Source organism: Streptomyces sp. NPDC104367, from assembly GCF_055583825.1.
In genome coordinates this window covers 55,335-113,005 of the sequence record NZ_JBVJND010000004.1, presented here as the reverse complement: position 1 = coordinate 113,005, position 57,671 = coordinate 55,335, and the positions used below count along the sequence as shown (strand labels likewise).

General features: G+C 73.0%; 45 protein-coding genes and 1 pseudogene (2 of these 46 cut by a window edge). 27 read left to right on the top strand and 19 right to left on the bottom strand.

The window, feature by feature from the left end; all coding sequences use genetic code 11:
• The 5 genes from ACZ619_RS07795 to ACZ619_RS07775 form a co-directional block, all read right to left on the bottom strand.
• A protein-coding gene (locus ACZ619_RS07795) for a ricin-type beta-trefoil lectin domain protein (RefSeq protein ID WP_469595500.1) crosses the window boundary here: on the bottom strand, positions 1-1,783 show its 5' portion. Its footprint begins 197 nt before the window's first position; the window shows 1,783 of its 1,980 coding nt (coding positions 1-1,783); the start codon lies at positions 1,781-1,783; its stop codon lies beyond the left edge, outside the window.
• Positions 1,784-1,958: 175 nt separating this feature from the next.
• Entirely contained in the window at positions 1,959-2,624 is a 666-nt protein-coding gene (locus ACZ619_RS07790) for a TetR/AcrR family transcriptional regulator (protein WP_469595497.1), read from the bottom strand.
• Positions 2,625-2,807: 183 nt separating this feature from the next.
• Entirely contained in the window at positions 2,808-4,664 is a 1,857-nt protein-coding gene (locus ACZ619_RS07785) for a cellulase family glycosylhydrolase (protein ID WP_469595495.1), read from the bottom strand.
• A 206-nt stretch (positions 4,665-4,870) separates the two neighbouring features.
• On the bottom strand, positions 4,871-5,239 hold the full coding sequence (locus ACZ619_RS07780; protein WP_469595492.1) for a hypothetical protein: 369 nt from the start codon (positions 5,237-5,239) through the stop codon (positions 4,871-4,873).
• Between the two features lie 245 nt (positions 5,240-5,484).
• Complete coding sequence (locus tag ACZ619_RS07775; RefSeq protein ID WP_469595490.1) at positions 5,485-6,636, bottom strand: PP2C family protein-serine/threonine phosphatase; 1,152 nt, start codon at positions 6,634-6,636, stop codon at positions 5,485-5,487.
• Positions 6,637-7,078: 442 nt separating this feature from the next.
• Here ACZ619_RS07775 and ACZ619_RS07770 point away from each other — a divergent pair, with 442 nt between their 5' ends.
• The 3 genes and pseudogenes from ACZ619_RS07770 to ACZ619_RS07760 all read left to right on the top strand — a co-directional run.
• On the top strand, positions 7,079-10,078 hold the full coding sequence (locus tag ACZ619_RS07770; RefSeq protein ID WP_469595487.1) for an aldehyde dehydrogenase family protein: 3,000 nt from the start codon (positions 7,079-7,081) through the stop codon (positions 10,076-10,078).
• Positions 10,079-10,377: 299 nt separating this feature from the next.
• Positions 10,378-11,382, top strand: coding sequence for a formylglycine-generating enzyme family protein (locus ACZ619_RS07765; RefSeq protein WP_469595484.1), 1,005 nt, complete (start codon positions 10,378-10,380; stop codon positions 11,380-11,382).
• A gap of 345 nt (positions 11,383-11,727) precedes the next feature.
• Positions 11,728-11,892 (top strand): annotated as a pseudogene (locus tag ACZ619_RS07760) (sulfatase-like hydrolase/transferase); the annotation flags it as partial.
• On the opposite strand, the gene ACZ619_RS07755 reads toward ACZ619_RS07760, so the two are convergent.
• Positions 11,820-12,218, bottom strand: coding sequence for a hypothetical protein (locus ACZ619_RS07755; RefSeq protein ID WP_469596060.1), 399 nt, complete (start codon positions 12,216-12,218; stop codon positions 11,820-11,822). The pseudogene ACZ619_RS07760 and the gene ACZ619_RS07755 overlap by 73 nt on opposite strands.
• A 4-nt stretch (positions 12,219-12,222) precedes the next feature.
• Between ACZ619_RS07755 and ACZ619_RS07750 the strand changes: the two genes are divergently transcribed.
• The 8 genes from ACZ619_RS07750 (at position 12,223) to ACZ619_RS07715 (ending at position 20,164) form a co-directional block, all read left to right on the top strand.
• A complete protein-coding gene (locus ACZ619_RS07750) occupies positions 12,223-12,426 on the top strand; it encodes a hypothetical protein (RefSeq protein WP_469596058.1) in 204 nt (67 codons plus the stop codon).
• Between the two features lie 119 nt (positions 12,427-12,545).
• Complete coding sequence (locus tag ACZ619_RS07745) at positions 12,546-13,064, top strand: (2Fe-2S)-binding protein (protein ID WP_469595481.1); 519 nt, start codon at positions 12,546-12,548, stop codon at positions 13,062-13,064.
• Positions 13,061-15,466 (top strand): xanthine dehydrogenase family protein molybdopterin-binding subunit, encoded by a 2,406-nt coding sequence (locus tag ACZ619_RS07740; RefSeq protein ID WP_469595478.1) that lies wholly within the window; start codon positions 13,061-13,063, stop codon positions 15,464-15,466. Before ACZ619_RS07745 ends, ACZ619_RS07740 begins: the two co-directional genes overlap by 4 nt.
• Positions 15,463-16,317 carry an FAD binding domain-containing protein gene (locus ACZ619_RS07735; RefSeq protein ID WP_469595476.1) on the top strand — a complete coding sequence of 285 codons (855 nt, stop codon included), beginning with the start codon at positions 15,463-15,465 and terminating at the stop codon, positions 16,315-16,317. The genes ACZ619_RS07740 and ACZ619_RS07735 overlap by 4 nt, the downstream gene beginning before the upstream one ends.
• Positions 16,318-16,332: 15 nt before the next feature.
• On the top strand, positions 16,333-17,208 hold the full coding sequence (locus tag ACZ619_RS07730) for an AAA family ATPase (protein WP_469595474.1): 876 nt from the start codon (positions 16,333-16,335) through the stop codon (positions 17,206-17,208).
• A gap of 6 nt (positions 17,209-17,214) precedes the next feature.
• Positions 17,215-18,384: a vWA domain-containing protein gene (locus ACZ619_RS07725; protein WP_469595472.1), complete on the top strand. Its 1,170-nt coding sequence runs from the start codon at positions 17,215-17,217 to the stop codon at positions 18,382-18,384.
• Positions 18,377-19,486 (top strand): XdhC family protein, encoded by a 1,110-nt coding sequence (locus ACZ619_RS07720; protein ID WP_469595470.1) that lies wholly within the window; start codon positions 18,377-18,379, stop codon positions 19,484-19,486. Before ACZ619_RS07725 ends, ACZ619_RS07720 begins: the two co-directional genes overlap by 8 nt.
• A 15-nt stretch (positions 19,487-19,501) precedes the next feature.
• Entirely contained in the window at positions 19,502-20,164 is a 663-nt protein-coding gene (locus ACZ619_RS07715) for an SRPBCC family protein (RefSeq protein WP_469595467.1), read from the top strand.
• 49 nt (positions 20,165-20,213) lie between these two features.
• On the opposite strand, the gene ACZ619_RS07710 is transcribed toward ACZ619_RS07715, so the two are convergent.
• The gene (locus ACZ619_RS07710; RefSeq protein WP_469595464.1) at positions 20,214-20,714 is read right to left on the bottom strand and encodes a metallophosphoesterase family protein; all 501 of its coding nucleotides are present in this window, start codon (positions 20,712-20,714) and stop codon (positions 20,214-20,216) included.
• Positions 20,715-20,888: 174 nt separating this feature from the next.
• On the opposite strand from ACZ619_RS07710, the gene ACZ619_RS07705 reads away from it, so the two are divergent.
• From ACZ619_RS07705 to rfbC, 5 genes are all read left to right on the top strand, one after another.
• A complete protein-coding gene (locus tag ACZ619_RS07705; RefSeq protein WP_469595461.1) occupies positions 20,889-21,326 on the top strand; it encodes a MarR family winged helix-turn-helix transcriptional regulator in 438 nt (145 codons plus the stop codon).
• The gene (locus ACZ619_RS07700) at positions 21,323-22,717 is read left to right on the top strand and encodes an MFS transporter (RefSeq protein ID WP_469595459.1); all 1,395 of its coding nucleotides are present in this window, start codon (positions 21,323-21,325) and stop codon (positions 22,715-22,717) included. The genes ACZ619_RS07705 and ACZ619_RS07700 overlap by 4 nt, the downstream gene beginning before the upstream one ends.
• Before the next feature lie 49 nt (positions 22,718-22,766).
• Positions 22,767-23,351, top strand: coding sequence for a hydrolase (locus ACZ619_RS07695; RefSeq protein ID WP_469595457.1), 585 nt, complete (start codon positions 22,767-22,769; stop codon positions 23,349-23,351).
• Between the two features lie 118 nt (positions 23,352-23,469).
• The gene (locus ACZ619_RS07690; RefSeq protein WP_469595455.1) at positions 23,470-25,494 is read left to right on the top strand and encodes a glycosyltransferase family 2 protein; all 2,025 of its coding nucleotides are present in this window, start codon (positions 23,470-23,472) and stop codon (positions 25,492-25,494) included.
• Positions 25,495-25,498: 4 nt separating this feature from the next.
• Positions 25,499-26,092 carry a dTDP-4-dehydrorhamnose 3,5-epimerase gene (rfbC, locus tag ACZ619_RS07685; RefSeq protein WP_469595452.1) on the top strand — a complete coding sequence of 198 codons (594 nt, stop codon included), beginning with the start codon at positions 25,499-25,501 and terminating at the stop codon, positions 26,090-26,092.
• Between the two features lie 57 nt (positions 26,093-26,149).
• Here the strand turns inward: rfbC and ACZ619_RS07680 are convergent, their stop codons facing one another.
• From ACZ619_RS07680 to ACZ619_RS07655, 6 genes are all read right to left on the bottom strand, one after another.
• Entirely contained in the window at positions 26,150-26,980 is an 831-nt protein-coding gene (locus tag ACZ619_RS07680) for a class I SAM-dependent methyltransferase (RefSeq protein WP_469595451.1), read from the bottom strand.
• Between the two features lie 149 nt (positions 26,981-27,129).
• Positions 27,130-28,011, bottom strand: coding sequence for a dTDP-4-dehydrorhamnose reductase (gene rfbD, locus ACZ619_RS07675; RefSeq protein ID WP_469595449.1), 882 nt, complete (start codon positions 28,009-28,011; stop codon positions 27,130-27,132).
• Positions 28,011-29,009, bottom strand: a complete 999-nt coding sequence (gene rfbB, locus ACZ619_RS07670; protein ID WP_469595446.1) for a dTDP-glucose 4,6-dehydratase — start codon at positions 29,007-29,009, stop codon at positions 28,011-28,013. Before rfbB ends, rfbD begins: the two co-directional genes overlap by 1 nt.
• Positions 29,006-30,073 carry a glucose-1-phosphate thymidylyltransferase gene (locus tag ACZ619_RS07665; protein ID WP_469595444.1) on the bottom strand — a complete coding sequence of 356 codons (1,068 nt, stop codon included), beginning with the start codon at positions 30,071-30,073 and terminating at the stop codon, positions 29,006-29,008. The genes rfbB and ACZ619_RS07665 overlap by 4 nt, the downstream gene beginning before the upstream one ends.
• A 63-nt stretch (positions 30,074-30,136) precedes the next feature.
• A complete protein-coding gene (locus ACZ619_RS07660) occupies positions 30,137-30,418 on the bottom strand; it encodes a hypothetical protein (RefSeq protein ID WP_469595442.1) in 282 nt (93 codons plus the stop codon).
• 66 nt (positions 30,419-30,484) lie between these two features.
• The gene (locus ACZ619_RS07655) at positions 30,485-32,935 is read right to left on the bottom strand and encodes a SpoIIE family protein phosphatase (protein WP_469595441.1); all 2,451 of its coding nucleotides are present in this window, start codon (positions 32,933-32,935) and stop codon (positions 30,485-30,487) included.
• Positions 32,936-33,192: 257 nt separating this feature from the next.
• Here ACZ619_RS07655 and ACZ619_RS07650 point away from each other — a divergent pair, with 257 nt between their 5' ends.
• A complete protein-coding gene (locus ACZ619_RS07650; protein ID WP_469596036.1) occupies positions 33,193-35,349 on the top strand; it encodes a SpoIIE family protein phosphatase in 2,157 nt (718 codons plus the stop codon).
• Positions 35,350-35,434: 85 nt separating this feature from the next.
• Here ACZ619_RS07650 and ACZ619_RS07645 read toward each other — a convergent pair whose 3' ends face one another.
• Positions 35,435-36,799: a S1 family peptidase gene (locus tag ACZ619_RS07645; RefSeq protein WP_469595438.1), complete on the bottom strand. Its 1,365-nt coding sequence runs from the start codon at positions 36,797-36,799 to the stop codon at positions 35,435-35,437.
• Between the two features lie 278 nt (positions 36,800-37,077).
• On the opposite strand from ACZ619_RS07645, the gene ACZ619_RS07640 reads away from it, so the two are divergent.
• The 7 genes from ACZ619_RS07640 (at position 37,078) to ACZ619_RS07610 (ending at position 46,222) form a co-directional block, all read left to right on the top strand.
• Positions 37,078-37,296, top strand: coding sequence for a hypothetical protein (locus ACZ619_RS07640; RefSeq protein ID WP_469595436.1), 219 nt, complete (start codon positions 37,078-37,080; stop codon positions 37,294-37,296).
• A 394-nt stretch (positions 37,297-37,690) separates the two neighbouring features.
• Positions 37,691-37,906, top strand: a complete 216-nt coding sequence (locus ACZ619_RS07635; protein WP_469595434.1) for a type A2 lantipeptide — start codon at positions 37,691-37,693, stop codon at positions 37,904-37,906.
• Positions 37,907-38,015: 109 nt separating this feature from the next.
• The gene (locus ACZ619_RS07630; protein WP_469595432.1) at positions 38,016-38,822 is read left to right on the top strand and encodes a hypothetical protein; all 807 of its coding nucleotides are present in this window, start codon (positions 38,016-38,018) and stop codon (positions 38,820-38,822) included.
• Positions 38,819-41,044, top strand: coding sequence for an NHLP family bacteriocin export ABC transporter peptidase/permease/ATPase subunit (locus ACZ619_RS07625; RefSeq protein WP_469595431.1), 2,226 nt, complete (start codon positions 38,819-38,821; stop codon positions 41,042-41,044). The genes ACZ619_RS07630 and ACZ619_RS07625 overlap by 4 nt, the downstream gene beginning before the upstream one ends.
• A gap of 1 nt (position 41,045) precedes the next feature.
• A complete protein-coding gene (locus ACZ619_RS07620; protein ID WP_469595429.1) occupies positions 41,046-43,871 on the top strand; it encodes an NHLP bacteriocin export ABC transporter permease/ATPase subunit in 2,826 nt (941 codons plus the stop codon).
• Positions 43,872-44,107: 236 nt separating this feature from the next.
• Positions 44,108-45,613: an MFS transporter gene (locus ACZ619_RS07615; RefSeq protein ID WP_469595427.1), complete on the top strand. Its 1,506-nt coding sequence runs from the start codon at positions 44,108-44,110 to the stop codon at positions 45,611-45,613.
• 225 nt (positions 45,614-45,838) lie between these two features.
• Positions 45,839-46,222, top strand: a complete 384-nt coding sequence (locus tag ACZ619_RS07610) for an STAS domain-containing protein (protein WP_469595424.1) — start codon at positions 45,839-45,841, stop codon at positions 46,220-46,222.
• Positions 46,223-46,355: 133 nt separating this feature from the next.
• On the opposite strand, the gene ACZ619_RS07605 is transcribed toward ACZ619_RS07610, so the two are convergent.
• Entirely contained in the window at positions 46,356-46,778 is a 423-nt protein-coding gene (locus tag ACZ619_RS07605; protein ID WP_469595422.1) for a subtilase-type protease inhibitor, read from the bottom strand.
• Positions 46,779-47,181: 403 nt separating this feature from the next.
• On the opposite strand from ACZ619_RS07605, the gene ACZ619_RS07600 reads away from it, so the two are divergent.
• Together ACZ619_RS07600 and ACZ619_RS07595 are read left to right on the top strand one after the other, a co-directional pair.
• The gene (locus ACZ619_RS07600; protein WP_469595420.1) at positions 47,182-48,351 is read left to right on the top strand and encodes a lactate 2-monooxygenase; all 1,170 of its coding nucleotides are present in this window, start codon (positions 47,182-47,184) and stop codon (positions 48,349-48,351) included.
• On the top strand, positions 48,348-49,325 hold the full coding sequence (locus ACZ619_RS07595) for a 2-hydroxyacid dehydrogenase (RefSeq protein ID WP_469595418.1): 978 nt from the start codon (positions 48,348-48,350) through the stop codon (positions 49,323-49,325). Before ACZ619_RS07600 ends, ACZ619_RS07595 begins: the two co-directional genes overlap by 4 nt.
• A gap of 21 nt (positions 49,326-49,346) precedes the next feature.
• Here the strand turns inward: ACZ619_RS07595 and ACZ619_RS07590 are convergent, their stop codons facing one another.
• The 4 genes from ACZ619_RS07590 to ACZ619_RS07575 form a co-directional block, all read right to left on the bottom strand.
• Positions 49,347-50,981, bottom strand: a complete 1,635-nt coding sequence (locus tag ACZ619_RS07590; RefSeq protein ID WP_469595416.1) for a ricin-type beta-trefoil lectin domain protein — start codon at positions 50,979-50,981, stop codon at positions 49,347-49,349.
• Between the two features lie 298 nt (positions 50,982-51,279).
• On the bottom strand, positions 51,280-51,657 hold the full coding sequence (locus ACZ619_RS07585; RefSeq protein ID WP_469595413.1) for a toxin Doc: 378 nt from the start codon (positions 51,655-51,657) through the stop codon (positions 51,280-51,282).
• Positions 51,658-51,660: 3 nt separating this feature from the next.
• The gene (locus ACZ619_RS07580) at positions 51,661-51,900 is read right to left on the bottom strand and encodes a hypothetical protein (RefSeq protein WP_469595410.1); all 240 of its coding nucleotides are present in this window, start codon (positions 51,898-51,900) and stop codon (positions 51,661-51,663) included.
• Between the two features lie 116 nt (positions 51,901-52,016).
• Positions 52,017-55,121 carry a glycoside hydrolase family 2 TIM barrel-domain containing protein gene (locus ACZ619_RS07575; RefSeq protein WP_469595407.1) on the bottom strand — a complete coding sequence of 1,035 codons (3,105 nt, stop codon included), beginning with the start codon at positions 55,119-55,121 and terminating at the stop codon, positions 52,017-52,019.
• 283 nt (positions 55,122-55,404) lie between these two features.
• On the opposite strand from ACZ619_RS07575, the gene ACZ619_RS07570 reads away from it, so the two are divergent.
• Positions 55,405-57,671: the 5' portion of a SpoIIE family protein phosphatase gene (locus ACZ619_RS07570; RefSeq protein WP_469595405.1), read on the top strand. Its footprint extends 121 nt past the window's final position; the window shows 2,267 of its 2,388 coding nt (coding positions 1-2,267); the start codon lies at positions 55,405-55,407; its stop codon lies beyond the right edge, outside the window.

Below are 57,671 nucleotides of genomic sequence, written 5' to 3'. Positions count from 1 at the left end.
TGGTGCCCAGGTTGTAGGCGTCCAGGCACTTGTTGCCGTACACCACGAACTCCTTGCGGGAGGTGTACGTCCAGGCCTGGTTCTGGCCGCCGTTGCAGTCCCAGAGCTCCGCCTGGGTGCCGTTGGTGATGGTGTTGTCGTAGACGTCGGCGCAGCGGCCGGACGCCCCGCCCACGATCAGTGTGCCGTTGGTGCCGGGGATCGGGCTGACCGTGAGGGAGCCGAGCGTGGGCAGTGAACTCCCGGTGAAGGTGAGCGAGTTGCCGGATCCCTTGCTGAGGTGGACCTGTACCGAGACCGTGCCCTGCGCGGAGCCGGTCGGCGGGAAGGAGACGGTCGTGGCGGTCTGGCCGTTCACCTGGAGGGTGCCGGTGACGGCGGTGGAGCCGGTGTTGGTGTAGGCGACGTCGACGACGTCCAGCCCGGTGCTCGCGGCGCTCACGCCGGTGTACCTGCCGGTGGAGGTGGCGCCGTAGCTCGTGCCGGACGCCTCCGTGCCGCCGCCGACCTTGAGCATCACCGAGCCGCCGGCCGGCACACTGGCGGTGTAGCTCGTGCTGTACGAGCCGAGGTTCGACTGCGCCCACAGGTCGCGGACCGTCGCGGACGCGCCGGTCAGGCCGAGGTCGGACCAGCGGGCGGTGATGTCCGCGGCGGCGGAGGTGCGGTTGAGCAGCACGACCGCGCGGTTGCCGGTGCCGGCGAGGACCTTGCTGTAGACCTGGAGTCCGGTGGTGTCCTCGGCGACCTTGACGCCCTGGAGGCCGCGCGTGTCCTGGTCGACGGCGACGACGTCGGAGTTCTTGAGGATGGCGGCCGTCTCGCTGGTCATCGCGGTGAGGTCGTTGCCGGCCAGGAGCGGGGCGCCGGAGATCGCCCACAGGGCCATGTGGGTGCGGTTCTGGGCGGCCGTGAGGCCGGACATGCCGACGGTGAGCATGTCGGGGTCGTTGTAGTAGCCGGTGTGCTGGGCGGCGGGGTGCAGGGTCTGGTCGAAGTTGGACAGCACGGCCGACTGCGAGGCCGTGCCGCCGTAGTAGTAGATGTCGGTGCTGGTCCGCCACATGGTGCCGAGGCCGGTCGCCCAGTTCCAGGTGTTCTGGTAGCCCCAGTTGCAGAGGGACAGGGTCAGCGGGCGGCCGGTGGCGGCGGCGGCCGTGGTGACGGCCGAGCTGATCGACTTGTAGGTGGTGGCCGCGTCCAGGCCCTCGGCGTCGCCGCCGCACCAGTCGACCTTCACGAAGTCGAAGCCCCACTTGGAGAACTGGAGCATGTCCTGGGCGTAGTGCCCCTCGCTGCCGGTGCCCGCGGCGGCGGGCCGGCCGGTCGGGTAGTAGTAGCCGCAGCCGTTGTACCCGGCGTCGGTGTAGATGCCGGCCTTCAGGCCCTTGCTGTGGATGTAGTCGGCGATGGCGCTCATGCCGCCGGGCCACTCACCGGTGTCGACGGTGATGTTGCCGTCGCTGTCGCGGGTGCCCTGCCACCAGCCCTCGTCGATGTTGATGTACTTGTATCCGGCGTCCGGGAGGCCGGCCGCGACGAACGCGTCGACCTGGGCCTTGATGACGCTGTAGTCGATCTTCGCGGCGAAGCTGTTCCAGGAGGCCCAGCCCATCGGGGCGGTGGGCACCGAGACCTGCGGGACCGTCGCCGCCCGCGCGGGTCCCGGCGTGGCGAACAGGAGCGCGGCGGCGGCCGTCAGGGCCAGGGCGAGGGTGCGTACGGCGGCGGCCCACAGGTGCCGTACGGGACCGCCGGCGGTCGGTCTGTGCGGGGGGTACATGCGGCTCCTCCACGGGGGTGCACGAGGGGGGTACGAGAGAGGTGCGGCTCACCACATTCGAAATGCCGAACACAGATCGGTTCTCCGAACATGTCGCGGGCCGACCGTAGAGCCGCCCGGGGGTGAAGTCAACGGCTGTGACAGGCGTGAACTCACGCTCTCCGCAGGGGCGTTGCTAGCGCGTGCGCCCCGACGTCCACCCCTCCGGCCGCAGGATTCCCACCAGCAGCCGGACCAGTTCCTCCACGACGTCGTCCAGGCTCGCGTCCACCCGGCCGGCGCTCCAGTCGTGCAGCAGCCCGTTCACACTGCCGATGAACGCCGTCGCCGCCAGCCGGTAGTCCCGCGGCGCCGCGACCCCCCTCGCCACCGCCGCGTCCGCCTCGGTGCAGATCAGTTCCACCCACCGCGCCCGCCGCGCCAGCCGCTGCTCCTCCAGCCGGGGGCTGACACCGATGATCTCCACGAAGGCGATCCGGATCCGGCGTGGGTCCGAGGTGACGTCCCGCGCGTACGCCCGGAACAGCACCGTCACCCGCTCGACCAGCGGCAGCGGCTCCGCCTCGGGGAACGCCGCGACCACCGCCCGCTCCGCCCACCCGTTGATCTCCAGGTGCAACGCGGCGAGCACGTCCTCCAGCGTCCGGAACTCCTCGTAGAACTGACGGGTCGACAGTCCGGCCGCCTGGCTGAGCGCGGCGACCGTCGTGGCACCGAACCCCGGCGTGTCACCGAAGAGCCGGAGCGCCGCGTCCAGGAAGCGCCGGCGCCGCTCGGCCTTGCGCTCCTCGGCGGACCGGCCGCCGTAGCGACCCGTCGGTGCCTTGATCCTGCCCGCCAAGACTGCCCCCTCCGTCATCCACTTGACGGCCAATTTTGTCGTGTACGCCTCTTGCGGAGTAAGGCACCCCTCCTTACTTTTCAGTAAGTTCGTTCTGAACGCGCCTGTTTTCAGTTTGCGCGTCCGTCCCGTACCAGGCCTCGGCCCCCGGGACACGGTGCGTCCCGGGGGCCGAGGCACGGCTCAGAACTTCGACGCGACCCAGGCGGCCAGCTCCGCCTTGGCCGCGTTCAGCACGGTGGAGCTGGGTGAGGTCGCCCCGTTGGTCACCAGCGCGAAGTGCAGCACGCCGGAGTCCGAGTCGGTGAGCAGCAGTCGGCGACTGCCCGTCCCACCCGGTTCGACGGCCACACCGACGGGCGTGGAGGACGTGTACGACGGGGGCGCGTAGGACGTGCCCAGGTCGGAGACGACGGTGGTGGACGCGGTCGGGAAGGAGGCGGGCAGGTGCAGTTCGGTGGGTGCGGTGGCGCTGCCGGAGCGCCAGACCTGGACGGCGTACTGGCCGGAGCCGACCAGCGCGGCCACGTTCGGCAGCGAGCTGGGCACCGGGTTCCAGGTCAGGGTCGTGGAGCCGTCCCGGGAACGGTCCTCGTAGGTGAAGGCGAGGGTGGAGCCGGAGGTGGCGCCCGGGTAGACCCGGTCGAGCAGCCGGGCGTCCTGACGGAGCGTCACCGTCCCGGAGTCGTCCGTGTTCACGGCCGAGAGGTCCTCGTCGTTCCAGGCGTCGCCCGAGGTGAGGACCTTGCTGGCGTTGTCGTTCATCAGCTCGTGGTGACGGCCGTTGTAGATGTCCCACTGCCACTGGGTGCCCGAGAGCACCGGGCCGGAGGAGGCCGGTGTGGACCACCAGTTCGCCCCGGAGAGGCGGGAGTCGAGGGCCTGGTACATCGCCTTGTCGACGGTGGGCGCCTTGCCGGCGGTGGTGCCGGACAGCGGGTGCCCGAACTCGCTGACGATCGCGGTGGTCCCGGCCGCCGAGGCGCGGTCGCGGATGGTGCCGAAGTCGGTCGAGTACTGGCCGTCGGCGGCGTTCCCCCACATCAGGACGCCGGAGATGGCCTTCTGGTCGTAGAAGTGGGTGTTGAAGACGTAGCGGGAGCCGAGCGTGCCCGCGTCGAGCAGGCCGCCCTCCTGGTTGGTGACGTTGCCGTTCCAGTAGAGGTTGGGCTCGACGAGGGCGGGCTTGCTGGTCCAGCCGGCCGCGTCCATGCGGGCCCGGAACTTCTGGTAGAAGGGCCACAGCCGGTTCTGCTCCCAGGTGCGGGAGGTCTCGCCGGAGTCGTAGGACCCGGCGTACGGCTCGTTGTAGGGGTCGAAGCCGACGATGCCCGCGAACTCGTCGGACGACAGGTGTCCGGCCAGGTAGGTCATCGTGGTCTGGGCGGTGGCCAGGAAGTAGTCCTGGAGGCCGTAGTTGTTGTGCCAGAAGTCGTACTGGGCCTTCTGGACGGCCGCGTTCTGGGTGATGTTCTGGCCCCAGAAGAGGCAGATGCCGCAGGACTCGGTCGGGTAACCGCCCAGCGCGACGGCCCACTTGGGGGCGCCGTCACCCGTGTACCAGCTGCCCGAGTTGAACAGGTAGCGGGAGTACAGGTCCTGGTGGAAGTCGGGGAAGACGCGGATGCCGGCGTCGAGGAACGCCTGCATCTGCGCGGTGACGGCGGCCAGGTAGGTGGTGTCGACCTGACCCTGGGTGGGTTCGGCGTGCGCCCAGGAGAGCAGGAAGCGCACGGCGTTGCCGCCGCCGAGGGCGCGCAGCGCGGTCGCGGACTTCTTCGCGTCGGCGACCGACGCGAAGGGCAGGCCGCTGTTCTCCTCCAGCTTGGTCTCGCCGGAGACGTTGTAGCCGCGCAGCACGACCTCACGGCCCTGGCCGTCGACGAAGCGTCCGTTCTGCACGGTGAGCGAAGTGCCGTCGAACCAGAGGGAGTCGGATGGGGTGGCAGCGGTGGCGGACGGGGCGCCCGCCACCGCGAGGAATCCACAGAGGACAACCAGGACAACGATCAGACGCGCCCGGATAGTAGTCATGTCCATTACAGTCAGGCCATGTCCGGACACAGTCAATACTTCTGACTCACCAGTAAGTTGCGTGTCCTCCCGCCCGCCCCACCACCCGACCCGTCACACCCCACAGCCACTCCTCACGTCGCACCGGCCGCATGGACCCAGCACCCGAAGTGACGTGGCCCGCCGCGGACTTCCGAGGCGGGCCACGCGCCGAGCGGGAACACCGAGAGCGGTTACTGCACGGTCACACCGACGGTGGGAGAGTGGGTCTGGCCGGAGGTCACACGGAACTGCTGGCTGCCCTTCATGTGGACCCGGGCGGCGAAGGCGTAGGTGTCGGCCTTTTTCACCTTGGAGTTGACGTGGACCGGTATCCACTTGCCGTTCCTGTCCATCTGGAGCATGATCGACGCCCCGGGCCTGATGCCCGAGGTGTGTCCGGCGAACCGGACCGTCTGGCCGGCCTTCACGGTCGTGGGACTCGCCTTGACCGTGATCGAGGCCGGATTCGACGGCGGCGTTGTTGCCGCCACGGCTCCGCCGGCGCCCACGGACAGCAGCGCGACGGCCAGCCCTGATGCAGCGAATGCACGTGCTCGCACGTACATGGCGGCCTCCTTGGAGGAGAAGGACGCCCCGCAAAAAGAAGACATCACGGGGTGTTTCGTACGAAAACCACCCTAGTCCTCGGATGCGGGCGGTCCCCCGGATCCGGGCCCCCGGTCCGACCGCAACGTAAGAGGTGGGTATGAGGGCCGCGACGGCCCGCCCCCCGAATCCTCCTGAGGCATCGCCGAGTCCACCATGCGGACAAAACTATTGCCTGCCGGTTACCCGCGCGGCGCGGTCAGGGCCGGTGGAGTCCGCCGGACCCGTGCGCGCGTCCCAGGCGGTGGTGCGAGCGTGAGGCGGCGGCGCGACGGACGCCGACCAGGGCCGCGTCGTCGCCGAGACGTCCGCCCGCGTGGGCGATCAGATCACGTCCGAGGTGGCGCAGGAGTGCGTCGGGGTCGCTGCCGGCCCACCGTGCGGCACGGTCCGCGAGCGGATAGAACGCGCCGTCGCGGTCGCGGGCCTCCACGACGCCGTCCGTGCAGAGGAGCAGGGTGTCCTCGGCGGCGAACGGCACGGTGTCGAGGGGGTGGTCCTCGGCGCCGGTCACACCGATGCCGAGCGGGGGCGCGGGGCGCAGGGTCGGGACACGCACGCCGCCGTCCGCGGTGAGCAGGAGGGGCGCCAGGTGACCGCAGCTGGTGAGCCGGACGACGGGCTCGTCGTCGGGGATCTCCAGCAGCAGGGCCGTGACGAAACGCTCCCCGGCTTCGCTCTCCGGTTCGAAGTCGGCGAGGTGGCGGGCGACGCTCCGGTCCAGCGCGGCAGCCAGCGCGGGCAGGCCGGCGTGCCGGTGGGTGGCTTCCCGGAAGGCGCCGAGGACGACGGCGGCCTCCCCGATCGCGGGCAGGCCCTTGCCCCGCACGTCGCCGATCATCAGGCGGGCCGCGCTCCCGGTGTGCGCGGCCGCGTAGAGGTCGCCGCCGATCTGGGCCTCGTCCTCCGCGGCCAGATAGAGACAGGCGAGCCGCAGCGTACCCAGCCGGTCCGGCAGGGGCCACAGCAGCACGCGCTGCGCGGCTCCGGCGACCGAGCGGACCTGCGCCAGCTGCCGGCCGCGCCGGTCCCGCACCACGCACATGACCACGACGAGAGCGGAGAGCGCGGCGAGAGCGACGATCTGCACGGTCACCCCCCGCGAGGGCAGCAGACCGGACCGCCAGCCGAGGAACGTCTGGGCCGCCACGGCCAGGGCTCCGACACCTGCCGTCACCCGGGGGCCCTCGAACCACGCGGCAAGGGCGGGCGCGATCACCAGCAGCGGCCCGAGGACGATGTCGGCCGGGGTCACGGTGTCCGCGACCGTGATCAGCGCGACGAGCCCGACCGGGATCAGCAGCCCCGCATGACGCGGCCGCCAGAACCGCCCGGGGCCGGAAGAACGCACGTGCCCGGAGCTCACACCTTCCACAGTGGACCGTCGGGCAACGATCAGCGAGCGAAACCCCTGACCCCAGGACGGAATGCGACGCGCTCTGGCATACAAGAAGCAGTAAGTCATCCCGCAAAGAGACCGTCAAGGGCGCGGTGCCACCGGATCGCCCGCCGGGCTCCGTCGGGTGCCTGATGAACAGCTCATAAGCCACTTCATGAGCTGAAGACTAACGTTTGAACGGCATTCGAAGCATATTCGGGCCAGACCTCTTGACCGGTTTGCGGCGCATGCCTATCGCCCACTGCCATGCAAGAGCGTGTGTAACGCATCACCGGTGCCGTTCCGGCGGTCCACCTTCACCCCGCCCGGTCCCGGCGCCCGCCCCGCACGCGGACGACCTGAGCGTGCGGGCCTCGGCATCGAACGAACCCACCCGAAACGCAAGGAGGCTGCGATGCCCGCTGCCAGGACCCAGCTGTTGATCGACGGCGACTGGCGGGAACCGTCGGGCGGCGTGTACGCGGACGCAGTGAGCCCTGCCACCGGCGAACACCTAGGCGCCGTCGCCCAGGGCGACCGGTCCGACGCGCGTGCGGCGGTCGCGGCCGCTCGCGCCGCGCAGCCCGGCTGGGCGGCGCAGGGCGTGTTCTCCCGTGCGGCCCTGCTGCACCGGCTGGCCGACGTGTGCGCGGCCCGCCGGGACGAACTCGCCCGTCTGCTCAGCCTCGACCAGGGCAAGCCCCTGCACGGCGAGGCGTACGCCGAGGTGGACGACCTGATCGCGCACTGGCGCTCGGCCGCCGAGGACGCGCTGAGGTTCGACGGTGTGCTCGCTCCCAGCGCGGTCCCCGGTGCCCTCGCCCTGCTGGTCCGCAGGCCGCTCGGCCCGGTCGCCGTCATCACACCGTGGAACTGGCCCTACACCATGGCGTCCCAGGTCATCGCGCCTGCGCTCGCCGCCGGGAACACCGTGGTCTGGACGCCCGCGCCGAGCACCTCGGTCTGCGCCGCCGCACTGGCCGAGTGCTTCACCGCCGCCGGGCTGCCGCCCGGCGTGGTCAACCTCGTCACCGGATCCGGGCCCGTGGTCGGCGACGAGATCGCGGGGCACCCCGACATCGCCGCCGTGGCCTTCGTCGGCTCGACCGCCACCGGCCGTTCCGTGGCCGCCCGCGCCGTCGGCAAGGTCCAGATGCTCGAACTGGGCAGCAACGGCCCGCTCGTGGTCATGGACGACGCCGATCTCGACGCCGCCGTCGAGGGCACCGTCCTCGGCGCGTTCCTGTGTGCCGGGCAGAGCTGTGCCGCCGCCGAGCGCGTCCTCGTGCACGAGAGGGTCCGGGCCGAGTTCGTGGCACGGCTCGCCGCCGCCACCGAGCGGATCGTCCTGGGCGATCCCGCCGACCCGGCCACCACCATGGGACCGCTCAACAACGAGGACGTGGCCCGGAAGATGGACCTGCACGTCCGCGACGCGACCGACCGCGGCGCACGGCTCGTCACCGGCGGCAGCCGCGCCAAGGGCTTCCCCACGGACCTGTACTGGCGGCCGACGGTACTGGACGACGTACCGCGGGACGCCCTGGCCGCCACCGACGAGACCTTCGGCCCGATCGCCCCCGTCATCCCCGTCGGCTCGCTCGACGACGCGATCGCCCTGACCAACGCCCTGCCGTACGGCCTCGTCGCCGCGATCTACACCGGCGACCTCGGCGCGGGCCTGCGCTTCGCCGACGAGGTGCGGGCCGGCGTGGTCAACATCAACGAGTCCTCCAACCACTGGGAGAGCCACCTCCCCTTCGGCGGCGGCCCCGGCACCCTCAGCGGAGTCGGCCGGGTGGGCGGCCGCTACGCACTGGAGCGCCTCACCGAGTTGCAGACCGTACTGCTCCGCCCGGCCGGCCGGCACCGGGTCCTGAGCCACCCCGTCATCCCCTCCTGTCGAAAGGCCCGTTCCATGCACTCGGATTCCTACGACTACATCGTGGTCGGCGGCGGCACGGCCGGTGCCGTCGTCGCCCGCCGGCTCGCCGAGGACGCCCACACCACCGTATGCCTGCTGGAGGCCGGACCGGACGACGCCGGCGACGAGCGCATCCGCCTCGTGCAGAACTGGAGTCAACTGCTCGGCACCGAACTCGACTTCGACTACGCGCTGGAGACCCAGCCGGGCCACAACCCGCTGTTGCGGGAGCACGTGGCCAAGGTGCTCGGCGGGTGCAGCTCGCACAACAACGCCATCGCCCTGCGTCCGCCGGCCGCCGACCTGCTGACGTGGGAGAAGCTGGGCGCGGCGGGCTGGGGCCCGGAGTCCCTCGCGCCGGCCTGGCTGCGGGTGACCGAGCGCGTGCACATCGAACTGCCCGACATCCGCAACAGGCTGACCGCAGCCTTCCTGGACGCCTGCGCCGAGGCCGGTCTGCCCCGGGTGGACGCCCACCGTTCCGCCGCCGAGGGGGACATCGGCGCCAACTCCTGTGTGCTGCCGCTCAACGTCCGTGGCCAGGAACGCCAGTCCAGCTCCGTCGCCTATCTCCAGCCGCTCGACCGGCTGCCAAAGAACCTGCACCTGCGCACGGGCACCACCGCGCTCCGGCTGATCACGCAGGACGGCCGGGCCCGTGCCGTGCTCACCACCGACGGGGAGCTGACGGCCCGTCGGGAGATCATCGTCTGCGCCGGCGCCCTCAACACCCCCAAGCTGCTGATGCTCTCCGGGATCGGCCCGTCCCGGCGCCTGGGCGAGCTGGGCATCGAGGTGGTCGCCGACCTCCCCGTCGGCGAGCACCTGCTCGACCATCCCGAGGCCGCGGTGCTGTGGGAGACCACGGAACCGCCCGGCCCCATCGACGTGAACGGCTGGGAGGCCGCCGCCTTCGACCCCGATGTGATGATCCACTTCACGCCCGAGGTCTACGACGACTTCACGGCCCCGCTCGGCTACCCGACCTCCGCGCACGGCATCTCGATGACTCCCCACGTCCGCCGGGCGCGCAGCGCGGGCCGGGTCGTGCTGCGCAGCGCGGACCCCTGGGACGCCCCCGAGATCCACGGTGGTTTCCTCACCGATCCGGACGGCCATGACGCCCGGGTTCTCGTGCACGGGCTCCGGCTGGCCCGCCGTATCGGCGAACAGCCCGCCCTGGCCGGGAAGTTGAGGCGGGAGCTGGCGCCCGGACCCGACGTCACCTCCGATGCGGCGCTCCTGGAGTACGCCGCGTACGTCGGCGCGACCGTATTCCACCCGGTCGGCACCTGCCGGATGGGCGCCGCGGACGACCCGGCCGCGGTCGTCGATCCCCACCTGCGGGTGCGCGGGGTGGCCGGGCTGCGGATCGCCGACGCCTCGGTCTTCCCGGCCATGACCGGCGTCAACCCGTGCATGACCGTCCTGATGATCGGCGAACGCTGCGCCGAACTGCTCCGCGCACGAACCCCCCGAACCGAGGCCTGAGCGGGCCGCGCATGAACCCCGGCCGAGCCGCCGACGGGGCACGGGCGGGAATCACCGGGAACCGCGGTCGCCGGGGGCGGACCCGAGGACACGAGGACACGAGGACACGAAGGAGGCCGACGCATCAGAACCGGGGTTCGGGCCGGGCTCGCTGGACCGGGCTCCCCAGGCCGGGCTCCCTGGACCGGGCTCCCTGGACCGGGGTTACCGGGCCGGGGACCTGGCAGGGCACCCCCGGCCCGTGCCGCGCGGGCGGGTGGGTAGCCTCGCCGGAAGATCCGCAGGGAAGGGGTGGTCGTATGACGGGGTCCGACGGCGAGAGCGCGGAGCCCAGCGGCTGCTGCGCCCCGGGACGCGGCGGCGCGGAGCCGGTGGGCGCGCCGCCGGTCGAACCGGCGGTGGCCGGAACGGCGGTGGTGGCACCGGCGGTGGTGGCGGGCGCGGGTACGGTCGACGACGACGCCGTGGTGCTGCTGGAGGGCGGCACTTTCCTCATGGGCACCGACGACCCCGACGGGTTCCCGGCCGACGGGGAGGGACCCGTGCGGGAGGTGACCCTGCGTCCCTTCCGGATCGAGGCGTACGCGGTGACGAACGACCGCTTCGCACGGTTCGTCGCCGAGACCGGCCACGTCACCGAGGCCGAACGGTTCGGCTGGTCCTTCGTGTTCGCCGGGTTCCTGCCCGCCGCGCTGCGGCGCGGGGCGGCCCGGCCGCCGCAGACGCCGTGGTGGTGCGGGGTCGAGGGCGCCTGCTGGCGGGCTCCCGAGGGGCCGGGCAGTTCGGTGGCCGAGCGCGGTGACCACCCGGTGGTCCACGTGTCCTGGAACGACGCCCTGGCGTACTGCCGTTGGGCGGGCGGCCGGCTGCCCACCGAGGCGGAGTGGGAGTACGCGGCCCGGGGCGGGCTCGAACAGCGGCGCTACCCGTGGGGAGACGAGCTCATTCCGGACGGGGAGCACCGGTGCAACATCTGGCAGGGGCACTTCCCCACCAGGAACACCGCGGAGGACGGTTACCGGGGCACCGCCCCCGTGGACGCCTACCGGCCCAACGGCTTCGGGCTGCACAACATGTCCGGCAACGTGTGGGAGTGGTGCGCCGACCGGTGGGGCACCGAGCACGCCGCCGGCCCGCGCAGCGACCCGAAGGGGCCGGCCCGGGGCACCTCACGGGTGATGCGCGGCGGCTCCTACCTCTGCCACCACTCGTACTGCAACCGCTACCGCGTCGCCGCCCGCACCTCCAACACGCCCGACAGCAGCACCGGCAACCTGGGATTCCGGTGCGTGCGGGACGTCTGACGGCGTCGTTCGTTGCGCGTGTGTGAAGGTTTCCGGTTCCGCGCCTTTTCTGCCCGCACCCTTCTGACCTGGGGATTCGTCAATCCCGCCGGATCGGCAGGGTTCGGTTCTATTTTTTTCCGGGGCACTGACGAAAAACCGTGCCCGTCCCCATGCTGAGCATCGTGTCCCACCCGACGGCCCTCTGGCGCGCCTGTGCCGCGGGCACGAGCAACTCGTCGCGAGGACCGGGGACGGCACGATCGCCCGCCGGCTGGACGACATGAGCGACTTCTTCGTCGGCACCGGCCAGTTGAAGAAGGCCCCGCCGGCCGACTCCTTCTACAGGGCGGCGCCGTACACGAAGGCGGCCTCCACCGCGACGCGGCCTCCTACGGCTTCCAGGGCCCCGACCTGCCCGGCTGGCGCAACCCCGTCGACCATCCCGACCACCTCGCCTACCTGGCGGAGCGCGGCCTGCCGCCGTACCGCATCACCGATCCGGCCTCGCCGGCCGCACCGTCCGGCTCGGTGCGACCGGCTCGGGCGGGGCCGTGCTCGGCGACCGGATCCTGCGCACGGCGGGCCTCACCCCCGGAACCGACGTCCACGTGCGTCATCTGCGGATGGACGCCGTGGCCCGCGCGGTGCGGTCGGGTGCCGTCGAGGCCGTGCTGGTCGTGGGCGGTGTCCCCCTCCCCGTCCTCTCGGAGCTGGACGACTCGCCCGGCCTGCGCTTCCTGCCGCTCGCGGGCCTGCTGCCGGGGCTCGGCGGACGCCGGCCTCGCCGGCTCGGGCCTCTCGGAGATGCGGCTTCCGGCGGGTGCGTACCGGGCGGCGGGCGGCGTCGCCACCATCGGGGTGTCCGACCTGCTGATGTGCCGCCCCGGCCTGCCCGCGCACATGGCCGCCGCGCTCACCCGGGTCCTGGTCCCGCGGGCCACCGCGCTCGTCCCCTCGCACGCCGTCGGCACCAGGTTCCTCGACGCCGGCAGCCTGATCGGCACGGGCGTGATCGCCCTGCACCCCCGCGCGGCCGCCGCCTACCGCTCCCTGCACGGCTGAGCCCCGCCGGCCGCAGCACTCGCCGCCTCCACAGCCCGGTCATAGAGTGACCTACATCACGCCAATATGACCCATTCGCACCGTTTGGCTCGCCTCGGTCCGTACGGTCTGGAGGGCACATGACCCACATCAAGGTGAACGTGGACGGCACGCCCTACGAGGACGAGGTCGAGCCCCGGCTGCTGCTGGCCCACTACCTGCGCGACCGCCTCGGTCTGACCGGCACCCCGATCGGCTGCGACACGTCGAACTGCGGAGCGTGCACGGTCGACCTGGACGGGGCGACCGTCAAGAGCTGCTCGGTCCTCGCCGTCCAGGCGGACGGTTCCGCGGTGACCACCGTCCAGGGGCTCGCCCGGGACGGCGAGTGGACGGCGCTGCAGAAGGCGTTCCACGAGCGGCACGGGCTCCAGTGCGGCTACTGCACACCAGGGATGATCATGGCCGCGCGGGACCTGCTCGCCGAGAACCCGCACCCGACCTCGGACGAGGTCCGCCACGCCCTGGAGGGCAACCTGTGCCGGTGCACCGGCTACCAGAACATCGTCCGCGCGGTCCTCGCCGCCGCCGGCGGGCAGGACCCGGCCGGGCGGCAGGACGCCTCCGGGCGTCCGGTCGGTGAGGAGGTCACGGCATGACCGGTCAGACCGTGGCGCACGAGGTCGGCCGCGCCCGGCTGCGCAAGGAGGACGCCCGGCTGATCACCGGCCAGACCAACTGGACCGACAACATCCAGGTCGCCGGAATGCTCCAGCTGGCCGTCCTGCGCAGCCCCATGGCTCACGCCCGCATCACCCGCGTCGACGTCTCCCCCGCTCTGCGACGCCCCGGTGTCGTCGCCGCGTTCAGCGGCGCCGACCTCGCCGAGGGCCTCGGCCCGCTGCCCTGCGCCTGGCCGGTGACCGAGGACATCGTGCTGCCCGACCACCCGCCGGTCGCCGTCGACGAGGTCCGCTACGCGGGCGACCCGGTGGCCGTCGTCGTCGCCCGCGACCGGTACACGGCCGCGGACGCGCTGGAGGCCGTGGAGGTCGACTACGAACCGCTGCCCCCGGTCCTCGACCTGGAGGCCGCGCTCGCCGACGGCGCCCCGCTGGTCCACGCCGACAAGGGCACCAACCGCTGCTACACCTGGCCGCTCGCCGTCGGTGAGAGCTTCGAGGCGGTACGCGGGCGCGCCGAGGTGACGCTCAGGCGCCGCTACCACCAGCAGCGGCTGATCCCCAACGCCATGGAACCGCGCGCGGTCGTCGTCACCCCGCTCGCCGCCTCCGGCGAGTACACGCTCTACTCGGCGACCCAGATCCCGCACATCCTGCGGATCATGCTGGCCGTGGTCACCGGGATCCCCGAGCACCGGCTCCGGGTCGTGGCCCCGGACGTCGGCGGCGGCTTCGGCTCCAAGCTCCAGGTGTACGGCGAGGAGGCCCTCGCGCTCGCGGTCGCCCGCAGGCTCGGCCGCCCGGTGAAGTGGACCGAGTCCCGCTCCGAGGGGTTCCTCGCCACCCACCACGGCCGCGGCATGATCCAGGACGTCGAGCTGGCCGCCACCCGCGAGGGCAGGCTGCTCGGCCTGAAGGTGGACCTGCTCGCCGACATGGGCGCCTACCTGATGCTCGTCACCCCGGGCATCCCGATCCTCGGCGCCTTCATGTACCCGGCGATCTACAAGATGGACGCGTACGAGTTCAACTGCACCGGCGTCTTCACGACCCGCACGCCCACCGACGCCTACCGGGGCGCCGGGCGGCCGGAGGCGACCTTCGCCATCGAGCGGATCATGGACGAACTCGCCGCCGAACTCGGCCTGGACCCGGTGGAGGTGCGGCGCCGGAACTGGATCCGGCACGAGGAGTTCCCGTACACCTCGATCGCCGGGCTCACCTACGACAGCGGGAACTACGAGGCGGCCACCGAGAAGGCGCTCGCCCTGTTCGGGTACGACGAGCTGCGCGCCGAGCAGCGGCGGCGCGCGGAGAGCGGCGATCCGGTCCGCCTCGGCATCGGTGTGTCGACGTACACCGAGATGTGCGGCCTCGCGCCGAGCCGGGTGCTGCGCGACCTGCGCTACGCGGCCGGCGGCTGGGAGGCGGCGAGCATCCGCATGCTGCCCACCGGGAAGGTCGAGGTGGTCACCGGGACCAGCCCGCACGGGCAGGGCCACGAGACCTGCTGGAGCCAGATCGCGGCCGACGTGCTGGGGGTGCCGTTCGACGACGTCGAGGTGGTGCACGGCGACACCAGGGCCGCCCCGCAGGGCATGGACACCTACGGCTCACGGTCGCTGGCCGTGGGCGGCGAGGCCGTGCACCGGGCGGCGGTGAAGGTGGTCGACAAGGCCCGGAAGGTCGCCGCGCACCTGCTGGAGGCGAGCGAACGGGACCTGGAGTTCACCGACGGCGTGTTCTCGGTGAAGGGCTCGCCGGAGGCGCGCCGGACCATCCAGGAGATCGCCTTCGAGTCCTTCACCGGCCACGACCTGCCCGACGGCGTCGAGCCGTCCATCAACGCCGAGACCCTGGTCGACCCGGAGAACTTCTCCTACCCGCACGGCACCCACCTGTGCGCGGTGGAGGTGGACACGGAGACCGGACGGACCCGGATCAGGTCGTACGTCTGCGTCGACGACGTCGGCCGGGTCGTCAACCCGATGATCGTCGAGGGCCAGGTGCACGGCGGTCTCGCCCAGGGCATCGCGCAGGCGCTGTACGAGGAGGCCGTCTACGACGACGAGGGCAACCTGGTCTCCGGCACGATGGCCGACTACCTGGTGCCGTCGGCCGCGGACCTGCCGGACTTCGTCACCGACCGGACCGAGACCCCGGCGGCCTCGAACGCCCTGGGGGTGAAGGGGGTCGGCGAGGCCGGGACCATCGCGTCGACGCCCGCGGTGGTCAACGCGGTGGTGGACGCGCTGCGCCCGCTCGGCGTGACGGACGTACGGATGCCGTGCTCGCCCTACCGGGTGTGGCAGACCCTGCGGGCGGCCCGCTCCGGGCACCCGGGGGACACGGACCGGGACGAGGAGGGTTCCGCATGATTCCGCCCACGTTCGAGTACATCCGCCCGGCGGGCGTCGACGAGGCGGTAGGCGCCCTCGCCGACGCGGGCGAGGAGGCGAAGGTGCTGGCCGGCGGCCAGAGTCTGCTGCCGCTGCTGCGCCTGCGGCTGGCCTTTCCCGAACTGGTCGTGGACATCGGCCGGATCCCGGAGCTGCGCGGGGTCCGCGAGGACGGGGAGATCCTCGCCATCGGCGCGCTGACCACGCATCACGACGTCATGCGCGACCCCCTGGTACGGCGGCACGCGGGACTGCTGGCGCAGGCCACGGCCACCGTGGCCGACCCCGCCGTACGGCACCGCGGCACCCTCGGCGGCTCCCTGGCGCACGCCGACCCGGCCGGTGACCTGCCGGCCGTGGCCCTGGCCCTGGACGCCGAACTGGTCGTCGTCGGCCCGGCCGGCCGGCGCACGATCCCGGCCCGGGAGTTCTTCGTGGACTACCTCCAGTCGGCCCTGGCACCCGACGAACTGCTGGTGGAGGTGCGGATCCCGAAGACCGACGGCTGGGGCTTCCACTACGAGAAGTTCCAGGCGGTGGCCCAGTCCTGGGCCATCGTCGCGGTCGCCGCGCTGGTCCGGCACGACGACGGGCACATCCGCGAGGCGCGCATCGGGCTGGCCAACATGGGCGCGACCCCGCTGCGCGCCACGGCCGCCGAGCGGGCGCTGGCGGACGCCGACGGTCCCGAGGCGGTGGCACGGGCCGCCGAGGCGGCCGCCGAGGGCACCCGGCCGGCGCGGGACCTGGCCGCCTCGCCCGCGTACCGGGAACACCTCGCGCGGGTACTGACCGGGCGGGCCGTGCTGACCGCCGCCGGAACGGGGTGAGCGCCGATTCCCCGGATGGACGCCCCGGAGCAGGTGGGGGCCCGCCTGGAGGAGACGGGGTACCTCGTCGACGAGGGGCTGGCCGTCACCTGCTTCCTGGCCCTTCGACTGCACCGGCCGCTGTTCTGCGAGGGCGACGCGGGCGTGGGCAAGACCGCGCTCGCCGGCGCCCTCGCCGAGGCGCTCGGCGCACCGCTCATCCGGCTCCAGTGCCATGAGGGCATCGACGCCTCGCAGGCCCTGTACGACTGGGACTTCCCGCGCCAGCTGCTGCATCTGCGAGCGGCCGAGGCGGCCGGGATCACGGACGCGGACCGGTTGGAGAGCGAGCTGTACGACCGCCGTTTCCTGATCGCGCGTCCGCTGCTGCTGGCCCTCCAGCGGCACCCCTCGGTGCTGCTGGTCGACGAGATCGACCGGGCCGACGACGAGTTCGAGGCCTTCCTGCTGGAGCTGCTGTCCGAGTACGCGGTGACCATCCCGGAGCTGGGCACGCTGCGGGCCGAGCAGCCGCCGGTGGTCGTCCTGACCTCGAACCGGACCCGGGAGGTGCACGACGCGCTGAAGCGGCGCTGCCTCTACCACTGGTTCGAGCATCCGTCGTTCGCCCGTGAACTCGCCATCGTGCGGCGCCGGCTGCCGCAGGTGTCGGCGCGGCTGGCGGAGCAGGTCACCGCGCTGGTGCAGGCGCTGCGGGAGGCGGACCTGCTGAAGCCGCCCGGGGTGGCCGAGACGCTCGACTGGGCCGAGGCCCTGGACGCGCTGGGGGCGAACGAGGTGGACGCGGAACTGGCGGTGGCGACGCTGGGCTCGGTGCTGAAGTACCGGGAGGACACGGAACGGGCCCGGGGCCTCGACCTCGCGGCGGTCCTCGCGGCCCGGGGCGGGTGAGCGGCCGTGGGCGCGGCACCGCCGACGGGAACGGCCACCGGAGTACCGGCGGACGCGGTGCTGCTCGGTTTCGTCCGGGCGCTGCGCGCGGCGGGCGTGGCCGCGAGCGCCGAGCGCGGGTACGCGTTCCTGCGCGCGGTGGCCGCCCTGCGGCCGCAGATGCGGACGGACGTGTACTGGGCGGGGCGGGCCACGCTGTGCGGCGGCCCCGACGACCTGGAGCGCTACGACCGGGTGTTCGCCGCGTACTTCGCGCCCGCCGCTCCCCCGGCCCCGCGCCCGGTGCGGACGGCGGCCCCGCCCCGGCTCCGGCTGGTGGCGCGGGACACGGCCGCGGCACCCCGTGCGCCGGGCGAGGGCGAGCCCTCCGGTCCGCCCACCGCCGCCCTCGCCAGCGCCGCCGAGGTGCTGCGGCACCGCGACGTCACCGAACTGGACGCGGCCGAGCGGGCCCAACTGCACCGTCTGCTGGCCGCGTTCGCGCTGGAGGGGCAGACCCGGCGCTCGGCCCGGCGGCGGCCGTCCCGGCGCGGCGAGGTCGATCCGCGGCGTACGGTACGGGAGTTGCTGCGGCGCGGCGGGGAACCCGCGCCGCTGCGACGGCAGGCGCGGGTGGCCAGGCCCCGCCGAGTGGTGCTGCTGGTCGACGTGAGCGGCTCGATGGGGCCGTACGCCGACGCGCTGCTGCGGTTCGCGCACGCGGCGGTGCGCGCGGGCCGCACGGAGGTGTTCACGGTGGGCACCCGGCTGACCCGGGTGACCCGCGAACTGTCCCACCGCGACCCCGACCTGGCGATGCGGGCCGTGGCGGCGGCGGTCCCGGACTGGCGCGGTGGCACCCGACTGGGCGAGCTGCTGCGCGAGTTCCTCAACCGGTGGGGGCAGCGCGGGATGGCCCGGGGCGCGATCGTGGTGCTGCTCTCGGACGGCTGGGAGCGCGGCGACCCGGAGCTGCTGGGCCAGCAGATGCGCCGGCTGCACGCCCTCGCGTACCAGGTGGTGTGGGCCAACCCGCGCAAGGCGCGGCCCGGTTACGCACCGCTGGCGGCCGGCATGGCGGCGGCGCTGCCCAGCGTGGACGCGTTCGTGGCGGGGCACAGTCTGGCGGCGCTGGAGCGGCTCGCGGCGGTGGTGCGCGGGGCCGGGCCCGCGGGGAGAGGAGCCGAGGGTGCGTGAGATCCTGCCGACGCTGGCCGGCTGGCACGCGGCCGGGATCCCGTTCGGCCTCGCCACGGTGGTCGCGGTCAGCCGCAGCGCGCCGCGCGGGCCCGGTGCGGCGATGGCCGTGGGACCGGACGACGAGGTCGTGGGCAGCGTGTCCGGCGGCTGCGTCGAGGGCGCGGTCTTCGAACTGGCGCGGGAGGTCGTGGCCGACGGCGAGCCGCGGCTGGAGACCTTCGGCTACAGCGACGAGGACGCGTTCGCGGTCGGGCTGACCTGCGGCGGCGAGATCACCCTGCTGGTGCGGCCGGTGACCGCCGGCTCCGATCCGGCGTTCGGGGCGGTCGCCGAATCGGTCGCGGCGGGCGAGCCGGTGACGGTGGCCACCGTGGTGGACGGCCCGGCCCCGCGCGGTGCCGTCCTCGCCGTGTGGCCGAAGCGGGCCGCGGGCACGCTCGGCACGGGCGGCCTCGACGTCGCCGTCACCGCGGACGCGCGCGGCGAACTCGCCCTCGGCGCCTCCGTCCTGCGCCACTACGGCCCGCGCGGCGAGCGCCGTGAGGACGCGGTGACGGTGTTCTTCCAGTCGTTCGCCCCGCCCCCGCGCATGCTGGTCTTCGGCGCGATCGACTACGCGGCGGCGGTCGCCCGCATCGGGGACTTCCTCGGCTACCGGGTCACCGTGTGCGACGCCCGCCCGGTCTTCGCCACCCCGAAGCGCTTCCCGGCCGCAGTCGAGGTCGTCGTCGACTGGCCGCACCGCTATCTCGGCTCCACCGGGACGGACGAGCGCACGGTGGTCTGCGTGCTCACCCACGACCCGAAGTTCGACGTGCCGCTGCTGGTGGAGGCGCTGCGCCGGCCGGCCGCCTACATCGGGGCGATGGGCAGCCGCAGGACCCACGAGGAGCGCCGGGCCCGGCTCGCCGAGGCCGGGCTGACCGAGGCCCAGCTGTCCAGACTGCGCTCACCGCTCGGCCTCGACCTCGGCGCCCGTACCCCGGAGGAGGTGGCGGTCTCCGTCGCCGCGGAGATCGTCGCGCTGCGCTGGGGCGGCAGCGGCACACCTCTGACCTCGACCACCGGAACCATCCACCACCCGTCCGCCGCCCGCTGAGCGCGAGGAGGAGCCATGGAACTGCACCACGAGTTCACCGTCCCCGTCCCGGTCGACGACGCCTGGCGCGCGCTCCTCGACATCGAGCGGGTCGCGCCGTGTCTGCCGGGCGCGGTGGTGGAGGAGTACGACGGCAGGACGGTGACCGGCTCGGTGAAGGTCCGGCTCGGTCCGGTCACCGTGGCCTACCGGGGCACGGCGGTCTTCGAGGAGCAGGACGAGGCGGCGCACCGGATCGTCCTGGTGGCGAGCGGCCGGGAGACCCGCGGCCAGGGCACGGCCCGGGCGACGGTCACGAGCGTCCTCACCGAGCACGGCACCGGCACGGCCGTCGCGGTCCGCACCGACCTGACCGTGACCGGCCGCCCCGCCCAGTTCGGCCGCGGGGTCCTCTCGGAGGTCGGCGACCGTCTGGTGACCCGGTTCGCGGACTGTCTGGCACAGCGGCTGTCCGAGCGACCGCTGCCAGAACCGGTCGGCGGGAGGGAAGCAGCCGGTGGGAGGGAAGCAGCCGCCGGGAGAGAACCGGTCGCCGGGAAGGAGGTGGAGCCGCTGGACCTGCTGCGCACGGCCGGGGTGCCCGTGGCCAGAAGAGCGGCCGTGCTCCTGGTGGTGGCCCTGCTCGCCTGGCTGCTGGCCCGACGGCAGCAGCGGAGGCGTACCAGGGGACGCAGGTGACGGGTGGTCCGTGGCGGTCGTGCCGGTCGTGGGTCGTGCCGCCGGCCGGTCAGCGGGGCGGCAGCCGGTGGAGGGTGACGTCCGTGAGCGTGCCGTCGGCGGCGGTCGCGGTGAGGTAGGTGCGGTGCGGCTGGCGGCGCCGGTCGGTCGGCGAGCCGGGGTTGAGCAGCCGCAGTCCGCCGGGGGCCGTGGTGTCCCAGGGGATGTGGCTGTGCCCGAAGACCAGGACGTCCAGGTCCGGGAAGCGGGCGGCGCAGCGGGTCTCCCGGCCCTGGGCCGGACCGGTCTCGTGGATCACCCCGAAACGCAGGCCGCCCAGCTCGGCGTACGCCACCTCGGGCAGCCGGGCGCGCAGACCGGGGCCGTCGTTGTTGCCGTACACGCCGACCAGCCGGCGGCTGCGGCTCTCCAGGAGGTCGAGGGTGGCCTCGTCGACCCAGTCACCGGCGTGGAACACGACGTCGGCGCGCGGGAGTTCGGCGAGGAGCAGCTCCGGGAGCCGCTTGGCCCGCAGCGGGAGGTGCGTGTCGGAGACGAGGAGCAGGCGCACCCGGCCAGCCTAGCCAGCGCACCGCACCGCGTCACACGGCACCACATCACACCGCACCGCGTCACAACGCACCACGGCACACGGCACCGCGTCGCATCGCACCCGTAGAGATCTTCAGTTCAGACTTAACAGTTGCGACTGGACAGTCACGACTGACAGTCCTAGGGTGGCCGCATGGTTCAGATCTCCGATTCCGCGACCCGTGTGGCCCGCGACCTGCGCGTGATGTTCAGCAGACTGCGCCGCCGCATCCGCGAGGTCGCCCAGGACGCGGACCTCACCCCGTCGCAGGAGTCGGCGCTCACGCTGGTGTCGAAGCACGGCGCGGCCACGGCCAGCGCGCTCGCCTCCGCCGAGGGCGTACGGCCGCAGTCGATGGCCACCACGCTGGCCGCGCTCGACCAGCACGGGCTGATCCGCCGCAGCCCGGACCCGACCGACGGCCGCCGTCAGCTGGTCACCCTCACCGAGGCGGGCCAGGCCCGGGTCGAGGGCAACCGGCAGGTGCGCGACGAGTGGCTGTCCCGCACCCTCCAGGAGCGGTACACGGAGGAGGAGCGCCAGACCCTCCTCACCGCCATCGAACTGCTCGAACGGCTGTCGACGCCGTGATATCGCGGCAGAACGCGGCCACCCGCGAGGACGCCCGCCCGGCCCCCGCCGGATTCGACCGGCGGCTGATCGCGCCGATGGTCCTGGGCTCCGTGCTCAACCCGATCAACTCCTCGATGATCGCGGTGGCCCTGGTGCCCATCGGCGTCGCCTTCGGGGCCCCGCCCGCCGAGACGGTGTGGCTGGTGACCGCCCTCTACCTGGCGACCGCCGTGGGCCAGCCGGTGATCGGACGGCTCGTGGACATGTACGGGCCGCGCCGGCTCTACCTCGTCGGTACGGGGCTGGTCGGCGTCGCCGGACTGGCGGGCGCGCTGGCCCCCTCGCTGGGCGTGCTGATCGCGGCCCGGGTACTGCTCGGGTTCGGCACCTCGGCGGCGTACCCGGCGGCGATGCGGCTGGTGCGCGCCGAGGCCGAGCGGACCGGGCGGGACAGCCCGGCCGGGGTGCTGACCGCGCTGGCGGTGGCCGGGCAGACGGTGGCCGTGATCGGGCCGACGCTGGGCGGGCTGCTGATCGGCGCGGCCGGCTGGCACATGGTGTTCACCGTCAACGTGCCGCTCTCCGCCGCCTGTCTGCTGCTCGGCGCCCGCCGGCTGCCCCGGTCCGGCCCGGCCGCGCGGGGCCGGGGCGTGGACCTGCCGGGCATGGGCCTGTTCGCCGCCCTGCTGGTCACCCTGATGCTGTTCCTGATGGCCCCGGGCCCCGGCCGCTGGTACCTGCCGGTGCTGACCGTCGTCGCGGCCGCCGCCTTCGCCGTCCGGGAGCTGCGGGTGCCGGACCCGTTCGTCGACCTGCGCGTCCTCGGCGGCAACGTCCCGCTCGTCACCACCTATGTACGCCAGCTCCTCGCCTACACCACCGCGTACGCCTTCATGTACGGCTACACGCAGTGGCTGGAGCAGGGCCGCGGACTGAGCGCCTCCACCGCGGGGCTGGCGCTGCTGCCGCTGTCGGTCGCCGCGCTCACCGTCTCCACGCTCACCGGCCGCCGCGAGGCCGTCCGCGGCAAGCTGCTCGCCGGCTCCGTGCTGCAGATCGCGGGCTGCGCGGCGCTGCTGCTGGTCGACGCGGACAGCCCGCTGTGGCTGCTGCTGGCGGTCGGCGCGCTGCTGGGCATCCCCCAGGGCCTGCTCGGACTCGCCGCGCAGAGCGCGCTGTACCGGCAGGCCGACCCGGAGCGGATCGGCTCCGCGGCCGGGCTGCTGCGCACCTTCATGTACCTCGGCGCGCTGGTCGCCTCCGCCGCCACCGCCGCGTTCTACCCGCACAGCGCCGACACGGCCGGACTGCACGGCCTGGCCCTGTTCATGCTCGCCGGCTCCGCGCTGCTGCTGGTGATCACCCTGCCGGACCGCTCACTGGCCCGGCTCACCCCCGAGACCGCCTGACCCCGTGTTTCCCGACCCTCTCCGCCCCCTCGAAAGGCCCGAGTCACCCATGTCCGTCACCGCCCTCGACCCGCGTACCGCCCTGGTCGTCATCGACCTCCAGCAGGGCATCGTGGCCATGCCCACCCAGCCGCACTCCGGCCCCGAGGTGGTGGCCCGCACGGCGGAGCTGGCCGAGGCCTTCCGCGCCCGGGACCTGCCCGTGGTCCTGGTCCGGGTCTCCTTCGCCGCCGACTTCGCCGACGCCGTCCCCGGCCGCACCGAGCGCCAGGCCCGCGGCCTCGCCTTCCCCGAGGGCTGGGACCTGATCGTCGACGAGCTGTCCGGCCACCCCGGGGACATCCGCGTGACCAAGCACAACTGGAGCGCGTTCCACGGCACCGACCTCGACGTCCAGCTGCGCCGCCGGGGCATCACCCAGATCGTGCTGACCGGCATCGCCACCAGCATCGGCGTGGAGTCCACCGCCCGTGACGCCTACGCACACGGCTACCACGTGACGCTCACGACGGACGCCATGGCCGACGCCGACCCCGAGGCGCACCGCGGCAGCGTCGAACGGATTTTCCCCCGGCTCGGCGAGTCCGGCACAGCGGCCGAGGTCATGGAGCTGCTGGCGAAGACTCACAACTGACTCATAACCCGGTCTTGTCCAGGCTCCCCTGCCCCTGGACAAGGCCGCGTTAGGGTTTGGCCACATGTAAACGCCGCCCAGGGAAACGGGTGGCTTACCCAGGGGGCCAGGAAACCGGATGCCGGTCAAAGTCAGCGTGGTCGTCCCCGTCTACAACCCGGGGTCCTATATCGAGGACTGCGTCGCCTCGCTGCTGCGGCAGTCGCTGCCGCGCGACGAGTACGAAGTGATCTTCGTGGACGACGGCTCCAGCGACGAGACCCCGGCCCGGCTGGACGCCCTCGCGGCCGAGCACCCGCACGTCCACGTCATCCACCAGGAGCCCTCCGGCTGGTCCGGCAAACCCCGCAACGTCGGGATCGCCGCGTCCAAGGGCGAGTTCGTGATGTTCGTCGACAACGACGACTTCCTCGGCGACGAGGCCCTGGAGCGGATGTACGACTACGGCGTCGCGAACGAGGCCGACCTGATCATCGGCAAGATGGCCGGCAAGGGCCGCGCGGTGCCGGTCGAGCTGTTCCGCCACAACCGCCCGCGGGCCACCGTCGACAACGCCCCGCTGATGGACAGCCTCACCCCGCACAAGATGCTGCGCCGGTCCTTCCTGGACCGCATCGGGCTGCGCTTCCCCGAAGGCCGCCGGCGGCTGGAGGACCACGTCTTCGTCACCGAGGCGTACCTGCGCGCGTCCAACATCTCCGTGCTCGGCGACTACGTCTGCTACTACCACATCAAGCGGGAGGACGCCTCCAACGCGGGCTTCCAGCGCTTCGACCCGGTCGGCTACTTCGCCAACCTCCGCGAGGCCCTCGACGTCGTCGAGCGCTACACCGAACCGGGCCCGGGGCGCGACCGGATGTTCCGCCGCTGGCTGCGCACCGAGATGGGCGAGCGGCTGCGCGGGAAACGGTTCCTGAAGCTGCCGGACGACTACCGCAGGGAGCTCTTCGACGAGATCCACAAGGTGATCGCCGAGCGGATGGGCCCGCCCGTGTTCGCCCTGCTCGAACCGTCCCACCGGGTGGTCACCCAGCTGGCCGGCGCCGGCCGCTACGAGGACGTGCTCGCGGTCGCCGAGTGGGAGGCGTCCCTCACCCCCTTGACGGCGCTGGAGAGCATCGCCTGGGACGGCGGCGCCCTGCGGATCGGGTTCAGCGCCGAGTTCGGCATCGACGGCGTGCCCAAGACCTATCCGGCCGACGCCACCGCCGCCGGGGCCGACGACGGCCCGCCCGAGGACGCCGCCGAGGCCGTCGCCCGGCTGGAGCGCGAGACCGCCGCCCGCTTCGACCGGGCCGTCACCGACCTGATGATGCGCGAGCGGGACACCCACGCGCAGTACTTCCAGCCGACGGAGTTCACCCGCGAGACCGTCCCCGTCGAGGGCGAGCCGGGCCGTGTCCGCCTGGTGCTGCGGGCCACCGCCACCGTGGACCCGGCCTCCGCCGCCGGCGGCACCGCGCTGCCGCCCGGGTTGTGGGACGCGTACGTCCGTCTCACCATCGGCGGCTGGCACCGGGAGCACCATCTGTTCCCGGAGTCCGTGGCACGGCTTCCCGCGATGCCGCTGCCGGGGGTGGTCGGCGGGCGCCGGGTGCTGCCGTACTGGACGGTCAGGAACAACCTCGCCCTGGACGTCGACCGCGCCGGCAAGCGGCTCGGTCTGGACGGGCTCAGGCCGGCGGACTTCACCGTGGCCGGCGACCGGCTGCACGCGGTGCTGCCGCTCCACGTGGCCGGCGAGGTCAGGTCCGCGCTGCGGCTGACCGGTTCGAAGCCCGGCACCGAGGAGCTGGAGGTGCCGGCCACGCTGACGCCCGCCGAGGGCGGCGGCGCGGTGCTCGACGCCCCGCTGCCGGTGCGCTCGCTCCAGCGGGGCGGCTGGCGGCTGGCCCTGTGCCTGCTCTCGGACGCCGCCGAACCGCGCTTCTTCCCGCTGCCGCTCGTCGTCCGCAGCTCCTCCGAGGGCCCACGGGTGGTCAAGCCGGGCCGGCTCAGGCCCGCGGCCACTCCGGAGCCGGCTCCCAAGCCGAAGGCGAGCGCCGCCCACCGGCTGGCCCGTAGGCTTCCGCTGCCGGTACGCCGCGCACTGGCCCGGGCCCTCGGCAGGGGGAAGACGCCCGCACGACGGAAAGGCGAGTAGAACCGTGCGACCGCTGAGCATCGAAGGCGCCTGGGTCCAGGAGCCGAAGGTCTTCCCCGACGACCGGGGCAGCTTCCACGAGTGGTTCAAGGCCGAGGAGTTCCGCGAGGCCCTCGGCCACGACCTCGACCTCGCCCAGGCCAACTGCTCGGTCTCCCGGCGCGGTGTGCTGCGCGGCATCCACTTCGCCGACGTACCGCCGAGCCAGGCCAAGTACGTCAAGTGCGTGCGCGGGGCCGTGCTGGACGTCGTCGTGGACATCAGGGTCGGCTCCCCCACCTTCGGCAGCTGGGAGGCGGTCCGGCTGGACGACGAGAACCAGCACGCCGTGTTCCTCGCCGAGGGCCTCGGCCACGCGTTCATGGCGCTCACCGACGACGCCACGGTGGTGTACCTGTGCTCTTCCGGCTACGCGCCGGGCCGTGAGCACGGCATCGACCCGCTCGACCCCGAGCTGGCCGTCGAGTGGCCCGAGGGCATCGAGCCGGTGCTGTCGGAGAAGGACGCCCAGGCGCCCTCGCTGGCCCGGGCGGCGGCGTCCGGGCTGCTCCCCTCGTACGCGGACTGCGCGGCGTACTACGAGCGGCTGCGCGGCTGACCACGCACGAGGGGAGCCGGGCCCCGGGGCCCGGCTCCCCTCGTCCCGTCGGCGCCGTCAGGACTTCGCGTAACGCTGCTTCAGCGCGCTCCGCTTGTTGCTGCCCTCGGCATTTCGGCCCTTCTCGATGATCACGAGGTTGTGGTAGAAGTGCATGCCGACGATATTCAGGTCCGTGTACGACGGCTGATAGTTCTCGGTCACGAATTCCTCGTAATTCAGCCCGTCCACGAGCCGCTTCAGCATGCCCATACTCGTGTGCGTCGCGTCGAGGTCCTCGCTGCCCTGCCATTCGGGCCAGTACGACGACTGGGTGTCCTCGACGATGTAGACGCCCCCGTCCTTGAGGCGCGGGAAGAGCGTGGCGAACGTCGTGAGCACATGCGGACTGCGATGACTTCCGTCGTCGATGATGACGTCCAGATCACCGATCTTGTCGGCGATCGAGTTCAGGGACGACGGGTCGGACTGGTCCCCGACGAACGTCGTGATGCGGTCCTCGTCGACAAATGACTTGTCCTGGATGTCCATTCCGAAAATGTGGGCCTTCGGGAAGAAGTGTTTCCACATCCGCAGGGAGGCGCCACCCTGACCTGGCCTGTTGTAACCACCGATGCCGATTTCCAGAAGGTTGAACGAGTCGTTCTTCAGATGCCCCAGGTGGCGCTGGTAGTGCTGGGTGTAGCGGTGGATTCCCCACTTGTCCGTCTTGAAGTGCTGGGCGAGTTTGTTGAGATCGCCGGAGATCGCGTCGAGCCCGGCCGGCTTGGCCGACTTGGCCGGCCCGGCCGACTTGACCGGACGACCGGACAGCCGCCGCTTCAGCCGTCGCAGTTTCCGCACATTCTTCGCACCCAATACGGACTTCACGGTCGCTCGGATCGACATCGCGGGACAAATCCTTTCCCTACCCGGCTCACAAGACATTCAAAGCATCATCGTAGTGAGACGGGACGATCCACAAGGGGCTTACGCGACTACCGGCGCAAAAGGATCTGCGGGCTCCGGTATTGCGGTGACACGCGGCGGGACGGTCCTCAGGCGGACAGCTCCTTGCGCAGCAGCGGCAGCGCCTCGCCCAGGGCCGTCCGCCAGTCCCGCAGCGGTTCCAGGCCGAGCTCGGACCAGCGGTCGTGGCCGAGGGCGCTGTACGCGGGGCGGGGCGCCGGGCGGACGAACGCGGCGCTGGTGGTGGGGCGCACCCGCTCCGGGTCGGCGCCGAGCAGCCGGAACACCTCCCGGGCCAGCTCGCACCAGGTGGCAGCGCCCGAGTTGGTGCCGTGGAAGACGCCGTGCGCGCCCTCGTCCCGGCCGATCCGGGGTCCGAGGTCGGCGATCCGGACGGCCAGGTCGGCGCTCCAGGTGGGCTGGCCGCGCTGGTCGTCGACGACGTCGAGGGTGTCCTTGCGGGACTCCAGTTCGATCATCGTCCGCACGAAACTCCGGCCGTGGGTGCCGTACATCCAGGCCGTGCGGACGACCGCGCCCGCCCCCGGGAGCTCCTCCAGGACCGCCCGCTCACCGGCGAGCTTGGTGCGCCCGTAGGCGGTGCGCGGGGCGGTGGGGTGGTCCTCGGGGTAGGGGCCGGTGCGGTCCTCGCCGTCGAAGACGTAGTCCGTGGAGACGTGGACGAGGCGGGCGCCGTGCCGGGCTGCGGCGCGGGCCAGCAGGCGCGGGCCGGTCCCGTTGACGAGCAGCGCCCGCTCCTCGTCGGTCTCGGCGTCGTCGACGGCCGTGTAGGCGGCGCAGTTGACCACCACGTCGGGCCGGTGCGCGGCGAGCGCCGACCGGGCCGAGCCGGCGTCGGTGATGTCGAGGCCGGCGCGGCCGAGGGCCACGACCCGCTCGCCGCGGCGGGTGAGTTCCTCGGTCACGTCACGGCCGAGCATGCCGCCGGCTCCGGCGACGAGCCACTTCATCAGCGCTTCCCCTGCTCCTTGCGCGACTCCAGGGCGGCGCGCTCCTTCAGCGGCTCCCACCAGTCGCGGTTGTCCCGGTACCAGGCGACGGTGCCGGCGAGGCCGGAGGTGAAGTCGTGCTCGGGGGTGTAGCCCAGCTCGTCGCGGATCTTGCTCCAGTCGACGGAGTAGCGCTGGTCGTGGCCCTTGCGGTCGGCGACGCGGTCCACCCGGTCCCAGTCCGCGCCGCAGGCCTCCAGGAGCAGGCCGGTGAGCTCCTTGTTGCTGAGCTCGGTGCCGCCGCCGATGTTGTAGACCTCGCCGGCCCGGCCGCCGGTGCGGACCAGGTCGATGCCCCGGCAGTGGTCCTCGACGTGCAGCCAGTCGCGGACGTTGCTGCCGTCGCCGTAGAGCGGGACGTTGCGGCCGTCGAGGAGGTTGCTCACGAAGAGCGGGACGACCTTCTCGGGGAACTGGTGCGGGCCGTAGTTGTTGGAGCAGCGGGTGACGCGGACGTCCAGGCCGTGGGTGCGGTGGAAGGCCAGCGCCAGCAGGTCCGAGGAGGCCTTGGAGGCGGAGTAGGGCGAGTTGGGCTGGAGCGGGTGCGTCTCGGGCCAGGAGCCGGTCTCGATGGAGCCGTAGACCTCGTCGGTGGAGACGTGCACGAACGGGCCGGTGCCGTGGCGCAGGGCCGCGTCGAGCAGCGTCTGGGTGCCGACCACGTTGGTCCGGACGAACGCGCCCGCGCCGTCGATCGAGCGGTCGACGTGCGACTCGGCGGCGAAGTGCACCACCTGGTCGGCGTCGGCCATGAGCTTGTCGACCAGTCCGGCGTCGCAGATGTCGCCCTGGACGAAGGTCAGCCGGGGGTGCCCGGCGGGCAGGTTCGTCAGCGTGCCCGCGTAGGTGAGCTTGTCCAGCACGGTGATGTGCGGCGCGTCGGGTCCGTCGGCCGCGAGCAGGCCGCGGACGTACGTGGAGCCTATGAAGCCGGCCGCGCCGGTGACGAGGAGATTCATGAACGGATCTGCACCTTGCTGTGGTCTCCGAGTACGAGGCGGTGGGCGCTGGGGGTGCCGGCGGCGGGGGTCACCTCGACGTGCCGGCCGATCAGCGAGGACTCGATCCTGCCCACCCCGTCGATGGAGGAATCCCGCAGCACTATGGAGAACTCCAGCTCGCTGTCGGTGATCCGGCAGTTCTCCGCGATCGACGTGAAGGGGCCCACGTACGAGTCGCCCACGACGGTACCGGCACCGATCACCGCCGGTCCGACGATCCGGGAACCCGTGACCCTCGCGCCCGCCTCGACGACCACGCGGCCGACGATCTCGCTGGCCTCGTCGACCTCGCCGTCGATGCGCGGCTCCTGGGCCTCCAGGACGGTCCGGTTGACCTCCAGCATGTCGACGACGTTGCCGGTGTCCTTCCAGTAGCCCTCGATCACCGTGGAGCGCACGTCGGCGCGCTGGTCGATGAGGTGCTGGATGGCGTGGGTGATCTCCAGCTCGCCCCGCCAGGACGGCCTGACGGCGCGCACGGCGTCGTGGATCGCGGGCGTGAAGAGGTAGACGCCGACCAGGGCGAGGTCGCTCTTGGGCTCCCGCGGCTTCTCCTCCAGGCCGGTCACCTGGCCGTCGGCGTCGAGTTCGGCGACGCCGAAGGACCTCGGATCGGGCACGTGGGTGAGGAGGATCTGGGCGTCGGGGCGGCTCTGCCGGAACTCCTCGACCAGGCCGCTGATACCGCCGACGATGAAGTTGTCGCCGAGGTACATGACGAAGTCGTCGTCGCCGAGGAAGTCGCGCGCGATGAGCACCGCGTGGGCCAGGCCGAGGGGGCGTTCCTGCGGAATGTAGGTGACGTCCAGGCCGAATTTCGACCCGTCGCCGACCGCCTCCTCGATCTCGGCCGCGGTGTCGCCGACGATCATCCCGACCTCGGTGACGCCCGCGTCCGCGAGCGATTCCAGGCCGTAGAAGAGAACGGGCTTGTTCGCCACCGGAACGAGCTGTTTGGCCGATGTGTGGGTGATCGGCCGCAGCCGGGTTCCGGCACCGCCGGAGAGCACCAAAGCCTTCATTCGCCACACCTTATAGAAGAACATCCCATTGGGATGTTCTTCTGATTTCCTGAGTGCTTTTCTTCAGGAATCCTTACCCTCCGGCCGGGCCGCGGCGCGTTCCACCTCCGCCTCGACCTCGGCCAGCGTCCGCCCCTCGTCACGGGCGTACTCGCTGACCGCGCCCAGTTCGTCCCGGGCCAGGTCGCGCCAGGCACGCAGGGCTGTCTCGTAGGTCTGCGACTGGGCGCCGCCCGGCTGCTGCCGGGCCGGGGGCCCGTAGGCGTCCCGCAGCTCCAGGACCTTGTCGTGGGCCTCGTCGGCCGCGCGGTGTTTCGCCACCAGCTCTTCGAAGGTGTGTGCCACGTCAAGACCCTAAGAAGGGTCGGCGCCCGCCGCCTCCCGAGAGAGCGGCCCCGCACCCGTGCGCGCTCAGCCGGAGCCGGCCAGGACGAGGTCCGCCCACACCTGCTTGCCGCCGCTGACCGGGACCGTGCCCCAGGCCGCGGACATGGCCTCCACCAGGAGGATGCCGCGTCCGCCGGTCGCCTCCCAGCCGATGTCGCGGGGCTTGACCGGGCTGCGCGGCGAGGCGTCGGCGACGGCGATGCGCAGCCGGTGCTCGACCAGGGTCAGATCGAGCCGGACCGGGCCGTCGGTGTGGATGAGGGCGTTGGTGACCAGCTCGGAGACGACCAGCAGGGCCGCGTCCATCGCGTCGTCGGTGACGCCCCACAAGCGCAGGCTGCGCCTGCTGAAGCGGCGGGCGTGCCGGGCGGCCTCCGGGACCCGCCACACCGTCCAGCTCTCGCGCAGCGGACGGACGGCCATGCCGTCGTAGCGCATCAGCAGCAGGGCGACGTCGTCGGTGCGGTGGGCGTTGCCGAGCAGCGCGTCGGCGACCAGGCCCAGGTGGGCGGGGTCGCAGCCGGCGAGGTCGCGGGCGAAGCGCTCCATGCCGTCGTCGATGTCGGCGTCGGGCGACTCGACCAGGCCGTCGGTGGTGAGCGCGAGCACGGTGCCGGGGCCCAGGCTCAGCTGGGTCATCGAGAAGTCGGCCCGGCCGAGCACGCCGAGCGGGGGGCCACCCTCGGTCTCGGTGATCTCCGTACCGCCGTCCGGGCGACGCAGGACCGGCGGCAGGTGTCCGGCGCGCACGCACCAGGCGGTGCCGTCCTCCATGTCGACGTCGACGTAGCAGCAGGTGGCGAAGAGGTCGCTCTCCATGTCCACGAGGAGCCGGTTGGCGTGCGAGACGACCACGTCGGGGGTGTGGCCCTCGGCCGCGTAGGCGCGCAGGGCGGTGCGCATCTGGCCCATCAGGGTGGCCGCGGCGGCGCTGTGGCCCTGGACGTCGCCGATGACGAGGGCGACGTGGTTGTCGGGCAGCGGGATGACGTCGTACCAGTCGCCGCCGACCTCCAGTCCCTCGGTGGTGGGCAGGTAGCGGGCGACGGCGACCGCGCCGGGCAGCTGGGGCAGCCTGCGCGGCAGCAGGGCGCGCTGGAGCATGCCGACGAGTTCGTGCTCGGCGTCGAAGGCGTGGGCACGCACCAGGGCCTCGCCGGCGAGGCCCGCGGAGGCGGTGAGCAGGGCGCGCTCGTCGGGGCCGAAGTCGTGCGGGCTGTCCCAGCCGATCAGGCAGGCGCCGGCCATCCGGCCGCCCGCGGGCAGCGGGAGGACGGCCAGGCTGCCCGGGCCGACCTCGGCGAGCGCGGGTTCCAGACCGGCCGGGGCGGGCCAGATCCGGGCCCGGCCCTCGCGCAGGGCGGCGGCGAGGGTGGGCATGGCGCGCACCGGCGCGTCGGGCCACTCGGTGCGCCACTCGCTGCGCCACAGCTCGGGCCAGGACTCGGCGTCGGGCGGGTCGAGGACGGTGACGACCAGGCGGTCGTTCTCCAGTTCCGCGAGGGCGATCCGGTCGGCCTTGAGCGGTGCGCGCAGCGCGGTGACGACGGCCTGGCTGACGTCCTTGACGGTGCCGGCGGTGGCCAGCGCGGCGGCCAGGCGCTGCACCCGGGCCACGTCGGTGACGTCGGTGCGCAGCGCGGAGGCGTCGGCGACGGTGCCGACCAGCCGGGCGGGGCGGCCCTCGCCGGCGGGCACCAGCCGGCCGCGCAGCCGCAGCCACCTGGGCGGGCCGGACGGCCGCAGGACCCGGAACTCCAGCTCGCGGTCGCCGATCGACATGTGGTCGGCCTCGACGACGGACATCAGGGCGGGCAGGTCCTCGGGCACGGTGCGGCCGAGCAGGGTCTCGACCCGGCCGTCGAACTCGTCGCGGCCCATGCCGAAGACGTCGAGGATGCCGTCGCCCACCTCGATCCGGCCGGTGTCCATGGCGAGCCCGAAGGCGTCGGCGGGCAGTTCGCCGGTTTCGGTGAGCGCGGGGAGCGGCGCGGGCAGGACGACCGCGCCGGCGACCAGGTCCAGACAGGCCCGGTCCTCGGGCCCGAACCCGCCGTCGCGGTCACTGACCGCGGCCAGCAGCCCGGCGCCGCCGGGGAGCGGGAGGACGGCCAGGGAGAAGTCCTGGGACGGGGTGCGCCGCGCCTCCGGGCAGTCGGCCAGTTCCTCGGGGCCGAGCCACAGCGGCCGTCCCTCGCGGTGGGCCTCGGCGGCCGGGGACCGTCCGACGGCCGGGTAGGCGTCGCGCAGGCCGTACAGGGTGCGCGGCAGGCCGGCCGACTCGGCGAGACAGAGCACGGACCCGTCGTCCCCGGGCGTGTACACCCCGGCGAACGAGGCGCCGCAGAACACCAGCGCCTGTTCGAGGACGCGGCGCAGCAGATCGGGTGCGCCGGGATCGCCCGTGAGCGTTTCGAGGGCGATTTCGGCGCGATCCGTTCTCGTTCCGCGTACCGCAGCGCCCTCTCTGACCACGCCGCCATTACAGCGCTTATGAGACGTCTGCGCAGCCCCTGTGACCGTTCCGTGGAGGTGCCGGGGCCCGCCGGCCACGCGGTGCGCAGGTGGGCCGGGTACGGGGCGTGCGACGGCGTCCGCGGGGTACGCGGAGGACGCCCGGTGCGGCGGCTCGCGCCGCTCTCGCCGTGCGCCGGTCGTCGTCCCGGGAGAGCCTTGATCCCGAGGACGCGACGCGCGGCCGGACGAGGAGGTGGTCGGGCGTGTCCGACGGGATGGGGGCTCCTCCCGCGCCGGCGCGGCCGGGCGAGGCGGACGCGGTCGCCGACGGGCCCCGGACCGGCCGGCCGCCGCTGCTGTCGGTCGCGCTGGCCACCATGATGGAGGAGGTCCGGGCGCACTCGGGCGCGGTCTATCTGATGGCGGCCGACGAGCCGGTCCTGGAGATGGCGGTGACGGCGGGGCTGCCCCGGGTCTTCGCGGCGCCCTGGGAGCGGGTCGGGCTGAGCGCGCCGATCCCGGTGGCGGACGCGGTGCGCGGGCGGCGGCTGGTGTGGGTGGGCGGCGAGGAGGACATGGCCCGGCGGTACCCGCGGGTGGCGGTGGTGCTGCCCTATCCGTTCGCGCTGGCCGCGCTGCCCGTGGCGACGGCGGACACCGTGTTCGGGGCGGTGTACGTGACCTGGCCCGGCTCCCATCCGACGGTGCTCTCCGACCGGGAGCGGGAGGCGCTGACGGCGGCGTGCGACGGGCTGGCCGAGCGGCTGGCGCGGGCCTCGGCGGACCACGGGGCGCTGTGGACCGAGCCGGACCTGCTGGCGACGCCGGCCTCGGAGGTGGCGGGCACGCTGGGCACGGTGGAGGCGGCGCGGATGGTGGGGCGGCTGCCGTACGGGCTGGCCTCGCTCGATCTGCACGGGCGGGTGGCGTTCGCCAACGGGGCGGCGGCGGAGCTGCTCGGTGTGCGGGTCGGTGAACTGCTGGGCACCCAGCCGTGGGTGTCGGTGCCGTGGCTGAACGACCCGATGTACGAGGACCGTTACCGGGCGGCGCTGATCAGCCAGCATGTGACGTCGTTCGTGGCGCTGCGGCCGCCGGGCGACTGGCTGTCGTTCCGGCTGTACCCGAGCCGGAGCGGGCTGACCGCGCGGATCAGCCGGGCCCGGGCGGTCGCGGAGATGGCCGGTGCCGCGCCGCGCGCGGACGCGGCGCCCGCTCCCCGGCTGGTGACCATCTCGCAGGTGCTGAGCCTGGCCGGGGCGCTGACGGAGGCCGTCGGCGTGCAGGACGTGGTGCAGCTGGTGGCGGACGAGGTCGCCCCGGCGGTCGGCAGCCAGGCGCTGGTGATCCTCGGGTCACGCGCCGGGCGGCTGCACGTGCTGGGGCACCGGGGGTACGAGGACCCGTGCGTCGTGGAGCGGTTCGACGGGCTTCCGCTGGCCGAGCGGACGCCGGGCACGCACGTCCTGAACAGCGGGGTGCCCGCCTTCTTCGAGTCCCGGCAGCAGCTGGAGCGGCTCTATCCGGCGCGGGACACGGCCCCGGACGGCTTCGCGGCCTGGGCGTACCTGCCGCTGATCGCGTCGGGCCGGCCGGTGGGCACCTGTGTGCTCGCCTACGCGGAGCCACGTGCCTTCGCCGCCGACGAGCGCGCGGTCCTCACCAGCCTGGGCGGGCTCATCGCGCAGGCGCTGGAGCGGGCCGTGCTCTACGACACGAAGAACCAGCTGGCGCACGGTCTCCAGGCGGCGCTGCTGCCGCACACGCTGACCCCGCCGTCGGGTATCGAGGCGGCCGCCCGCTATCTGCCGGCCATGCACGGCATGGAGATCGGCGGCGACTTCTACGACCTGGTGCCGACCCGGCCGCCGGCGGCGGTGATCGGGGACGTGCAGGGGCACAACGTGACGGCGGCCGGGCTCATGGGCCAGATCCGTACCGGGGTACGGGCCTTCACGACCGTCGGGCAGGCGCCGGAGGAGGTGATGCGCAGCACCAACCGGCTGCTGATCGACTCCGGTGCCGACCTGTTCGCGAGCTGTCTGTACCTGCGGCTGGACCCGGCGCGGGGCGAGGCGGTGATGGCCCGGGCGGGGCATCCGCCGCCGCTGCTGAGACGGCCGGACGGGCGGGTCCGGGTGCTGGACCTGGCCGGGGGGCCGCTGCTGGGCATCGACGCGGCGGCGACGTATCCGACGACCGAGGTCTCGCTCGCCCCCGGCTCGGTGCTGGCGCTCTACACCGACGGGCTGGTGGAGTCGCCGGGCGTCGACATCGAGGACGCGCTGGTCGACCTCGGCGAGTTGCTCGCGGAGAGCGGCGACCAGCCCCTGGACAGGCTGGCCGACACGCTCGTGCGACACAGTGCGGCGGCGCAGGAGCGTGTCGACGACGTGGCCGTGCTCCTGCTCAGAGCACGGGCCGACGGCTGAGACCGTCGGCGGGGTGACGCGGTCCGGCCCTCCCGCCGGAGGGCCGGACCGTCCACTGTCCGGCCGGAACCGCTGGCAGGGCCGGTCAGTGCTTCTTGTGGTGGTGCGAGGCGTGCTTGCCGCCGGTCGCACCGGTCCCGGTCGCGTCACCGGTGCCGCTCTGGTCGCCGGCCGTGGCGGACGGGTCGGCGGCGGTCGCGGACGGGTCCGCGGTGCCGATCTGGTCGCCGCCCGCCGCCGGGTCGCTGGCGGTGGCGGACGGGTCCGCGCTCGCACCGGCGTCACCGGCGCCCGCGTCACCGGCCCCGAGGGTCGCCCCGGTCGCCTGGAGGGCGGTGGTCACCGGCTGGAAGAAGGTCTCGCCGCCGGAGGTGCAGTCGCCGCTGCCGCCGGAGGTGAGGCCGACCGCGCCGCCGTCCTGGGTGAACAGCGAGCCGCCGCTGTCCCCGGCCTCGGCGCAGACGTCGGTCTGGATGAGACCGGTGACGGTGTCGACGCCGTTGGGGTCGGTCTCGCTCTGGAAGTTGACGGTGGCGTCGAGGCCGGTGACCTGGCCGTCGTGCAGACCGGTGGTGGAGCCCATCCGGAACACCGTGGTGCCGACGGTCGCGTCCTCGGCCTGGTTGATGGCGACGGTCTGGCCGTTGCCGATGTTGACCTCGCTCGCCGTCTGGGTGGTGGCGTCGTCGTACTTGACGAGCGAGAAGTCGCCGTCGCCGGGGAACTGGGCCTGGTCGACGGTGGCGATGGGCTGGCCGCCCTCGGCGTCGGACCAGTCCGCGGCCGCGACACCGCAGTGACCGGCCGTCAGGAAGGCGGGGGTGCCGTCCGAGGCCGTGACGTTGAAGCCGAGGGAGCAGCGGACCTCGCCGCCCTGCACCTGGGCGAAGATCGCGTCGCCGCCGGAGACGAAGGTCTTGAAGGAGCCCGCCGTCTTCTTGAGGGTGGCCATGTTGGAGCCGAGGCTCTGGACCGTCGACTCCAGCGTGTCCCACTTGGTGCCGGTGACGGTGCTGTCGGCGGTGACCACGACCTTGTTGGTCTTCGGGTCGACCGACCAGGCGGTGCCGGGGATGGTCGCCTTGGTCTTCAGGGTGGTGGCGGCGGCCTGGAGTTCGGCGTCGCTGTTCTCCACCTGGCGCACGACCGCGCCGGCCTGCTCCGCCTGGGCGACGACGTTGCTGTCGCCGTCGGTGACGTTGACGACGAGCTGCCGCTTGGTGCTGTCGTAGTAGGACCCGGCGAAGGTCTGGCCGAGCAGGCCCTGGAGCTGCGAGGCAAGATCCGAGGCGTCCGTGGCGGACTTGAGGGTCTTCGGGGCGGCGGTGGCGCCGGAGTTGCCGTCCTGGGACGCGTTGGCGTTCGGCAGCAGAATCGCCGCAGCTCCGAGCGCAACGACACCGCCCACTGCTATGGCGGCCTTGCGCTTCGGAATTCGCTTGTGACTCAAACTTCTCGACCTCCAAGGGACGGAGTGTCTGCCGTAGTAGGGCAGTTGTTCGTGAGCGGCGCCTGGATGGCTATAGGTACGGCCGGGTCACGTGGTGCGTTCAATTCCGGTTCCCGGCTTCTTCGGACCGGCGGTGAACCGGCCACCGCGGCGCGTGCCGCGGCGGCCGCGCGCGCCCGGTCCCGGGCCGCGGGCCGGGGCGGTCGGCGAGGTCCGGGCGGCACCGCGTCCGCCCTGGTCGCGGCGGTGATCGCGGTCCGGTGGCACGGGGCCCCTCCGTGCCGGTGACGGCGGTGCGGCAGGCGGTGCCGTCGCGGCGCGCGGTGACGGGTCCGGATGTCCTGATCGAAGCGGTGCCCACCGAGCCGGGCCGCCGGGGGGCGTTCGCCGAGATGACGATGAGCGACGAGGGTCCGGGCGGACCGGCCGCCCGGGTGGGCAGGGTGCGCACGCCTCCCGCCCGAGGCGGACGGACACTGTCGGCGATCGATCACTGACGTTCCGTCGCGATCACGGACCGGAATCCTTGCTTCAGGGAATCTGCACATCCAATACCCAAGCGGGTCACCGCCGACGACGGATCTGCACATGCGCGCGCCCCCTGCCGCGCCTTTGGCGCGGAGTGCCGGATTCACCGCCGGGCAGGCAACCCGTAGGGCTGGGGCGAAGTGGTGCCGCATGTGAAGGAGTCGCCGACAAGGCGTGCGCGCGCCGTCACGGAAGTCGCCCCATGAGGCTCAAGTGCCCAGGTGAGGACGTTGGTTGAGTGGAAGCGCGGACTGCGGGCGTGCTTTGATCCGTCGCACCGCGGGGGCCGCCCAGGGCTCCTGGATACGGCGCCCGGCGCCCGCGGCCCCCCTTGTGAATATCCATATGAAGGGAAGTTCCATCATGAACTCCACCCCCCAGGTTGAGACCGTCGAGATCTCCGACGCCGAGCTCGACAACGTCTCCGGCGGTCTGTCCGTGAACGCCCTCGGCACCGTCACCGGCCTGGTGGACGGCATCGCCCCGGTTTCCGGCCTGGTCAACACCGCCGTCGGCACCGTCGAGGGCGTCACCGGCCTGAACACCCAGCCGGTCACCAACCTGGTCGCCGGTCTCTGACCGCGCCTCGTTGCCGCTGAGTCCCGGAGCCGGATCCCGGCCCCGGGACTCTCGGGCGTCGTGAAACGCCTCTCTCGTCAGCGTCTCTCCCACAGGTGAGGGCAGTTCCGTGCAGTTCCGCCAACAGGCCCTCGCCAAGCTCCAGTCGCCGGAGGAGCTCGATCTTCCGGTGCGGTTCGCCCGTCCGCAGGGCTGGCTGGCGCTGTCCGTCTCGGTCGTCGTGCTGGCGGCGGCCTCGGTGTGGGCGGTGACCGGTTCGGTCGCCTCCACGGTGACCGCGCAGGCCATCCTCACCCACGGGCAGGGCAGTTACATCCTCCAGAGCCCGGTCGCCGGGCAGGTCACCGCCGTCCTCGCGGAGCAGGGCGAGCGGCTGCCGGCGAACTCACCCGTCCTCAGGGTCCGTACCACCGAAGGCGATTCGGTCGTGCGCAGCGTCGCCGCGGGCCGGATCAGCGCGCTCGCCGCGACCATCGGGCAGATCATCCAGACCGGCGCGAACGTCGCCGCCGTGGAGAGGATCGCCCGCACCTCGGATCCGCTGTACGCGACGGTCTACGTCCCCGCCGAGAACGCCTCCTCCATACCGGCGGACGCACCGGTCGACCTGACCGTGCCGTCGGTGTCCACACAGGAGTACGGCGTGCTGCGCGGCCATGTGAAGTCGGTGGACCGCTCCGCCCAGTCGGCCCAGTCGATCTCCGCGTTCCTCGGGGACAGCCAGCTAGGCGAGCAGTTCACCAGGAAGGGCCGCCCGGTGGCCGTCCTGGTCCGGCTGGACACCTCGAAGGGGACGAAGAGCGGCTACAAGTGGTCCTCGGCCGCCGGGCCGCCGTTCCGGCTCGACTCCATGACCCTGGCCTCGGGTTCGATCCGGCTGGCCGACCAGCGTCCCGTCGATTGGCTGCTCCCGTGACCACCTCCCAGGAGACCCGCGGCCGCCGGCGCGCCGCCCCGCCCGAGCGCCGTCCGGTCCCCAAGGGCCGCGGCCGCACGGTCCGTACGCCCACCGTCCTCCAGATGGAGGCGGTCGAGTGCGGCGCCGCCTCCCTCTCCATGGTCCTCGCCCACTACGGCCGGCATGTCCCGCTGGAGGAGCTGCGCATCGCCTGCGGTGTCTCCCGCGACGGCTCGCGCGCCAGCAACCTGTTGAAGGCGGCGCGCAGTTACGGGCTCACGGCCAAGGGCATGCAGATGGACCTGGCCGCCCTCGCCGACGTCCAGGCCCCGGCGATCCTGTTCTGGGAGTTCAACCACTACGTCGTCCACGACGGCATGGGCCGCCGCTTCGGCCGCCGGGGCGTCCACGTCAACGACCCCGCCAAGGGCCGCCGGTTCGTGCCCGTCGAGGAGTTCGACGGCAGCTTCACCGGTGTCGTGCTGGTGCTGGAGCCGGGCGACGGCTTCGAGCGGGGCGGCCGCCGCCCGGGCGTCCTCGGCGCGATGCCCGCCCGGCTGCGCGGCACGGCGGGCACCATGCCGGCGGCGGTGCTGGCCAGCCTGCTGCTGGTGCTGGTGGGCGCGACGCTGCCCGCGCTCAGCCGGCAGTACATCGACTTGTTCCTGATCGGCGGCCAGACCTCGCTGCTCGGCGTGCTGTTCGCCGCGATGGGCACCTGTGTGCTGCTCACCCTGGCGCTGACCTGGTTGCAGCAGGCGAACCTGCTGCACGGCCGGATCGTCTCCTCGACCCTGTCCAGCGCCCGCTTCCTGCGGCACCTGCTGCGGCTGCCGGTGACCTTCTTCTCCCAGCGCAGCCCCGCCGACCTGGTCCAGCGCCTCCAGTCCAACGACCAGGTCGCCGAGACCCTGGCCCGCGACCTGGCCGCGGCGGGCGTGGACGCGGTGGTCGTCGTCCTGTACGCGGTGCTCCTCTACACCTACGACGCGCAGCTCACCTTCGTCGGCATCGGCGTGGCCCTGCTGAACATCGTGGCGATGCGGTTCGTCGTACGGCTGCGCGCGACCCGGACCGCCAAGCTGCGCGCCGACACCGCCCGGCTGACCAACACCGCATACACCGGGCTCCAGTTGATCGAGACGATGAAGGCGACCGGCGGCGAGGACGGCTACTTCCGCCGGTGGGCCGGGCAGCACGCGGCCACCCTGGAGGAACAGCAGCGGCTCGGGGTGCCGAGCGCCTGGCTCGGGGTGGTGGCGCCGACGCTCGCGACCCTCAACAGCGCGCTGATCCTGTGGATCGGCGGCCTGCGGGCGGTCGAGGGCGGGATCTCCGTCGGCCTGCTGGTCGCCTTCCAGTCGCTGGTGACCCGCTTCACCGCGCCGCTGACCCGGCTCAACGGCGTCGCGGGCCGCATCCAGGACTTCGCGGCCGACGTGGCCCGCCTCAAGGACGTGGAGAACTTCCAGGCGGACCCGGTCTACGACCGCCCCGGCGCCGGCGGGTCGACCCGGCGGCTGCACGGCCATGTCGAGCTGGAGAACATCACCTTCGGCTACAGCCCGCTGGACAAGCCCCTGCTCACCGGCTTCGACCTGACGGTCGGCCCGGGCCGGCAGGTGGCCCTGGTGGGCGGCTCGGGCAGCGGCAAGTCCACGGTCTCCCGGCTGATATCGGGGCTCTACTCCCCCTGGGAGGGCGTGATCCGCATCGACGGGCAGCGCCTGGAGGACATTCCGCGCGGCGCGCTGGCCGCCTCCGTCTCCTTCGTCGACCAGGACGTCTTCCTCTTCGAGGGCTCGGTGCGCGACAACGTGGCGCTGTGGGACCCGTCGATCCCGGACGAGGCGGTGGTGGAGGCGCTGCGGGACGCGGCCGTGTACGACGTGGTGACGCGCCGGCCCGGCGGCATCCACAGCAAGGTCGAGCAGGACGGCCGCAACTTCTCCGGCGGTCAGCGCCAACGTCTGGAGATCGCGAGGGCGTTGGTGCGCCGGCCGAGCATCCTGGTGCTCGACGAGGTGACCAGCGCGCTGGACGCGGAGACCGAGCTGACCGTCATGGACAACCTGCGCCGGCGCGGCTGCGCCTGTGTGGTGATCGCGCACCGGCTGAGCACGGTCCGCGACAGCGACGAGATCGTCGTGCTCCAGCACGGCACGATCGTGGAGCGCGGGCGGCACGACGAGCTGGTGGCGCACGGGGGCGCGTACGCCGCGCTGGTCAGGGAGCGATGAGATGACGAACGCGGACGGAGGCGACCTCGTTCTCGGCGCGCTCGGCGCGCTGGGCGCCCGGATGGACTGCGCCGGCTTCAACCGCCTCGACCTCGAAGGCCCGCAGGTGCTGTGGCTGGTGACGTCGGGCGCGCTGGACCTGTTCGCGGTGGACGCCGGGGAGCAGGGCCACTGGCACCACCTGGGCCGGCTGGAGGCGGGCGCGCTGCTGCTCGGCCCGGTCACCGGACCCCAGCACACCCTGGTGGCACGCCCGTTGCGCGACTGCGTCGTCCACCGCGTCGGCCTGCGCGAGCTGTACCAGCCGGCCAGCACCCAGACCTGGTCCTACGACGAGTACGGCAACCCCCGGTTCGTGCCGCCGACGACGAGCCCCCTGGAGTACGCCCTGGCCCTCGGCGTCGGCCGCGGCCTCTCCGTCCTCTTCCAGGCCCCGATGACGGCCGGCGAGCGCGCCGCGGCCCCCGCCGACGACGACGTCTTCTGGATGCAGGTGCCGCCGGGCAGCGTCCAGTACGGCTCGCTGTACGGCGCGGAGGCGGCCGCCGATCTGCTGATGGACCCCGCCGTGTGGCAGAGCATGGTCGACCAGCAGTACCGGCTGCTCACCACGCTGGACCGGTGGATCGAGCAGCTGGAGCGCACCCACGAGACGCGGACGGCCGCCGGCATCAGGGCCGGTGAGGCGGTCCGCGCCCAGGCCGACCGCACCCTGCTCGCCTCCATCGGCAGGGCGGCGGGGCGCACCACGGCCGCCGACGCCGACGCCTCCTACGCGGCCTGCCGGCTGGTCGCCCGGGCGGCGGGCATCACCCTCGCGGAGCCCGCGCAGATCGGCGCGGGCCCGGCCGGGGACGACCGCGCCGACCCGGTCGAGCGGGTGGCGGTGGCCTCCCGGGTGCGGACCCGGGCGGTCCGCCTGGACGGCCGCTGGTGGCGGGAGGACATCGGCCCGCTGGTCGGGCACCGCGCCCTGTCCGGGGCACCGGTCGCACTGCTGTGGCGGCGCGGCGGCTATGTGGCGGTCCATCCGGCGACGGGCCGGGAGACGCCGGTCGAGAAGGCGAACGCGGCGGAGTTCGAGCCGCGCGGTGTGATGTTCTACCGGCCGCTGCCCGACAGGGCTCAGACTCCCCTGGGCCTGCTCCGGTTCAGTCTCCAGGGCACCCGCGGCGACCTGGGCGCCCTGCTGCTGGCCGGTCTGGTGACCGTCGCGATCGGCTCGCTGGTGCCGATCGCCACCGGCAGGGTGCTGGGCGAGTACGTGCCGAGGGCCCAGACGGACCTCATCGTCCAGGTCTGTCTCGCGGTGATGCTCAGCGCGGTGGTGTCGGCCGCGTTCACGCTCCTGGAGAACCTGACCATCCTCCGCCTGGAGGGCCGCATCGAGGCGACCCTGCAACCGGCGGTCTGGGACCGGCTGCTGCGGCTGCCGACGAGGTTCTTCACCCAGCGCTCGACCGGTGAGCTGGCGAGCGCGGCGATGGGCATCAGCGCGATCCGCAGACTGCTGGCGGGCGTCGGTCCCACCGTCGCCCAGTCGGTCACCGTCGGCGCCATGAACCTGGGCCTGCTGTTCTGGTACAGCGTGCCGATGGCGCTGGCCGCGCTGGGCATGCTCGTGGTCGTCGGCGCCCTGTTCCTGGGGCTCGGTCTGTGGCAGGTGCGCTGGCAGCGCCGCCTGGTGGTGCTCGGCAACAAGCTGAACAACCAGGCCTTCCAGACCCTGCGGGGCCTGCCCAAGCTGCGGGTGGCGGCGGCCGAGAACTACGCGTACGCCGCCTGGGCGGGCGAGTTCGCGCGCAGCCGGGAGCTCCAGCAGAAGGTGGGCCGGATCAAGAACCTCACCTCGGTGCTGGGCTCGGTGTACCTGCCGGTCTGCACCCTGCTGATGTTCGTCCTGCTCGCGGGCCCGGCCGAGGGCGCCATGGACGCGGCGGCCTTCCTCACCTTCAACACCTCGGTGACGATGCTGCTCACCGCGGTCACCTCGCTGACCGGCTCCTTCGTGTCGGCGGTGGCGGCGCTGCCGCTGTTCGAGGAGATCAAGCCGGTGCTGGAAGCCGCGCCCGAGGTGCGCACCGCCAGCACCCGTCCCGGCCCGCTGTCCGGCGCCGTCGAGGCCCGCAGGCTGTCCTTCCGGTACGCCGACGACGGTCCCCTGGTCCTCGACGACGTCTCCTTCGACATCCGTCCGGGCGAGTTCGTGGCGGTCGTCGGCCCCAGCGGCTGCGGCAAGTCCACCCTGCTGCGCCTGCTGATCGGCTTCGACCGGCCGGTGTCGGGGAGCGTGCTCTACGACGGCCAGGACCTGGGCGCCCTGGACCGGTCGGCGGTCCGGCGGCAGTGCGGGGTGGTGCTCCAGCACGCGCAGCCGTTCACCGGTTCGATCCTGGACGTCATCTGCGGCACCGAGCCGTACACCCCGCAGGAGGCGATGGCGGCGGCCGAGATGGCGGGCCTCGCCGAGGACATCCGGCGGATGCCGATGGGGCTGCACACGATCGTCGCCGGGAGCGGCGCGATCTCGGGCGGCCAGCGGCAGCGGCTGATGATCGCCCAGGCGCTGATCCGGCGGCCGCGCATCCTCTTCTTCGACGAGGCGACGAGCGCGCTCGACAACGACACCCAGCGCACGGTCATGGAGAGCACGCGCAAGCTGAACGCCACCCGGATCGTGATCGCGCACCGGCTGTCGACGGTCATGGACGCCGACCGGGTCATCGTGATGGAGGACGGCAAGGTCGCCCAGCAGGGTCCGCCGGCCCAGCTGCTCGCCGACACCGGCGGCCGGCTGCACGAGCTGGTCCGACGACAGCTGACCTGACCGCCCGGGCGCCGGCGCAGAGCCGTGAGCGCGACGGGGCGGGACTCCCGGCCGGCGCCGGGCCGGAGCGGATCCCGTCGCCGTCCCGCCTCCCCACCAAGCGAAACGTTGCCGTTTCGGTAAAAGTGGTCTAGGCTCGATGTGTACGAAACCGTTTCGTTCGCGGCCTCGTCGGGCCGTCGTTGCGAAGCGGCTTTTCGGTGAATCCCGAACGACTTCCCTGGAGTGGTTCCCCCATGTCCGAGAAGACCCTGACCGACGACGTCCGCGCGGGTGCCGCGGAGGCACCGCCGGCCGCCCCCTCCCCGAAGCGGTGGTGGATCCTCGCGGTCATCGCCGTCGCCCAGCTGATGGTGGTGCTCGACGCCACGATCGTGAACATCGCCCTGCCCTCCGCCCAGGCGGACCTCGGGTTCTCCGACGGCAACCGGCAGTGGATCGTCACCGGCTACGCCCTGGCCTTCGCGTCCCTGCTGCTGCTCGGCGGCCGGATAGCCGACCTGTTCGGCCGCAAGACCGCCTTCCTCGTGGGCGTCGTCGGCTTCGCCGCCGTCTCCGCGTTCGGCGGCGCCGCCGCCAACTTCGAGATGCTGGTCACCGCGCGCGCCCTCCAGGGCGCCTTCGGCGCGCTGCTCGCACCGGCCGCGCTCTCGCTGCTCAACACCACGTTCACCGACGCCCGCGAGCGGGCCAGGGCCTTCAGTGTCTACGGCGCCATCGCGGGCGCCGGCGGTGCGGTCGGCCTGTTGCTGGGCGGCGCGCTGACCGACGCGTTCGACTGGCGCTGGACGCTCTACGTGAACGTCGTGATCGCCGTCGTCGCCTTCGTGGGCGGCACGATGCTGCTGACCAACCACCGCGACGCCGCGAACTCCAAGCTCGACGTGCCGGGCACGGTGCTGGTCGCCGCCGGTCTCTTCTCGCTGGTCTACGGCTTCTCCAACGCCGAGACGCACGACTGGGGTTCGCCGCTGACCTGGGGCTTCCTGATCGCGGGCGTGGCGTTCCTGGCCGCCTTCGCCTGGTGGCAGACCAAGTCGAAGCACCCGCTGCTGCCGCTGGGCATCCTGCTGGACCGCGACCGGGGCGCCTCCTTCCTGGCCGTGCTGATCTCGGCCGGCGGCATGTTCGGCGTGTTCCTCTTCCTCACCTACTACCTCCAGCTCAACCTCGGCTTCAGCCCGACGAAGACCGGTGTGGCGTTCCTGCCGATGATCGCCGCCCTGATGGTGACCGCGCAGGTGGGCACACAGGTGCTGGTGCCGCGGATCGGCCCCAAGGCGGTCGTGCCGCTGGGCTTCGCGATCTCCGCGGCGGGCATGGCCTGGCTGACCGGGATCGGCGTCGGCTCCAGCTACACCGGCGCGGTGCTCCCGCAGCTGATCGTGACCGGCCTGGGCCTCGGCCTGGTCATGCCGGCCTCCATGCAGCTGGCCACCGGCGGGGTCTCGGCCGACGAGGCGGGCGTCGCCTCCGCGACGGTCAACGCCATGCAGCAGGTGGGCGGTTCGATCGGTACGGCGCTGCTCAACACGCTGGCCGCGAGCGCGGCGACGGACTACCTGGCCGGCAGGAACGCGGCCGACAAGCTGGTCCAGGCGCAGGCCACGATCGAGAGCTACACCACGGCGTTCTGGTGGTCGGCCGTGATGTTCGTGGCCGGCGCGGCGATCGCCTTCGTGCTCTTCCGGCGGGGCGTGCCGCGGCAGGACGCGAACGCGGCGCCCGTGGTCCACATGTGACCTCCGCGGAGCCGCAGGGACCGAGGGGCCGAGGGGCCGCCGTCAGCAGGGAGACGGCGGCCCCTCGCCGTTCTCGTTTCACAAAGGGGCATCGAGTCAAGCTCCTTCATGAAAGTTCACACTGTCGAGTGAAGCTGATCTTGCGCTGCCCGTATCGGGGATGGCAGGGGTTCCCGGCGGGTAACTACCTGGACCCGTACATGCCCCGTGCCAGGTGGAGCGGAAATGACGCAGGAAGCCGTGGACCCCGGGCTGCCCGCGGCCAACTCCTGCGCCCGGACCCGCCGCCGGGGGGCGTATCTCGTCGTCGAGGTCTTCGGCGAGGTGGACATCGCCACCGAGGAGCTGCTGGCCGAGCACCTGCTCGCGGCGACGGCCGGACCCGAACCCGATGTGCTCGTCGACCTGCGGCGGCTGGACTTCCTGGACTGCTCGGGGTTACGGGTGCTGTGCCGGGCCGAAGCGCGGGCCAGGGAGCGGGGCGGACGGCTGCGGCTGGTGTGCGAGGGGCCCCGGTACCCCCGGCTGCTGAGGGCCTCGGGGCTGTTGGGGCGTTTCCCGCCGCTCCCCGGGTTTCCCCGGGACGGGACACCCGGGGAGCGGCGGTGATGCCGGGAGTCGGCGGGCGGCCCCACTCCGCCCGTCCGACCCCCGGTGCGAGATCGCCGGTCCCCGCTCCAGGGGCCGCACTCCCCAGTTGCGGACCTGTCCGGCAGTCACGGGAACCGTGCGATCCCGGGTCTCAGAACGCGAAGACGCCCGCCCCGTAGGCGTCCCTCATGCACGCGTTGCCGAAGGTGCGTTCGTAGGAGACGCGCTTGCCCTGCCAGACGCCCTCGACCGTGACCACGACGGGGTCGTAGAGCCTGGTGCACCACACGGCGGCTCCCGGGGCCAGGGCGTCGAGGTCGCCGCCGGCACCGCGCAGTTCGGCGCAGGCCTCGGCGGCGGCCGGGTGGGTGCCCGAGGCGCCCGGGGCGCAGGTGAGGGTGACGGCACGCTCGGGCGTCGCGGTGGACGCGTCGCTGCCGTGGCCGGTGGTGAGCACCAGGGCCGAGGGGGCGTAGAGCGAGCCCGGTGCGGCGACGGCGGCCCCGGTCAGGGGTCCGCAGACGGCGGCGGTGGTGAGGCCGACGGTCGCCGCCCAGCGCGCGGTGGTTCGCATGGTGTGCATCCTTCCGCTCGATTTCGACGGGTGCCGACCCCGGCCCGGTGGGTGCCGGGGCGGCGGGCGCCACTCTGCCGAGTCCGCCGCCGGAACACACATCGAACCCACAGGATTCAGTAACCTTGCGTGTTGAATCAGTGGCGCGAAGTCACGGAATCCGAGCACACCGACCGCCCAACGGAGCGGTTCTTGATCGCCCGAGGCAGCCGGATGGCCGGAACCGACCGCTTCGTCAATAGTCCTGAAACATTCCGCTTCCGCCGCGCCCTGGACGGTCGCGCGGCGGCCGCTGCCGGTGCTCGCGCGGCCGCCTGACGCGAAGGGCGGTCTACTGCCGCGTACATACCGGCGGGTATGGTCGCCACGGCGCGAACTCGACGTGGAGAGGCGGGACGTACGGATGGCGAGACACTGGGCGGACTTCCAGTACGAGATCTATCTCAACGGGATGACGGGGGCGGTCCCGCGGCTGCCCACCGATCTGACCCGGCTGGAGGAGCTCACCGAGCTGCGGCTCGGGCCCGGTCCGGTCGGCTACGTGGCGGGCGGCGCCGGTGACGGCGCCACCATGCGCGCCAACCGGGCCGCCCTGGCCCGGCGCCGCATCGTGCCGCGCATGCTGCGGGACGTCGGCGACCGGGACCTGTCGGTGACGGTGCTGGGCCGGGCCCTGCCCGCGCCGCTGGCGCTCGCGCCCGTCGGCGTGCTGTCCATCATGCACCCGGACGCCGAGCCCGCGGCCGCCCGGGCCGCCGCCGCCCACGGCGTGCCGTTCGTCCTGTCCTCCGCCTCCAGCACGCCGATGGAGCAGGTGGCCAAGGCCATGGGCGACGCCGAGCGGTGGTTCCAGCTGTACTGGGGCAAGGACCGCGAGGTGACGAAGAGCTTCCTGGGGCGGGCGCGGGCGGCCGGGTTCTCGGTGCTGGTGGTCACGCTCGACACGCCGTTGCTGTCCTGGCGCCCGCGCGATCTCGACCAGGCGTACCTGCCGTTCCTCAACGGGGTGGGCACCGCCAACTACTTCACCGACCCGGCGTTCCTGGCGGGGCTCGCCAAGCCGGTGCACGAGGATCCGAACGCGGCCGTGCTGCACTTCCTCGGGCTGTTCGGGGACCCGAGCCACACCTGGCCGGACCTGGCCTTCCTGCGGGAGCACTGGGACGGTCCGATCGTCCTCAAGGGCGTGCTGCACCCGGACGACGCCCGGCTGGCCGCCGACGCCGGGATGGACGGGGTCGTCGTGTCCAACCACGGCGGCCGCCAGGTGGCCGGCTCGGTGGCGGCGGCCGACGCGCTGCCCCGCGTCGCCGCGGCGGCCGGCGACCGGCTCACCGTGTTCTTCGACAGCGGGGTGCGCACCGGCGACGACGTGTTCAGGGCCCTCGCCCTCGGCGCCGACGCGGTCCTGCTGGGACGGCCGTACGTCTACGGTCTGGGCCTGGACGGACAGGCCGGCGTCGACCACGTGATCCGCTGCCTGCTCGCGGAGTTCGACCTCACCCTCGCCCTGTCCGGCCACCGCACCCCCGCCGCGGTCACCGCGGCCGACCTCGTCGAGGAGTCCGCGTGAGCGCCCCGAAGAACGTCCTCGCCGTCATCCCGCCGCACGTCGGCGGCCGGGCGGCGGGCGCCGGGCTCTCGACGCTCTTCCCCGCCGACGCGCGGGTCACCGTCGTGGAGTCGGTCGACGAGGACCCGGCGGCGCTGCGCGCGGCCCGGGCCGTGATCACCGCCCTCGCCCCGGTGACCGCCGAGCACCTGGCCGCCGCGCCGGAGCTGGAGCTGGTGCAGTGCGCGAGCCACGGCTTCGACTACGTGGCCGCCGACGCGGCGCGCGCGAACGGGGTGTCGGTGTGCACGATCGGCTCCAGCGGCGCCGAGGCGCAGAACGTGGCCGAGCAGACCTTCGCGCTGATGCTGGCCCTCGCCAAGCAACTGGTGCCCGCGCACCGGGCGCTGGCCGAGGGCGACTGGGCGCTCCCCCGGCTCCAGCGCTCGCTCACGGAGCTGTCCGGCAAGACGCTGGGGATCGTGGGGCTCGGGCAGATCGGGCGGCAGGTCGCCCGGCGCGCCGAGGCGTTCGACATGACCGTCCTGTACACGCAGCGCCACCGGGCCTCCGAGGAGACGGAGGAGCGGTACGGGCGGGCGCGGTACGTCCCGCTGGAGGAGCTGCTGCCGGCCGCGGACTACGTGACCCTGCACTGCCCGCTCACCGACGGCACCCGGAACCTGCTGGACGCCGGGCGGCTCGCCCTGCTGCGGCCGACGGCGTTCGTGGTCAACACCGCCCGGGGCGCGCTCGTCGACCAGGAGGCCCTGGCCGACGCGCTGGACAAGGGCACCCTGGCCGGGGCCGGCCTGGACGTGTTCGATCCCGAACCGCCCACGCCGGCCCTGCGGTTGCTGCGCGCCCCCAACGTGGTGCTCTCGCCGCACGTCGGGGGCGTCACCCGGGAGACCCTGGTCCGGATCGCGCTGGCCGCCGTACAGAACGTCCTCGGCTTCCTGGCGGGCGGCGCGCCCCGGGACATCGTGAACTGATCCGGCCCGGCGGCGGAGCTCCTAGTGCCCGGCGAGTTCCGCCGGCTGGGCGGAGGGGGCTCCGGTGCCGGCGATGGAGAGGGAGCCGGGGCTCTGGGACGGGGCCGTCACGTCGGTCAGCCAGCGCTGGGCGCTGGAGTGGTCGCGGACCTTGACGACGATGTCGGAGCCGTCCTCCTCGCCGGCCGTGGCGAGGGCGAGGGTCCGGTCCCAGTGCGGCAGCAGTTCGCCCTGGGCGGTGAGGTCGTAGCGCACGTCGGCGCCGCGCCCGGTCCCGGCCGCGGCGCAGGTGCCGAGGATGACGACCCCGGCGTCCGCGTGCGAGTCCAGGCACAGGCTCTCGTCGGACACGCTGCGCAGCTCGCCGTCGCTCTCGTACGTCCACTGCTGGGTCACGGCCGTGGAGCAGACCTGGAGGACGACGGCGGCACCGGCCCTCGGTGTGCCGTCGATGTCGAGGCACAGCTGGGCGGCGGCGTTGCGCAGCCGGGTCTCGTGGTCGGCGGTGGGCAGCCCGGCGGTGCCGGAGGTGGGCGTCGCCTCCGGGTCGGAGTCCCCGGGGACCAGGCCGGAGGTGGCCACGGCGTCCTTGCCGTCGCTGCCGCCGGAGAGCGTGCTGACGGCGAGCACGGAGGCCAGCAGGCCGGCCCCGGCGACGCCGACGCTGGTCAGCAGGGTCTTCGAGGACCAGGAGCCCGGCGGGCGGCGCACCTGGACCGGGATGCGGGCGAGGATCCTCGTCCGGGCGGTGGCGCGGCGCCGGCCGCCGCCGGAGCGCCGGGACCCGGAGCGGGTGCGGGCGGCCGCCGGGTCGCCGCCGCTCCGGCGCCCCGGGCGTGAGTCGAGGTAGCGGCGGGCTCCCCAGCCGAGGACCGCCTCGACGAACAGCACGCCCAGTCCGCCCTCGACATGGCCGAGCTGTTCGGCGGCGGCCCTGCAGTACGGGCACTGGGCGAGGTGTTCCTGGACGTCCGGCAGCAGGGCGCCGCCGCGGCGGAGCGGCACGTCCAGGAGGCGGTTGTAGTAGCGGCACTCCTGGGTCGGCGCGAGATCCCGGTGGGCGCGGACGCAGCCCTCGCGGAATTTCTCCCGGGCGTCGGCGAGCGCGGCCGCCGCGGTTGCCGTGTCCATGCCCAAAAGACCGGCCGGTACGGTTATGGGCTCGGCCTCGACCTCGGTGTGCCAGAGCAGGCTCTGGGCGAGCGGGGCGAGACCCTGGAAAGAACGCTCCGCGAGGGCGCGGTTTTCCGGCGTCAGGGACTTCGTGGCGCGCATACCGCGGCCACCGGCGGGTTTGCCGAGATCGGGGAGAACCTCCGATATTCGGTCCTCGGCGGACCAGTTGGCGACCGTGTCGCGGACGGAGACCAGCAGCCGGGGCCGGATCGCGTCGGCGGTCTCGCCGAGCGCCACCCGGTCGAGGACCTGGTGGAACGCGGCGGCCGCGACCATGTGGGCGATCGGCCCGGAGACGGCCAGGCAGATGACCGCGTATTCCTGTACCGGTCGCCAGTGCCGGGCCATGAGCAGCGCGGCGGACCGGGAGGCCTCGATGTCGGAGCCTGCGCGCAGCGGGGCCGCGAGCGACTCGTCGGACTCCCCCTCGTCACCGCCGGGCGGCGGATACGGGGGGCGAGGCGGGTGGGGGGTGGGCACTGAGCGGTTTCCTTTGGTGCGGGATGGTGCGCACCTTCTTCGGTGCGCGTGCGGGGAGCGGGAATTCGCCGTCGTGGTACCGGTCGCGTTCCCCAACTGCCGAATACCTCCCGGCCATTACCCCCCGCCCGGGTGTTTCACCCTCGCACAAGTCTCACACAAGCAACAAGGCGCCTGTACAACATCGACAGCATTGACAGAAAGTCAGAAAGGCAACTCGGGAAAAAGCCCCTCAGTGTTCGCATTCACTTTCCGCGCACCGTGTGAACACCGCGTCCGCTCCGGCCGCCGGCGGCGGTCAGAGCTGCCAGGAACGGAGCCGGTCCGCGGCGGCGTAGACGTCAGCCTTGCCGCTCATCAGGTCGCGGGCGAGGTCGACCAGGGCGCCGTAGGGCGGGTCGATGCCGACGTCGCTGACGAACATGTAGGCCACGGCGGTGGCGCAGGCGAACCGGGCGTTGGCCGAGGGAAGCGGCTTGAGCACGGCGAGGGTGTGCAGCAGGGCGGCGGCCCGCCAGGCCGGGTCGGAGTCCACCCCGAGCCGGGGCGGGTCGACACGGTGCCGGGCGACGGCGGCGACCAGTGCGGAGAAGTCGTTGACGGTGGGCTGGTCCGGCAGCACTTCCTCATGGCGCTGGAGCAGCCAGGGCACGTCGATGTGGATGACCGGCGGCATGGGTCAGGCGGCCTTGCCCTTCTTGGGAGGCTCGTCGTCGGGAAAGGCGGCCGCGAACTCGGCCGCGTGCGCCGAGAAGAAACGGCGGAATTCCTCCGCGCCCTCCTGGAGCGCGCGGTGGCGGGCGATGTCGGCTGCGGCCGCGTCACGGACGAGGGCCTTCATGGACGTACCGCGCTCCTTGGCTATCTGCCTCAGGTCCTCTAGCTCGCGGTCGCTGAACTCCACATTGAGAGCTGGCATGCCCTTCACGGTACCGCGCGGGTACTTACCCGTAAATACCACCAGGTCAAGCACCCTTCGACGTGGTACCTGCGAGCAGCGGCGGGGGCCCGTGTCACCGGTCCCCCGCCGTGCGCTCAGACGTCCAGCCTGCTGATGCGCACCGCCCCCGAGGCCTCGCCCGGACGGGCGCTGGTCAGGGTCAGGCGGACGCGGGAGCCGCGGGCCGGGGTGAACGTGACGACGGTCGGGGTGTCGGAGGCGGTGGCCCAGTCGACCGCCGTGTCCGTCACCGCCCGGTAGGCCGTGCCGTCCCAGACCGCGACCTCGACCGACGCGGGCAGGGCGTGGGTCGCGTCCACGGTGAAGGAGACCTCGACCCGGTCGAAGGTGCGGGTGCGGCCGTGGTCGACCGAGACCCAGTCCTGCGCCCGGGCGCCGGTGAACGCGGGCAGCAGGGCGGTGGCCGACTTGGCGAAGGCGTTGGACCAGCCGGTGCCGGGGTCGCCGTCGAGCATGGCGGCCGGGAGGGTGTCCGCGCGGCCGGAGTAACCGGCGTCGGCGCGGGGGTAGGACGGCGGGGCGGGAAGGTCCGGGCCGAAGACCTGGGCGGGGGTGCCGGCCACGTCGTGGGCCGGTGCCGTGCGCACCGCGACGGTGTCCGCGCGCAGTCCGTCCACCCGTGCGGTCACCGCGAGGGCGCCGGCCTTCGTCCCGGCGCGGACCACGGCGAGGGCCTTGCCGTGGAACGCGGTCCGGGTGGTGGCCTGGTAGCGCTCGGCGCTCTCCTGACGGCCGTTGTCGAGGCCGGCCAGCGAACCGCCGCGCACGGCGAAGGTGATGAGGTGCCCGGCGTCGGGCACCACCACGCCGTGCGCGTCGACGATCTCGGCGGTCACGAAGAGCAGCGAACGCCCGTCGGCGGGCGGCGGCGTGTCGTCGGCGGTCAGGCGGACGGCGTGCGGGGCGCCGGCCGTGCGCAGGACGTCGGTCGCCACCACCTTGCCGTCACGCCGGGCCACCGCCTTCAACTCGCCTGGCTCGTAAGGGACTTCCCAGGTCAGGTGCAGCTTGCCCGCGCTGCCGTTCGGGCTGGTGTAACTGCCGGGGTAGGGGCCGGTGGTGAAGGTCTTGTCGTCGCCGGTGGCCTCGGTGGTCTCCAGGTAGGCGCGGCCGTCGGTGGTGGTCTTGGTGTCGAACTCCCTGGTTCCCAGGGACCTCCCGTTCAGGAACAGCTCGACGGAGGGCACGTTGGCGTACGCCCAGACCTCGACCGTGTCCCCCTCCTCGTGGTTCCAGGTCATCGGCAGCAGGTGCACCATCGGCTCGGCCGTCCACTGGCTGCGGAACAGGTGGTACATGTCCTTGGGGAAGCCGGCCGTGTCGACGGCGCCGAAGAAGGACGCCTTGACCGGGAAGACGTCGTACGGCGTCGGCTCGCCGATGTAGTCGATGCCCGACCAGAGGAACTGCCCCGCGAACCACTTCCGGTCCCGGTCCTTCTTGTGGCCGTACTCGCCGCTCATCGTCCAGGAGGCGAGGTTGTTGTCGTAGGACGAAGTGGCGCGGCGCCCCGGGGTGTGGTTCTCGCCGGTGTTGAGGTGCTCCGGCTCCTGGTACGCGCCCCGGGTCGAGGTCTCCGAGGACGACTCGGACTCGAAGAGGAAGAGGTGCGGGTAGGCCGCGTGCAGCGCGTCCACGGACCTCGCGGTGTTGTAGTTGAGGCCGAGACCGTCGAGCTTGGCGAGCATCAGGTCGGCGGCCGAGCCGGCCTTCGGCACGCTGCGGTACTTGTCGGAGCCGATGACCAGGGGCCGGGTGTCGTCGGCGGCCCTGATCGCGGCGATGATCCGGTCGGCCATGGCGAGGCCGGCCGTCGAGGTGGAGTCGGGGATCTCGTTGCCGATGGACCACAGGACGACGGCGGGCGAGTTGCGGGCGGCGAGCACCATCTCGGTGGCGTCGCGCTCGCACCACTCGTCGAAGAACCGGCCGTAGTCGTACTTGGTCTTGCCGGTGCGCCAGCAGTCGAAGGCCTCCACCATCATCACGATGCCGAGTTCCTCGCAGACCTCGATCATCTGCGGCGAGGGCGGGTTGTGCGAGGTGCGCAGGGCGTTGACGCCCATCGACTTCATGAGGGTCATCTGTCTGCGCACCGCGTCGGCGCTGATCGCCGCGCCGAGCGCGCCCTGGTCGTGGTGCAGGTCGACGCCCCTGATCTTGGCGGGGACGCCGTTGAGGGAGAAGCCCTCGTCCGGGTCGAAGCGGTAGTCGCGGATGCCGAAGACCGTGCGGTGGGTGTCGGTGGTGGTGCCGCCGGTCCGGAGCTCGGTGTGCAGGGTGTAGCGGTGCGGGCCGGCGAAGTCCCACAGCAGCGGCTCGGGGACGGTCAGCTCGTGGGTCTCGGCGGCCTCCCCGGCGCCGGCGGCGACGGCGAGGACGGAAGAGGTCCGGGCAACCGTACGGCCGTCGGGGCCGGCGATCCGGGAGACGACGGTGACGTCCGCGCCCGCGCCGGACGCGTCGGCGACGGCCGTGCGCACCCGCACCACGGCCCGCTCGGCGGTGATGTCCGGGGTGGTGACACGGGTCCCCCAGCGGGCCACGTGCACGGGGTCGGTGACCACCAGGCGGGCCTCGCGGTAGATGCCGCTGCCCGAGTACCAGCGGCTGCTCGGCAGCCGGTTCTGAACCTTGACCGCGAGGACGTTCTCGGTGCTGCCGTCGGTGTGCACCAGTCCGGTGAGGTCGAGGGCGAAGCCGGTGTAGCCGTAGGGGTGGCTGCCGGCCTCGGTGCCGTTGCAGTAGACGTACGCGTCCATGTAGACGCCGTCGAACTCCACCGAGATCCGCTTGCCCGCGCAGGCCGGCGGCAGGGTGAAGGCGAGCCGGTACCAGCCGAGGCCGCCCGGGAAGAAGCCGGTGCCGCTGGTGGTGCCGTTCTCCGTGGTGGGGGTCTGCTCGATGCTCCAGTCGTGCGGTACGGCGACCCGGCGCCAGGCCGAGTCGTCGTACCCGGGGTCGGCGGCGTCCGCGTAGGCGCCGGTCGGGTCGGTGATCCCGCCCGGGTCGACCAGCGCGAACCGCCAGCCGTCCCGCAGGGGGACCGTGCGGCCGCCGGTGACCTGCGTGGACGTGCCCGTCCCCGGGGCCGCCCAGGCGCCGGGGGCGCCGAGCAGCGCGCCCGCCGTCGGGGCCGCCGCGGCGGCTGCCAGTACCGATCTGCGTGTGACCGTCATGGTGCGGCTCTCCCTCATCAGGGCCCAGAACTACTCACAACTGATCGTGAACAAACAGATTCTGACGTCGTGACAGGCGCGGACGTCAAGGGTCAGGAGACGTCCCGGTGCCCCGTTCGACCGGTCGGCCGGTTCCCGTTCGGCCACCCGGACGCGCCCCGGACGGGACGGGCGGCGGCCGGCCGGCCCCGCGCAGGTCGCCGTTCGCGGAAGGGCCCGACGCACTAGGCTGAACAGCAGTGGTGCACCTGTTGACTGTGAGTGTGCGCTTGGGAGTGCGACGATGAGCCGGGTCTATCCGTTCGACGATGCGGCGACGGCCCGGGCTGTCATCGGCGAGGACGGCACGCTGGTCGAGTGGAACGAGGGCGCGCGGCGGCTCCTCGGCCACACGGCCGACGACGTCGTGGGCCGGCCCGCGGCCCGGCTGCTGGCCCCGGGCGGCACCGTGCCCCGCCCCGCCGGAGCCCGCTGGGACGGCGTCCTCGGCCTGCGCCACCGGGACGGCCGTACGGTCCCCGTCTGGCTCCTCGCGCACCACCGGCCGGCGCACGGCGCGGCCCCGGGCCACTGGCTGGTGGTCTCCCCGCTGCGCCGCGGCGGCCCGAGCGGCCCGGACGACCCGTTGGCCACGGCCGCGCTGACGCAGTCGCCGTGCGCGGTCGCGGTCTACGACGAGGAACTGCGGCTGCGCCAGGTGAACGACGCGATGGCCGAGGTCATCGGGCTGCCCGAGGAGCGCGCCCTGGGGCTCAGGATCACCGAGATCGGCGGCAAGGAACAGAGCGAGGAACTGGAGCGGAGCATGCTCCGGGTGCTGACCACGGGCCGCCCACTGGACGTCCAGACGTACATGCGCACCGGCGGCGAGGACCGGGCGCACGCCTGGCTGGCCCGCATGGCACCGGTCACCGACGCGGCGGGCCGGGTGCGGGGCGTGTGCCTGGCCGCGCACGACTTCACCGAGAACTACCTGGCCAGGGAGCGGCTCCAGCTGGTCAACGAGGCGAGCGTGCGGATCGGCAGCACCCTCGACGTCACCCGTACGGCCCAGGAGCTGGCGGACGTCTGCGTGCCCGCGCTCGCCGACTTCGTGACCATCGACCTGCTGGACCCCTCGGAGGACGGCGACGAGCCGCCCGCCCGGCTGACCGCGCCGGTCACGATGCGCCGCGCCGCCCACCAGTCCGTGCTCCCCGGCGTCCCCGAGGCGGTGGTCAAGCCCGGCCACGCCGAGTCCTACCCCGCCTTCTCGCCGCAGGCCGACGCGGTGATCGCGGGACGCACGATCGTGGCCTCGGTGGAGGCCGGCGACATGCAGCAGTGGCTGAGCTGGCACACGGCGCGCGCGGAGCGGGTGCGCGAGTTCTCGGTGCACTCCTCGATGGCGGTGCCGATCCAGGCGCGCGGGCTGACGCTGGGCATCGCGGTACTGACCCGGCACCGGCGGCCGGACCCGTTCAGCCCGGACGACATGCTGCTGGCCGAGGAGATCACCGCGCGGGCCGCCGTCTGCATCGACAACGCCCGCCGCTACTCGCGCGAGCGCGAGACCGCGCTGGCCCTCCAGCGCAGCCTGCTGCCCCGGACGCTGCCGCGCACCGCGGCCCTGCGGGCCGCCTCCCGCTATCTGCCGGCGGCGCGGGCCGGGGTGGGCGGCGACTGGTTCGACGTGATCCCGCTGTCCGGGCTGCGGGTCGCCATGGTCGTCGGGGACGTCGTCGGCCACGGTGTGCAGGCCTCGGCCACCATGGGGCGGCTGCGTACGGCCGTGCGCACCCTGGCCGACATCGACCTGGCCCCGGACGAGCTCCTCACCCACCTGGACGACCTGGTGGTCCGGCTGTCCGAGGAGCAGGGCGGCGAGGGCAGCCCCGGCGAGGTCGGCGCGACCTGCCTGTACGCCGTCTACGACCCGGTGTCCCGGCACTGCACCATGGCCCGCGCCGGTCATCCGGAGCCCGTCGTGCTCCGCCCGGGCCGGCGCATCCACGAGGTGAACCTGCCGGCCGGGCCACCGCTGGGCCTGGGCGGGCTGCCGTTCGAGTCCGCCGAGGTGGCGCTGCCCGAGGGGACCGTGCTCGCCATGTTCACGGACGGCCTGGTCAGGTCCCGGCACCTGGACCCGGCCACCGGCCGCCGCCTCCTCCACGAGGCCCTCGCGGCCCACCAGGACTCCCTGGACGAGACCTGCGACCGGATCCTGCACGCCCTGCTGCCGTCCGGCGGCGCCGCCGACGACGTGGCCCTGCTGCTGGCGAGCACCCAGGGCCTGTCGCCGTCCGAGGTGGCCGCCTGGGACGTGCCCGCCGACCCCGCGCTGGTCGCGCCGATCCGCAAGCAGGTCGTGGAGCAGCTGGACGTCTGGAACCTGAGCGACGTCTCCTTCACGGCCGAGCTGGTGGTCAGCGAACTGGTCACCAACGCCATCCGCTACGGCGCCCACCCGATCCGGCTCCGGCTGCTCCACGACACGACCACGCTGATCTGCGAGGTCTCCGACACCAGCCCCACGGCCCCGCACCTGCGCCGGGCGAAGACCTGGGACGA

Excerpts from the sequence above, each read along its gene's own strand:
- ACZ619_RS07785 (WP_469595495.1), bottom strand. The coding sequence starts at position 4,664 with ATGGACATGACTACTATCCGGGCGCGTCTGATCGTTGTCCTGGTTGTC.
- ACZ619_RS07770 (WP_469595487.1), top strand. The coding sequence starts at position 7,079 with ATGCCCGCTGCCAGGACCCAGCTGTTGATCGACGGCGACTGGCGGGAA.
- ACZ619_RS07765 (WP_469595484.1), top strand. The coding sequence starts at position 10,378 with ATGACGGGGTCCGACGGCGAGAGCGCGGAGCCCAGCGGCTGCTGCGCC.
- ACZ619_RS07755 (WP_469596060.1), bottom strand. The coding sequence starts at position 12,218 with ATGGTGGCGACGCCGCCCGCCGCCCGGTACGCACCCGCCGGAAGCCGC.
- ACZ619_RS07745 (WP_469595481.1), top strand. The coding sequence starts at position 12,546 with ATGACCCACATCAAGGTGAACGTGGACGGCACGCCCTACGAGGACGAG.
- ACZ619_RS07740 (WP_469595478.1), top strand. The coding sequence starts at position 13,061 with ATGACCGGTCAGACCGTGGCGCACGAGGTCGGCCGCGCCCGGCTGCGC.
- ACZ619_RS07735 (WP_469595476.1), top strand. The coding sequence starts at position 15,463 with ATGATTCCGCCCACGTTCGAGTACATCCGCCCGGCGGGCGTCGACGAG.
- ACZ619_RS07730 (WP_469595474.1), top strand. The coding sequence starts at position 16,333 with ATGGACGCCCCGGAGCAGGTGGGGGCCCGCCTGGAGGAGACGGGGTAC.
- ACZ619_RS07715 (WP_469595467.1), top strand. The coding sequence starts at position 19,502 with ATGGAACTGCACCACGAGTTCACCGTCCCCGTCCCGGTCGACGACGCC.
- ACZ619_RS07705 (WP_469595461.1), top strand. The coding sequence starts at position 20,889 with ATGGTTCAGATCTCCGATTCCGCGACCCGTGTGGCCCGCGACCTGCGC.
- ACZ619_RS07695 (WP_469595457.1), top strand. The coding sequence starts at position 22,767 with ATGTCCGTCACCGCCCTCGACCCGCGTACCGCCCTGGTCGTCATCGAC.
- ACZ619_RS07690 (WP_469595455.1), top strand. The coding sequence starts at position 23,470 with ATGCCGGTCAAAGTCAGCGTGGTCGTCCCCGTCTACAACCCGGGGTCC.
- ACZ619_RS07680 (WP_469595451.1), bottom strand. The coding sequence starts at position 26,980 with ATGTCGATCCGAGCGACCGTGAAGTCCGTATTGGGTGCGAAGAATGTG.
- rfbD (WP_469595449.1), bottom strand. The coding sequence starts at position 28,011 with ATGAAGTGGCTCGTCGCCGGAGCCGGCGGCATGCTCGGCCGTGACGTG.
- rfbB (WP_469595446.1), bottom strand. The coding sequence starts at position 29,009 with ATGAATCTCCTCGTCACCGGCGCGGCCGGCTTCATAGGCTCCACGTAC.
- ACZ619_RS07665 (WP_469595444.1), bottom strand. The coding sequence starts at position 30,073 with ATGAAGGCTTTGGTGCTCTCCGGCGGTGCCGGAACCCGGCTGCGGCCG.
- ACZ619_RS07650 (WP_469596036.1), top strand. The coding sequence starts at position 33,193 with ATGGGGGCTCCTCCCGCGCCGGCGCGGCCGGGCGAGGCGGACGCGGTC.
- ACZ619_RS07635 (WP_469595434.1), top strand. The coding sequence starts at position 37,691 with ATGAACTCCACCCCCCAGGTTGAGACCGTCGAGATCTCCGACGCCGAG.
- ACZ619_RS07620 (WP_469595429.1), top strand. The coding sequence starts at position 41,046 with ATGACGAACGCGGACGGAGGCGACCTCGTTCTCGGCGCGCTCGGCGCG.
- ACZ619_RS07615 (WP_469595427.1), top strand. The coding sequence starts at position 44,108 with ATGTCCGAGAAGACCCTGACCGACGACGTCCGCGCGGGTGCCGCGGAG.
- ACZ619_RS07610 (WP_469595424.1), top strand. The coding sequence starts at position 45,839 with ATGACGCAGGAAGCCGTGGACCCCGGGCTGCCCGCGGCCAACTCCTGC.
- ACZ619_RS07605 (WP_469595422.1), bottom strand. The coding sequence starts at position 46,778 with ATGCGAACCACCGCGCGCTGGGCGGCGACCGTCGGCCTCACCACCGCC.
- ACZ619_RS07600 (WP_469595420.1), top strand. The coding sequence starts at position 47,182 with ATGGCGAGACACTGGGCGGACTTCCAGTACGAGATCTATCTCAACGGG.
- ACZ619_RS07585 (WP_469595413.1), bottom strand. The coding sequence starts at position 51,657 with ATGCCGCCGGTCATCCACATCGACGTGCCCTGGCTGCTCCAGCGCCAT.
- ACZ619_RS07580 (WP_469595410.1), bottom strand. The coding sequence starts at position 51,900 with ATGCCAGCTCTCAATGTGGAGTTCAGCGACCGCGAGCTAGAGGACCTG.
- ACZ619_RS07575 (WP_469595407.1), bottom strand. The coding sequence starts at position 55,121 with ATGACGGTCACACGCAGATCGGTACTGGCAGCCGCCGCGGCGGCCCCG.